The organism is Frankia sp. QA3 (assembly GCF_000262465.1).
Lineage (GTDB): Bacteria > Actinomycetota > Actinomycetes > Frankiales > Frankiaceae > Frankia.
The window spans coordinates 2,104,563-2,152,048 of record NZ_CM001489.1 but is presented as its reverse complement, the minus strand read 5'-3'; the positions used below and the strand labels follow the sequence as shown (position 1 = coordinate 2,152,048).

Sequence of the window (47,486 nt, the reverse complement as noted above, 5' to 3'; positions counted from 1 at the left end):
GTTTCCGATCCGCCGCCCGTTTCCGAAGAGCCGGCCACACGGCCGGCGCCCCCGGCGGCCGTGCCCACCACGCCGCGGGCGGCGGACGGAGGCGGCGCGGCCGTGGCCGGCGCCGACGGGGTGGAGGGAAGCGACGGCGTGCCCACCGCGGTCATATTCGGTGATCTTAGGCGATCCGCGTCGTTCCGTGGCCGGGATGTCAGCTTTGCGTCATCTGCCAACGCGCCGGGTGGGACCGATCGCAGCGCATGAGCTCGGTAGGGAGCCGCCCCAGTTTCGGCCGTCCACCGTCGCCGGCGTCTCACCGATCCGACAGCCCCCCGCCACGGGCCCGGGCCGCCCATGTCAGGCGCTGACGCCATCCCACACCTGCGCTCCGTGTCCAACGCCGTCCAGCTGGGCGGGCTCGGGGAGTGGCAGGCGGCGCGCAGCGCTGTGCGGACGGTTCCGTCTGACGCTTCCCCGGACTCGTCGCGATCATGGCCTGTGCGGCGTACCGCCGACACAACGACAGCTGCGCGGGTCGGATACCGACCCGCGCAGCTGTTCAGGTGTTTCTAACGATCAATGCTGAGGCACCCGAGACGCAGACGCCGGCGGGCGTGCGTCAGACCGGGCGGACGTGCTCGGCCTGCGGGCCCTTCTGGCCCTGCGTGACGTCGAACTCCACGCGCTGGTTCTCGTCCAGGCTGCGGAAGCCCGCGCTGTCGATCGCCGAGTAGTGAACGAAAACGTCCGGGCCGCCGCCGTCCTGCGCGATGAAACCGAAACCCTTTTCGCCGTTGAACCACTTAACAGTGCCCTGAGCCATGTGCTTCTCCTTCGTGGGAGCCGAACCGGACCGACTGGTGCCGGCCGGGGTGCCGCGGGGTGATCGCTCCCACTGTCGAACCGGCCGGAACGCGACAAACGCCCGCAGTCGAAACCCGCGGGCGTCCATACGTTCAAGGAACCTACAACTGCAACGGGCCCAACCTACCACTCATCGCGCCAACCCGTCGACTCCCGTCGGGAGGCCTGCCGTCGTGGGCGTCACGGGGGTGCGAACGGAACCAGCCGGTGGGAACCGAGGCCAAAGCGGCATGAGGCACCGACGAAACGGGGAGCGGTGCCCCGGTGGGTCCGCCGCAGCGGTTCCGGTCGCCCTCGGCTCGCTGGTCGAGCGGCGGATCGGCCTACCAGCGCCGCTGCCGCTCGTCGCCGCAAATCCCCCGAATTCCCGTCGCTGCGGTGGCGGGATCGTCACTGACGGCTACCGAAGGTCGGCGCAGGGCTTCGGGAAAACGAATTGGATCATGCGGGAGGGGCTGCTACCGTCGAGGCCCTGAGGTTGGCATAGCTTGTCGGAGCGTTTTCCGACCGAGTGATCGATTGCCAAGCGTAACCCTTAAGACCGTGCGTGTTATCCGCCGCTCGAACGACCCACTTTCCCGTCTCGCGTGGTCGGTGGGTGGGCTGAACACAGCAGCGATCCACCCAGACTGTCCGCATCACGCGACGTCGCTGTGATCCTCGGCGGTTGGCGAGCTCGTCGCGGACCTCGCGGCGGGCCGTGCGACCGTGGACGCGGCCCATGAGAACAACCGGTCGCTGCGCTCAGGAGCCGTTGATCAGATTCCTCTCCGTGGCCTGCCTGAGCCAGCTCGGGTACTCCGTCATCATCAACTCGTAGAGCTGCTCGTTGGTGAGCTCCGCCGGGTCGGCCACGGAAAAGAAGCTGGCATTGTCGAGATAGCGGCCGCCCATCTCGTCGAGCTCCTCCAGGAAAGAGAAGTCCATCTGGATCGCCGCCGCGAGGCGGGCCATGAGACCACCGCGTCCCGCACCGAACAGGGTTTTCGGGCGCGGCGATGGCGGGGCGCTGGCCCCGCTCGGGCGTCGGGCCTGGCCGATCGCCATGAATTGCCAGAACAGCGGTTCGTAGGACGACCAGGCGACCTGGTCCCGAGTGCCGTTCTTGTCGCTGGTGTGGCCGTCGGTGACAAACATGACATAGACCGGACGACTGTCCGGACGGGGCGATGTTCGCTTCTTGCCGCGGCCCTCGGGCAAATAGTGCTCGCGCACGGCTCTCATCGCCTTGTTGTAATGCGTTCCGCCTTCCAGACGCCGGCGGCGGACGAGACTCTCGACCCAACCGTGATAGTTGCGCAGGTCTATCGGGCCCTCCTCGTACCCGCCGGTGCCGAAGGTGAAGACGTCGCACCTGCCGTCGTCGTCGAGCTGGACCGCCAGGCCGAGAACCCGCTCACACAGCTCCTGGACCTTGCCGCTCCGGTAGAGCCTGCCCATCGAGGCCGAGATGTAGAGGCACAGCGCCACGCGCGCCCGGTGATCGCCGAGTCCGTGTTTGTCCAGCGAGACGCCGGCCAGCTTGACCAGGTTCACCATCGAGGGCGGCTGGGCGGCCAGCTGCTTCCTCAGCCGGACGGCCTTCGCCGCATTGACCACTTGGGTCGGCGTTGGGAATCCGACCGGCGGGGCGCGATCGGGCGCCGGGGCCGGCGCGGGAGGGGATACCGGCGACCGCCGCGCCATGGGGACATCCTTTACGGTCGGTGGCCAATTGCCGCATCGATCGGAAGGTGTTCTCGCGCGCCTCGACGAGACGAGTATGGCCGGTGTGGCATCGGCCGGTACGGCGGGCCCGACCGGGTCCGACTGCTCGGTCGACGCGGCCCACCCAGGGGAAGAAGCAGCCGGTCCGGATCGACCAGCGGATCCTGCTGACCCTTGACCAGGTGCTTGTGGAGCTTGGCGGGCCGGACGGGTCGTTGCCGCGATCGAGCTGGCATGACTGGCAGCGGAAAGGGACCGGGCCGAAGGTCATCAAGTTGCCGAACGGGTAGATCCGGGTCGCCCGTGACGATCTGAATACCTGGCTCGACGGCCTGACCCGGGATCCGGTCCGATGAGCACCGCTACCTCCGGCGGTCCTGCTGGGAACGGCGCGTACGGAGAGGATCTGCAGACTTCGTTCGACGTCCGTGTCTGGTCCGTTCGCGAGATTAAGGGGAAGAGGCGGTCGACGTGGCAGGCCCGCTGGTCGGTCGCCGGCCGGCCAACGGCGAATGCCCGCTCGTTCGTCACGAGGGGCGGCTGAGGCGCGCCGGGCGGAGATCTTCACCGCGGTGAAGAAGGGGGAGGCGTTCGATGTCGCTACCAGGCTTGCCGGTGCGGGAGGTGCTCGCCCAGCGGGCGGTGGCGCCACCGCCGCCGCGTTCGTGGCTTGAGGTGGCTCGGGGCTTCACGGACGCGAAGTGGGAGGAGCGTCGGGCTCCTGGTAGTCGGCGTTCGATCGCGCAGGGGCTCGGCGCGGTCACGGTTGCCCTATTCGACGCTACCGTGCCGGCGGAGTTCGAGGAACTTGTCCGTGAGGCCCTGGCAGGTTGGACGTTCAACACCGGCGTACGCACCGTCCCGGTCGGGATGGCCGCCGCCGTGAGGCGACGCCGCCTGTCGGCTGGGCGGGGGTGCTGGACTGGATGGAGCGGCATAGCCGGCCCGTCACGGAACCTGGCCGACCCGGAGGTCGCCCGGGCGGCCCTCGGTGCGTTGTCCCGTCGGATGGATGGAACTCCGGCTGCGGCAAACACCACGATCCGCCGACGCCAGGTCTTCGATATGACGATCAGGTAAGCCGTCGCTCGCGGTGACCTGGACGCCGACCCGCTCGTCGATCTCGGTTGGAGCCCGCCGCGCAGGCTCGTTGAGGTCGATCGGCGTGTTGTCGTCAATGCCGATCAGGCGCGCCGCCTGTTCGTGGTGGTCGCCGAGCATGCCCCTGATCTTGAGGCTTTCTACGCCACGATCTACCATGCCGCGCTGCGACCCGGTGAACTCCAGGAGCTACGTCTCGACCAGCTGACGCTGCCGGCGTCGGGCTGGGGTGAGGCGCTGCTGGATGGCAACAACCCTGAGATCTCGCCCCGCTGGTCCGACGCTCCGGACGGGCCGCGCCAGCCTCGGGAGCTCAAGCATCGGGCGAAGGGGCAGGGGCGGCCGGTGCCGTTGAACCCGCGGCTCGTCGTGATCCTGCGCCGCCATGTCGACACGTTCGGCGTCGCCGCCGACGGACGTCTGTTCCGGTCGGAACGTGAGGGGCCCGTGAAGGCGACCCGGTACCTGCAGAGGTAGCGGCAGGCCCGCGAGGTCGCACTTCACCCCGGCCGAGCAGGCGTCGCCGCTGGCGCGCCGGCCGTACGACCTGCGGCACGCCGCCGTGTCCGGCTGGCTGAACGCAGGCGTCCCGGTCACCCAGGTCGCGGAGTGGGCGGGCCATTCCGTGCGGGTGTGCCTGCTCGTCTACGCGAAGTGCATCGCCGGCCAGGACGAGGCCGCCCGGCGGCGCATCGACGCGGCCCTGGCCGCCGAGGACGGGATAACCGACGTCACCTCGGCCGCGCAGCCGGCGCGGTCTGGTCCACGAACAGGCCACGGCGAGCCGGATACGACCGGACCAGACCGGATGCCACCGGACAGCAGCTCGCACCCGGCCGAGGACATGCCCGCACCCGAATTGGGGCTCTGACCTGTGAAGACAGCGTCTATCAGCGGGTGACGTCGCGGCCGATGAGCTGGCGAGCGACGATCCACTGCTGGAGCTCGTTGGCCCCCTCGAAGATTCCCAGGATCTTCGCGTCCCGGTACATCTTCTCGAGGCGGACCGATTCGCCGCTCTCGGCCACCCGGCGGGTGAAGCCGACCGCGCCGTAGATCTGGATGGCCTCGCGGACGAGGTCGTTGGCCAGGCGAGTGCCGTATGCCTTGGCCATCGCGGCCTCCGGCTCGGCGCTGCGATCGCCGCGGTCGAGCAGGAGCGCGGCCTTCTGGTACAGCGAGCGGGCGCACTCGATCTCGGTGGCTCGCTGGGCCATCTGGAACTGCCAGTGCTGCATGCCGCCGAGTGGGCTGCCGAACACGTGCCGGGTGCGTAACCGGTGCACGGCGAGGTCGAGGGCGGCCTGCGCGCCCCCGACGCCGGCGGCGCCGATGCCTATCCGTCCGCGCACCAGTGCGGACAACGCCACACCGAGGCCGCCGTCGGGCGGACCCAGGACGTTCTCCTTCGGCACGTGCACGTCGGTGAACACGATGTCGGCCGTGATCTGTCCGCGGTGGCCCATCTTCAGATCCGGCGCGCCGATGCGAACGCCCGGCGAGGACAGGTCGACCAGCAGCATCGTCGCCCGGTCCGACCGTCCCGCGCGGACGAGCACCGACACTCAGCCCGCGACGACGCTGTTGGTGATCCAGTGCTTGCGGCCGTTGACGACGAAGCCGTCGGCGGTGCGCTCCGCGACGGTCTGCATCCGGGTAGCGGTGAGGTCTGAGCTGGTCTCCGGTTCGGTGGTGGCGAAAGAGAAGGCCGTGCGGCCGCTGACCAGCTCTGGGATGAGCCGGGCGCGCAGCGCCGGCGAGGCGAACGTCAGGGTCTGCGGCACCAGGATGCACTGCCCGTCGTAGACCCCGGCCATCGACGACGAGTGGTAGGCGATCTCCTCGGTGACCGTACAGGTCCCCAGCATCGGATACGTCAGGCCGCGGCCGAAGTCCGCGCCGAACGGCACCGAGAAGAGGCCCTCCTCCGCCAGGCCCCGAAACGCAGCCCAGGGGAAGCTGTCCGCGGACTCCTCGCGCCGGCCGATCTCGCGGGCGTGCGGCGCCAGCCGCTTCTCCACCGCCTCGCGGGCCTGCGACCGCAGCGCGACGGTCTCCTCGGGAAGCCACACGTCGTGGGTCATCCGGTCCTGCATGCGCGGCACCTTCAGAGCCGCGTCGGGCTGTGCTGGGGACGTCAACGGTCGATCGCTCGCCATCGAGGTACTCCTCGCGTCGGAAACCCCGCCACATTAACAGTCAGACCTGACCGTAAGTTTGTCGTCGGACATGACGGGGCTGCGGCGCTGCCGCACTTCAGCCCTCCGGCCCCGTCAGCATCTCGCGCAACACCCGCTTCCACAGGGTCAGATAGGGATCAGTTCGCGGGTTGCGCCTGGTGACCGCGTAGGTCATGGAGACCCCGCGCATGCTGGTGAAGATCAGATCCCGGGCTGCGGGAAAGTCCGGATGGGCGCTGAGTACCGGCCCGTACATCGTCGCAACGACACGGTTGATCGCGCTGCCGAGCTGTCGTTCGGCGGCCGCGAGGGTCGCGGCGAGATCGGTGTCGGTGCGCGCCGCGGTCCACAGCTCCATCGCCGCCCAGAAGTACGGCGCCTGGAAGGTCTCCCACAGCAGCTCGGTGGCGAGGTCAACCCGTGCGCCGCCGGTGGTGGGTCCGGGGGTGGCGGCCAGGACAAACCGTCGCATTTCCTCGATGCGCTCGTGGGCCAGGTGCTGAGCCGTTGCTACCAGCAGGTCCTCCCGGGACGGGAAGTGGTGCAGCAGCCGGCCACGGGACACTCCGGCTCTGGTCTGGATCGCCACGGTGGTCGTCCGGGCGTAACCGTCCTCGAACAGTCCCTGGACCGCCGCGTCGAGGATGAGTTCGCGGCTGCTGGCGCGGCGCTGCCGCTGGGTACGCCGGGGATCGGGATCATCGACGGGCATCGGCCGACGATAGCGGGCCGCGGCGGTCCGGGCCGCCGGGCGGCATCCGGTCTGGCCGGGCGCCGTGAGCGGGTGCGCGGCCCGCACTGCTTATCGGCTCGGCGCCTGGCCGGGCCCGACTGCCGCTGCTTCGGATTGTCGTCCGTCGGCGTATCGGGATGCCTTCGCCTGGCGCTCCCGTCCGGCGCGGGGTGGCCGTTGATGGCGTCCTGGTTCGGTGTTGGGCTGCGGCGGGGAGCCTTGTCGGCTGGTGCGCGGACTCCCGGGGCTACGACGCCGGCAAGAAAAGTCGACGGCCGCAGGCGGTCCCTCATCACCGACACTTTCGGACTCCTGCTCGCCGTCCTCGTCATCCCCGCCGCCGTCCAGGAGGGTCTGGCCGCGAAAGTCTTCGAGAACGGTCGGCGCGCCGACGCCGTATGCCGCGGTGAGCCTTGGTCGCCGTCATGGACGACGGTCAGGAGAACAGATCCACCGGCTGCGTCGAGTGGCTGCTCGGATACGACATCTGCGACCGCCAGTGGGCCTCGGCCCCATCGGCGTCGCCGGCCTCGACCAGCTTGTACAGCTTGCGGTACGACCGCAGCGCACGGCGTCGCCCGGTCCTGTCGGCAGCCTGGCCGGACCGGCGGGAGTGCTGGGTGACGAGCTCGCGCAGCAGCCGGGCGAAGATCGCCAGGGATGCGTTGCCGGCGTGCTCGAAGATTTTCTCGTGAACCGCGGCAGCGGCCCCGCTGAACGTGGCGCCCTCCTCCCCGGCCGCTGCCGCGGCGGTCTCGATGACGGTCTTGAGCTCCGCGAGCATGCGCGGGTCCCGGTTGCGGGCCAGCCGACCGGCCATCTGCGGCTCGATCACCGCCAGCGCCGCGTACACGTCGGTCATGGCGACACCCTCGATCTGGAGCAGCAGCGCGAACAGCCGTGTCAGGTGTTCCACGGTCGGGGTCGTCACCCGGGGTCCGCCGTGCCGGCCGCGAACAACGGTGACCAGGCCTTCGGCCTCCAGGATCCGCAGGGCCTCCCGCAGAGTCGTCCGGGCGATGCCGAAGATCTCCATCAGCTGGTCCTCGGGCGGAAAGCGATCGCCTGCCTTCAGCTCGCCACGCGCGACCTGCGACCGGATCGAGGCGGCCACGACCTCCGAGGTCCTGGCGTTGCGCGCCGCGCGCCTCGGGACGCGCAGCGGATCGGCGGCCTTCGTCGCCGGATGACCGACGGAGAACGGGGGCATCACGTCTCCTTGCGTGCCATGAGTGGAACCAGGTCCAGATCAACAGGTGCTGCTTTACCTTCTTTACCTGATGGTCGTGGGGCGGATCGGGGGTGGGGCGTCCCCTGCCCGGCCCGGCGGGCCTCGCCGCCAACCAGAGCAGGCGTGCATTACCGTCCCGCGCCCGCCGCCATCTTGTGTGTTTTCCCGTGCGACTCACGTCCGCCGACTGCGGGCCGGAGTCCGGGCGGATGAGTCGTCGCATGGACGGGCGTCGCGTCCGGAACCTCATCGGATCTCCTTTTGTTGCGAGAGGGCATCGGTGAATACCGTCCTCGATATCGCAGGTTTTCCCGGGTCGTTTTCATGCATCCGGCGTCTGTCTGGCCCGAGAGCCAACGGCGGCCCGCCGACCCGGCGCCGCGCAGGCACCCAGTGCCGCAGGGACGGTCATGGCGGACGAGCCGCGAACACCCAACCGCGGCCCCGTGGCCTGTCCAGATGGCACCCGTGCGATGCGGAGGCCAGCATCGGCGACGGGACGGGCGCCGAGTCGGCACGGACCCGCGGGCCCCTCCTGGCGGGATGGGGCTCTGCCGTCGGGGCCACGCGGAACGGGCGAGCCCGCGGGTTTGACAAGACGCCCCGATGAATCCGCAGTGGACGCCTTCCCGTGTGGCGATGAATGCATGAACGCAGATTAGACGAGCCCCGCCGAGATGTCGAACCGTCGTTCCTGTCCTTGTGGTTTCGGTCGTAAGAATGTCTTTTCTTGGTGTTGTGGTCGCCACGTGGTCGAGAATTCGAGCGAGCGGAGGAGGGCTAGGAATGGGCCTTGACAGAGACTGGTTCACGGGTAATGTTCGGACCACGCCGACAAAGTCGCTCGGCTGGTGGCGGGCATCTCTGAGGCGCATGGGAAAGATGAAGACGCAAGTAGGCTTGCGTGTCCTCCGCCGAGTTCGGTGGATCGCGGCCTCGGTCATGTCCGGGAGATGCTGCCGGCAGCCCGATTCCTGGGTCCCCAAGGGGGATCAGCCCGACCAGGCGGACAGTGCGTCCAAGCCGTCGCGCTCCAGCGGCCCGTAGCCGGCAACCCCGACACCCCGGCGTCGGGGTGGTTCACCTCCACCGACGTTCACCCGTCTACCCGAAGCCGACAAGAGGTGGCTACGGACTGATCATCTACCAGGAGGTAGACGTGCACTCGGCAAGCGTCCGGGGGGAGCCCCCCGGAGATCTTGGGATCATCGGCGGCCCCCGGCCTTCACCAGTGGGGCGCGGCGGTACGGTCCGGCGGCGTCCGATCCTCAGTCGGTGGCGAGCCGCCGCGGGCAGCAGCCGTGCCACCCCTGGCCCGGCGGCTGGAGGGAGCGCCCGTGTCCGGTGCTGGCGCGGGCTTCCCGTCCAGTGGGCGGCCGCGTGGGCCGGGGCCCGCGGGCTTGGATGGTTCGGGGCGGACGTTGCGTGGCCAGGCGCCGGATCGCCGCGTGTCAGGCCGCAGCCAGGCCGCCTCCGAGGGTGGGCTGGGCTGGCCCAGCAGATAGCCCTGGCCGTAAGGGATGCCTGCGCCCATCGCGGTGGCCAGTTCCGCCGGAGTTTCGATGCCCTCCGCGACCACGGTGCCCCCGATCTCGCTGGCGACCTCGACCAGTCCGCTCGCGATGGCACGGCGGGCGGCGTCGGTGTCGATGCCACGAGTGATGACGCCGTCCAGTTTGATGATGTCTGGGCGCAGGTGCAGGAGCTGCTCCAGGCCCGCATAGCCGGTGCCGATGTCGTCGATGGCGATGCGGACACCCCGGCTGCGCAGCACCTCCACGGCCAGCAGCAGGTGCCTGTCGGTTCCAATATGCTCGTGCTCGGTGATCTCGACGACGAGCCGGCCGGCCACCGAGGCCGGCAGGAGGTCCAGCAGGCCGGCGGCGATGGTGGACGGGGAGGCGTTGACGGCCAGCGTGAGGTCGGGGGGCAGCACGGGCAGGACGGCGAGCGCTCGCTCGATTGCGAGCCGTTCCAGCTCGGTGCTCAGACCGACGGTGGCCGCATCGGCATACCAGCGCTGCGCCCCACCGACGAGATCCGGGAACCGGGACAGTGCCTCCACCCCGATGATGTGCTGATCCTCGAGCCGGAAGATCGGCTGAAAGATGATCTGGGGGCCGCCGCTGTCGATGAGGTCACTGACCTCTTGCCAGATCTGGCGCCGCCGCTCCCACATCTCGTGCAGGTCGAGGACGGCGTCGCTGAGGAACGCCGCCAGCAGCCGCAGGAAGCGCCCGTCGCGTTCGGGGCTGCCCGGGCGGGCCCGGTGCCCGACGCAGCAGAGGATGCCGTACACCCGGCCCTCGCTGTCGACGATGGGCACCGCGGTGTAGGAGCCGATGCCCCGCTCGCGGACGTCGCAGTTGCCGGCGAGGCACGGATCCGCCAGGGTGTCCTCGACGGTCTCCGGCAGCTCGCCGGCCAGCACCAGCCCCAACAGAGATTCCTGCCGGCTAATCGTTGCGCCCGCGCAGAACCCGAACCCGTCAACGTCCCCGCGCAGCACCTGCAGGACCAGGTGCTCGTCGTCGATCCTGGCCAGCGCGGCGAGGTCCATCCGCAGCTGACGGCGCAGGATGTCGAGCAGATCCGCCACCACCGTGTCCGGTTGGGACAGTTCCGTCGCAGCGGCGGGCATCGCCAACGCGGGCACCATCCGGACCACCTCCACGGTGGGCATGCCCACCGTGACCCGCAGTCATGCCAGACAGTCTCGTCGACCAGCTGGGCGGCGGGCGGCTGCCAGGGGTCGGGGCCGGCGTCAGGCCAGCGCGGCGACGACGGTGTCGCCGATGAGCTCTGCGAGCTGGGGTGGCGCACCCCGCCGGGTCCGGATGTGCAACGGCTCGGGGTCGACCGGGGGCAGGTCGTCGCGCCGAACCAGGCCAGGCGGGACCGGGCCGACATCGGCGAGCAGCGCCACCCCGACTCCAGCTCGGGCGGCCTGCAGCACCCCGGCGAGATGACCAGCCTCGCCGACCACCCAAGCGGTACGGCCGACCCGCGCCAGCGTGCTCAGCGCCTGGCTGCGGATGGTGCACGGATCGTTGATGGCGACCAGGGGCAGCGGGCGCTCCGGTGGCGGCGGCGTCCAGCCGGCCGCCGCGTACCAGGCCAGTGGCAGGGCGCCGGCCGGCCGGGACGCGGCGGCGCGGGCCGAGCCGATCAGCACGGCGACATCGACCGCGCCCTGGTCGAGCGCCTCGGTGAGGCGGGCGCCCCGGTCGAGGCGGAATTGCACGCGCGCATCCGGGAACCCGGCGGTGAGCGCCGCCATCCACAGCGGGAGCAGATGATCCGCGGCGTGCTCGGTCGCGCCGACGGTGATGGTGGACGGCCGGGCCGGGGCACCGACGCCGAGCTGCTCGAGCGTGCCGTCGTGCAGGGCGAGAATCCGCCGCGCCGCGGCGAGCAGGAGCTCACCTTCGTGGGTGAAGCGGGTGGCCCGGCCGTCCGGCTCGACCAGCGGGCGCCCGACCGTTTTCTCCAGCCGCCGGACGTGCTGGCTCACGGCAGACTGCGAGACGCACAGGCTCTCCGCAGCCCGCCGGAAGCCGCCACTGTCGGCGATCGTGATGAGGCTGCGCAAAGCGGTTATGTCGAGCACGGAGGACACAGGGCGCACGATAACACGAACCGATCGCGAATCCTGATCGGTACGATCGCGGATCGGCGTTGGACAACCGCAGGAAAACCCACGATTCTCATGGACATGGTCGGCATGTCGCGCGCAACCCGGTTCGGGCAGGTCAACGCCCCTCGTGCCGGCTGTGCCGTCGCCATCCCGCTACCCCGGCGGATGTTGACTCGTCGACGGGTCGTCGACTTCGGCATCCTCGCGTCGTCCTGTTGTCGCTGCCTCTGACGCGACCCGCACCGCTGGCGCCAGCCGGATCCGGGCACTACCCAGGCCCCGCCTGACTGCGTCGGCGCGGGGACGCCCCAGCCGGCCGGACGGCCCTCTCCTACCGGGACCGTCGCGCCTTCCTGTCGAGCGTCCCGGCTCGCCGCGATATGTGGCGCCGCCGCCCTAGACGCAGGTCAAGCCCCGATCCTCGCACTGCGCGACAGCGTGGCGGGCATGGGCTCACCGGCAGCCCGGGGCATAAGCGGTGCACGTCCGCCCGCGCTCCCAAGCCTCTCCAGGTAGGGCGTTTCCCGCCCTACCACTGCCCACCCCCAGCCCTCCGCCTGTCCTGCCGCCCCGTGCCCTAGCTACCCGGACGGGGCTGACTGTCCGTACCTGACCCGCGCGCCGACAGCCCGCAACCCCGGTGTCCTCGCACCCTCCGAGGTCGGCGCCGTCGGCACCCCGCGTGCACCCGCCAGCACCATCTGCCCTGCCACCCGCATCCCGACCGCACACGCATCCCCCTACCGGACCGAGCCCCCACTCCCGGACGAAGGACGCCCCGATGACCTCCGCCCAGCTCTCCACCGCCCCCGCGCCGGCCCCGACCATTGCCGCGTGGGACAACCCGCCCGCCGTCGCCCCGCGTGGGACGATCATCCTGGTGGTCGGGCGAGGCGAGCATCCCGGCATCTATGAGCGGTTCGGCGCCCGGATCGCGTTCGACGGCTACCGCGTGCGCGTGATCGGCGACCCAACCCTCGACGCCGACGCGGTGACGGCAGACATCCGTACGCTGCTGAGCGATCCCGACCTGCCCGCGCCCCGGGTGCTTGCGGGTTCCGACGGGGGTGCCGCGTTCGTCGCCGCCCTCGCGGCGGCGGGGGCTGTGCAGGCCGACGCACTGCTGCTCGTGGGCCTGCCGACGGCCGCGGACAGCCGGCCGGCTCCGGCGGGCAGTGGACCCGCGGCCGCGGATGATGTGGCGGCCGCCGCTTCGGCCGCAGCGGGGGGAGCTGCGGCGGGAGGACAGGACGCCGACGGTGAGGGCATCTGGGCGGCCGAGCTCGCGGCGCGTACGGCCTGCCCCACGCATCAGGCGCGGCTGAGCGCTGATCCGCACCTGCGCCGCGGGGGCCTGGACACGCCCGTGCCGCCGGCCTGGCTGGCCGACGGTGATCTGGGCCGGGTGAACGTGCCGGTACTGGGCCTGCACGGCACGGCGGATCTCGTCAGCCCGCTCGGCCAGGTGCGCGCCCGCTACGCGGCGGCGCCCCGGGCCGAGCTGGTCACCATCGACGGGGGCAAGCACGACGCCCTCAACGACGCCACCCACCGCACCGCCGCCGCGGCGGTCGTGCTGTTCCTCGAACGCCTGAGGCTCGGTAGCGATCTGCCTGCCATCGCGCGCTGGTCGTGACCTGCCCCCACCGCCCCCGCGCCTGACCGCCTTCCCGGAGGACCTGATGCCCGTCGAGTTCATCAGCGCGATCAACATCAACCAATCCAACGAGCTCAACCGGCTCGGGCAGACCGACATCGATCTGCCGTTCTTCAAGCGGTACGCGCGCGCGCTGGACGAGGGCGGCTTCGACTACACGCTCGTGGCCTACAGCTCGTCGTTCCACGACCCGTTCACCCTGGCCTCCGCGATCACCCAGCACACCGAGCGGGTCAGGCCCATCGTGGCGCTGCGGCCCAACACGATGTACCCGACGGTCGCCGCCAAGCAGCTCGCCACCCTGGACCAGCTCAGCGGCGGCCGGGCGGTCGTGCACTTCATCGCCGGTGGGGACGACCGTGAGCAGGCCCGCGAGGGCGACCGGCTGAGCAAGACCGAGCGTTACGCCCGGCAGTCGGAGTACATCGACATCCTGCGCAAGGTCTGGACCTCGACGACTCCGTTCGACCACGCCGGGACGTACTACTCGTTCGAGGACTTCGTCTCGCTGGTCCGGCCGGTCAACGGCACCATCCCGGTGTCGGTCGGCGGCTCCTCGGCCGAGGCCTACCAGGTCGGTGGCGCCAAGGGCGACATCTTCGGGCTGTGGGGCGAGCCGCTGAAGGAGACCAAGCAGCAGATCGACGCGGTGTACGAGCAGGCCCGCCTCGCCGGGCGCAGCGACACCCCGCGGATCTGGGTCACCTTCCGGCCGATCATCGCCCCGACCGAGGAGCTCGCCTGGGAGAAGGCACACCGCATCCTGGGCGTCCTGCAGGGCAACGGCGGGATCGTCCACAAGGGGTTCCGGGTGGGCGGCAACGCCACCCCGGCCAACGTCGGCTCCCAGCGGCTGCTGGCCGCCGCCGCCCGCGGTGACGTGCACGACCGCGCGCTGTGGACCGCCACCGCCAAGGCGACCAACGCCGCCGGCGCGTCGACGGCCCTGGTCGGGACGCCGGAGACGGTCGCCGCGGCGATCCTCGACTACGTCGACCTCGGCGCCGAACTCGTCTCGATCCGCGGCTACGACAACTTCAACGACGTCGTCGACTACGGGCGGTACGTGCTGCCACTGGTGCGCCAGGAGCTGGCCCACCGGGAGGCGACGGGCCGGCGCGGCGAGGTCGTCCCGCTCGACGCGGGCCTCGCCCAGCAGGAGCTCGTCGGCGCGGCCGGGACGCGGGTGGCGTCATGACCGCCCCGTCCGACGTGATCGCGCCGTCGAGCGCCGAGGCCGGGTCCGTGCCGGTGGGCGAGGCCGTGCCCGCGGCGCCGCTGCCCGAGGTCGACATCTCCGACGAGGCGCTGGCCCGGGTCGGCGCCCAGATCGCCGCCACTGCCGAGGAGTACGACCGGTCGGGAGAGTTTCCCTGGAAGGGCGTGCAGGCCGTGCACGACGCGGGCCTGCTACGCCTGGGCATCGACGCGCGCTACGGCGGGCGGCCGCTGAGCCCGACCGACAGCATCCGGGTGTTCGAGGCGCTCGGTAAGGGCGACCCGTCGGTGGCGCTGGTCTCCGCGATGACCGTCTTCCAGCACGTGCTGCAGGCCCGGGACCCGTTCTGGCCCGAGGAGCTCTACCGGAAGGTCGTCGCCGACTCGCTCGATCGGCCGGTGCTGCTCAACGCGATCCGGGCCGAGCCGGAGCTCGGCGCCCCGGCCCGCGGCGGCCTGCCGGCGACGAAGATCCGGCGCACCGCCGACGGCTGGGTGATCAACGGGCACAAGGGCTTCGCGACCAGCTCCGAGGGGCTGAGCTACCACCTGGTGTGGGCGGCCACCGAGGACGACGACCCGCTGCTCGGGCACGCGATCATTCCCGCCGACTCGCCCGGCATCGAAATCGTCCGCACCTGGGACCATTTCGGACTGCGGGCGAGCAGCACCCACGACGTGATCTACCGCGACGTCGAGGTGCCCGCCGCCAACTTCCACGGGGTGCCCGCCTCCGCCCAGACGCCGGACGCCGGGTTCGCCGCCGTCGGGATCGGAGCGACCGCCCTCTACATCGGGGTGGCCCGCGCCGCGCAGGAGTTCTTCCTGCGGTTCGCGCACGAGCGGGTCCCCACGGCGCTGGGCCGGCCGATCGCCACGACCGAGCGGATCCAGACGATCGCCGGGGAGATCGAGGCGCAGCTCGTCGCTGCCGAGGAGATCGCCTTCGGGGTGGCCCGCCGCTTCGAGGAGGGCGCACCGCAGGCGGCGGAGCGTTCCATTCTCGCCAAGCCGCTCATCGCCCGGGCGGCGATCACCGCGGTGCAGACCGCGGTCGCCGCCATCGGCAACCCCGGCCTGACCCGGCGCAACCCGCTCGAACGCCACCTGCGCGACGTCCACTGCGTCCGGGTGCATCCGCCGCAGGAGGACACCGCGCTGCTCATCGCGGGCCGGCGCGTCCTGGCCAACGCCGCACCCGCCGCCGGCTAGCCGCCGCGGCCCTGCCCCACGAACCCGCCACACCCGAACCCGTCACACGAACCTGTCCGTCGGGTCTCGAAGTCCGTTCTATCCGTCCTATCCGCTCGTCGCGGAACGTCACAAGGGGGAGCACCATCACCATGACCACGTCGCACCGTCATCGAACGAGGCGACGGCTGGCCGCTACAGCCGTCTCCGTCCTCGCGGCCGTGTCCCTGGCGGCCTGCGGGAGCGGCGGCTCCTCCGGCCCCGGCACCTCCGCGGCCGGCGGCGCCCAGGACGGCAAGCCTGTCCCCGGCGGGCGCCTGAAGATCGCCTTCTGGTCGGACTTCCAGGCCTGCATCGACCCGAACCAGGTGTACTGGATCGAGTCCCGCAGCATCGACCGCAACCTGGCCGACTCGCTGACCGACCAGGACCCGAAGACCGGCAAGATCGTCCCCTGGCTCGCCACGAGCTGGACGGTGAACCCCGACGCCACCTCGTACACGTTCAAACTGCGCAACGACGTGACGTTCAGCGACGGCACCAAGCTCGACGCGACCGCGGTCAAGACGGCCTACGACGGGCTGCACGACCTCGGCGCCAAGTCGACGCTCGGCCTCACCTACCTGGCCGGCTACAAGTCGACCACCGTCGTCGACCCGTTCACCGTCAAGGTCGACTTCGCCACCCCCAACGCCGGGTTCCTGCAGGCGACCTCGACGACGACGACGGCCATCCTGTCGCCGGCGACCTACAAGGAGACCCCCGAGGCGCGCTGCGCCGGCAAGATCGTCGGCTCGGGCGAGTTCACCCTCGACAGCTACTCGGCCGGCAAGTCGGTGAAGCTCACCAAGCGTGCCGGCTACGCCTGGCCCAGCTCGCTGATCACCAACAAGGGTGAGGCGTACCTCGACGGCATCGATGTCAGCTACATCGCCGAGGACAACGTCCGGGTCGGCAGCCTGACCAGCGGCACGATCGACATCGCCTGGCCGCGCCAGCCGATCACCTCGGCGGACCAGGAGGTCATCAAGGCCTCCGGCGGCACCATCCAGACCCGCGCCCTGCCCGGCATCATCGGGCTGCTGGTCCCGAACGTCACCGCCGGCCGGCCGCTGGCCGACCTGCAGGTGCGCAAGGCGCTGTACAAGGCGCTGGACCTGCCCAGCTACGCCAAGACCGTGTACTGGGACGGCTACCCGGTGGCCAAGAGCTCGGTGACCTCGACCACCCCGTACGCCGCGGACCAGTCCGCCAAGCTCGCCTACGACCCCACCGGGGCGGGCAAGCTGCTCGACACCGCCGGCTGGGCGCTGGGCTCCGACGGCTACCGACACAAGGACGGCAAGAAGCTGACGCTGACCTTCCTGACCAACGCGGCCGGCCCCGGTGAGCAGCTCGTCCAGGACCAGCTCAAGAAGGTCGGCATCGACTACCAGATCAAGGTCGTCACGGCCGCGCAGCTCACCCCGACCGGCAACGCCGGCGACTGGGACCTCTCCGGCGGCTACCTGACCCGGGCGGACCCGAGCGTGCTCGGCTCGACGCTGGACCAGGCCGTGTCCAAGTCGTATCAGGCGAAGTACTCCCAGGACCCGGCGACCGGGGCGAAGATCAGCGCGCTGTTCGCCAAGGGGCTGTCCACGGTCGACCCCGACAAGCGTGCCGCCGCCTACCAGGACCTGCAGGACGCCCTGATCGACAACGGCGTGGCCTTCCCGCTCTACGACCGGCTGCAGACCGCCGGCGTCTCGGCCAAGGTGCACGGCTTCGCGTGGACCTCGGAGAGCTTCCTGCGCGCCAACGACATCTGGCTGTCCAAGTAGGAATCCCGCACCCAGAGCCGGAACCACCACCGTGGGACCGGAACCCGCCACCGTAGGACCGGTACCCACATGCCCCGTTATCTCGCCGGTAGGTTCGCCCAGGCACTGCTCGTGCTCTGGGCGGCCTACACGGTCACCTTCATCATCCTCAACGTTCTCCCCAGCGACCCGATCACCCTGCAGCTCAGCGCCGGCGGCGCCGACATCAGCCAGCTCACCCCGGCGCAGCTGCACGACCTCAAGGCGCACTACGGCCTCGACGACCCGATCGTCGTGCAGTACTTCCACCACCTGTGGGGCGCGCTGCACTTCGACTTCGGGATGTCGCTGACGCAGAACGTCTCGGTGGGCTCGCTCATCAGCGACAAGCTGCCCTCGACGGTCACGCTCACCGCCGTCGCGGTCGCGGTCATGCTGGTGTTCGGCCTCGGCATCGCCTTCCTCGCCACCTACGTCCAGTGGGGTCCGGCGCGCACGTTGCTCGCCCGGCTGCCCGCCGTCGGCGTCTCACTGCCGCAGTTCTTCGTCGGGCTGCTGCTCATCCAGGTCTTCTCGTTCTCGCTGACCTGGCTGCCCGCGACCGGCACCGACGGCTGGCGCAGCCTGGTGCTGCCGTCGATCACGCTGGCCCTGCCGGGCGCGGCGATGCTCGCCCAGCTGCTCACCCGCAGCCTCGGCGACACCTGGCAGGAGCCCTACATCGTCACCGCCCGCGCCAAGGGCCTGTCCCGCTGGACGATCCAGGTCCGGCACGCACTGCGCAACGCCTCGCTACCGGCGCTGACCCTGCTCGGTGTGCTCGTCGGGTACACCGTGGTCAACGCGGTCGTCGTCGAGACGGTGTTCTCCCGCAACGGCATCGGCCAGCTCGCGCAGCAGGCGGTGCTCGGCCAGGACGTGCCCGTCGTCCAGGCCATCGTCCTGATCGCGGCGGGGCTGTTCGTCGTGGTCAACCTGCTCGTCGACCTGCTCTACTCGCTGCTCGACCCGCGCGTGGCACGCGCGGGTCGAGCGGCCTGAGGGGGACCGCACCGATGCCCGACAAGATCCTCTCCCCGAAGTCCCACCACGTGCCCGACCGCGGTCCCGACCTCGTCGCGGCGCCGGAGCGGCGCGCGGCCGAAGCCCGCGCCGCGGCCGCGGCCGGGCCACCGATCGCGCCGGTCGCCGTCACGACCGATCTGTCGGCGGCAGGCGGCGTCACGGTGTCGACCGTTGCCCCCGCGCCGGCACCGGGTGACGCCGGTGCGGGCGGGGAGAATCGGCGACGCCGGGACGACCTGTTCGCGGCGGCCGGACCGCTACTGCGCCGCCCGGGATTCGTCCTCGCCGCGCTGTTCGTCGCCTTCGTGATCGTGTCGGGCCTCGTGCCCTCCCTGTTCACCTCCTACAAGCCGTCCGCGACGTCGGGGTCGGACAAGCTGAAGGGGCCGAGCCTGGACCATCTGTTCGGCACCGACGAACTCGGCCGGGACCTGTTCAGCCGGGTCCTGCACGGCTCCACCCTGACCATCAAGGCGACCGGCGGTGCGGTGCTCATCGCCATCGTCGCCGGGCTGACCATCGGCGTCGTCGCCGGCTTCTTCGGCGGCTGGGTCGACAGCGTGCTCATGCGGATCATCGACATCCTGCTGGCGATCCCGATGCTGCTGATGGCCCTGGTGATCGTCACCGCGCTCGGCTTCGGCCTGCTGCCGATTGCGATCGCCGTCGGGGTCACCATCACCCCGACCTTCGCCCGCACGACCAGGGCGGAGGTGCTGCGGGTGAAGGAACAGCCCTACGTGGAGGCGGCGCGCACCGGCGGCGCCTCCTGGGGACGGGTGCTGCTGCGCCACATCCTGCCGAACTCCTGGGGGCCGGTTTCCGTGCTCGCGGTGCTCGACTTCGGCACGGCCGTGCTGGTCATCTCCAGCCTGAGCTTCCTCGGCTTCGGCACGCCGCCGCCGGCCGCCGAGTGGGGCACGCTGATCTCCAACGGCCGCAACTTCCTCATCACCAGCCCCTGGTTGTCGCTGCTGCCCGGGCTGTTCGTCGGCCTGGTCGTGTTCAGCCTCAACCACATCGCCCGGACCCTCGAGGAGATCAAGCGATGAGCACCGACGCGGCGCCGGACGCGCCGGTCGCCGACCAGTCGGGCGGCCCCATCGTGGAGCTGTCCGGGCTGTCCGTCGGCTACCGGCAGCGCGGCCGCACGACCCTGGCGGTCGAGGACGTCGACCTCACGATCGCCGCGGGCGAGACGGTGGCCGTCGTCGGCGAGTCCGGCTCGGGCAAGACGACGACGGCGAACGCGGTCCTCGGGCTGCTGCCGTCGAGCGGGGTGATCACCGCCGGCCGCATCCGGATCGCCGGCACCGACGTCACCGGCGCACCCGACCGGGTGCTGCGCCCGTTCCGGGGCAACGTCATCGGGCTCGTCCCGCAGGACCCGATGGTCGGGCTCAACCCGACGATGCGCATCGGCGGGCAGATCGCCGAGGTGGTGCGCCGCCGCGGCGTGGACAAGCGGCTCGTCGGCGCGGAGGTGCTCGAGGCCCTGGAACGCGCCGGCGTGGACCGGCCGGCGGTGCGCGCCCGCCAGTACCCCGACGCGCTCTCCGGTGGGCTGCGCCAGCGGGTGCTCATCGCCATCGCGATCGCCGGCCATCCCCGGCTCATCGTCGCCGACGAGCCGACCAGCGCGCTCGACGTCACCGTGCAGCGGCGCATCCTCGACCATCTCGCCGGCCTCGTCGCCGAGACCGGCACATCGCTGCTGATCATCACCCACGACCTCGGGGTCGCCGCCGACCGGGCCGACCGGGTCGTGGTCATGCAACGCGGGCGCATCGTCGAGCAGGGCGAGCCCGCGGCGATCCTGCTGCGCCCTCAAGAGCAGTACACCCGTCAGCTCATCGCCGCCGCCCCGGCGCTGTCGCACGCCGGCGGCGTCGTGCCCCGCTTCACCGACGTCACCCCGGCACCCGAGGTGCTGCGCCTGGACGGGGTCGGCAAGGACTTCCGGCTGCCCCGCACCGCCAGCGGTGAGCGCACGTTCCGCGCCCTCGACGACGTCAGCCTGTCCGTACGCGCCGGGCAGACGCTCGGGCTGGTCGGCGAGTCCGGCTCCGGCAAGACGACCGCGCTGCGCATCGCGATGGGCCTGGAGAAGCCGACCCAGGGACGGGTCCACCTCGACGGCGTCGACATCACCGACGCCGGCTGGTCGAAGCTGCGCCCGCTGCGGCGGCGCTTCCAGCTCGTCCACCAGAACCCGTACTCCTCGCTGGACCCGCGGTTCACCGTCGCGCAGAGCATCGCCGAACCGCTGGTGTCGTTCCGGGTCGGGGACCGGGCCAGCCGCGCCGCCCGGGTCCGCGAACTGCTCGACCAGGTGGCGCTGCCGGCGGCGTTCGCCGACCGCCGGCCGGCGGAGCTCTCCGGCGGCCAGCGCCAGCGGGTCGCGATCGCCCGCGCGCTCGCCCTCGAACCCGAGCTGGTGTTCCTCGACGAGCCGGTCTCGGCGCTCGACGTGTCCGTCCAGGAACAGATCCTCACCCTGCTGCTGCGGCTGCAGACCGACCTCGGGGTCGGCTACCTGTTCATCTCCCACGACCTCGCGGTGGTCGCCCAGCTGGCCCATCACGTCGCGGTGCTGCGCGCCGGGCGGATCGTCGAGAGCGGCCCCGCCGAGAAGATCCTCACCGCACCGGCCGAGGAACACACCCGCGAACTGCTCGGCGCGGTCCCCGGCCAGCGCTTCGCCGCCGATCTCGCCGCCGCCCCGGCCGGGGCGGCGCCTGGGACCACGCGGTGAATTCACCCGACACGAATCCACCGACACGAATCCACCAGACACGACAGAAGGGATCCGGGCGATGAGCCGCCGGTACGTTGTCATCGGAGCCGGCGCGGTCGGCGCGACCATCGCCGCGGAGCTGCATCTCGCCGGCATCGACGTCGTCGTCGTCGCGCGCGGCGCCAACCTCGAGGCACTGCGCGCCCACGGGCTGCGTTACATCCGCCCGTCGGCCACCGACGGTGGGCCCGCCGACGTCCGACACCTGAACCTGGCGGTGGCCGGCGGGCCGGACGAGGTGGAGCTGCGCTCCGGCGACGTCCTCGTGCTCGCCACCAAGTCGCAGGACTCCGAGGCCCTGCTCGCGGCCTGGGCCTGGCAGCCGGTCGACGGCGGGCGCACCACGGCGGCCGAGGCGCTGCCCGTCGTGCTGCTGCAGAACGGCATCGAGAACGCCCGCACCGCGCTGCGCCGCTTCGCCGTCGTCATCGACGCGATGGTGCTCAGCCCGTCGTCGCACCTGCGCCCGGGGGAAGTGATCTCCCCGGCGGCGCCGCTCGTCGCCGGCTTCCTGCTGGGCCGCGCGCCCGGCGGCGGCGTCGGCGACCCGGTGGTCGAGGAGATCGCCGCCGACCTGCGCCGCGGGGCGAGCGCCGTGCGGATCGTCAACGACATCGGCCGCTGGAAGGCCGGCAAGCTGCTGGGCAACCTGGCGTACAACCTCGACGCGCTCTACCCGCCGAGCCCCCGGCGCGACGCCGCGTCCGCCGAGCTCGTCGTCGAGGCGCGCCGGGCGTTCGACGCCGCCGGCATCGAGACCGCGGACCTGCGCCTGGACGGCGGGTTCGACCCCACCCAGCTCGTCATCCACGACATCCCCGGCTTCCCGCGCCAGGGCAGCTCCACCTGGCAGAGCCTGGCCCGCGGCGGCTCGGTCGAATCGGACTTCCTCAACGGGGAGATCGTCCTGTTGGCCCGCCTGCACGGCCTGACCGCCCCGGTGAACGCAGGCGTGCAGCGGCGCATCGCCGTCGCCGCCCGCCTCGGCACGCCGCCGGGCGGGCTCGGCGACGCCGACCTCGGCGAGCTGTTGGCCGCGGGCCGCACGGCGGGCGGGCCGAGGTCGGGCCGGCAGCCGGGCGGCGAGGTGCTCGTCGACGCCAAGGCGCTGCACGACGAGCTTGCCTCGGCGGTGCCGCCGCTGCTGCTCGACGTCCGCTGGGCGCTCGGCGACCCCCACGGCCACGACCACTACCGCGAGGGGCACCTGCCGGGCGCCGTCTACGTCGACCTCGACACCGAGCTCGCCGCCGCCCCCGGCGGTACCGCCGGGCGCCATCCGCTGCCCGAGCTCGCCGACCTGCAGCGCGCCGCCCGTTCCTGGGGGCTGACCGCCGGGCGCCCGGTCGTCGTCTACGACGACAACGGCGGGCTGTCCGCAGCCCGGGCGTGGTGGCTGCTGCGCTGGGCCGGCGTCGCCGATGTCCGCATCCTCGATGGGGCGCTCGGCGCGTGGCGCGACGCCGGCCTGCCGATCGAGACCGGGGAGATCATTCCGCTGCCCGGCGACGTCGTGCTCGAGGCGGGGCACCTGCCCGTCCTCGACGCCGACGCCGCCGCCGCGGTGGCCCGCGACGGGATCCTGCTCGACGCCCGCGCACCCGAGCGTTACCGCGGCGAGGTGGAGCCGGTCGACCCGCGTGCCGGCCACATCCCGGGGGCGGTGAGCGCATCGACGGGGGACAACCTCGACACCGCCGGCCGGTTCCTGCCCGCCGCGGAGCTGCGCGCCCGCTTCCTCGCCCTCGGCGCCTCGGCCGGCGGTGGCTCGGCGCAGGCACCGATCGGCGTGTACTGCGGGTCCGGGGTGACGGCCTCGCACGAGATCGCCGCCCTCGCCGTCGCCGGGTTCGACGCGGCGCTGTTCCCGGGCTCCTGGTCGGCGTGGTCGTCCGACCCTGCCCGGCCGGTCGCCACCGGGCCCCGGTGAACGCCACGCCGCCCCGACCGTCCGCAGCCGGCATCGCCCCGCGGGCCCGCGTCGCCGGCCCGGCGGATGCGGACGTGATCCGCGCGGACGCCTTCGCCGTCGCGCTGCCGGTCGGCCGGTGGAGCACCGACCCGGCGGTCGTCGACGCGCACCGCCTCGACCGCTCGGGCTGGATCCCCGACGGCCGCCCGCTCGGGGTGGCGTTCGCCCGAGAGGTCTCCGACGTGCAGGCGGTGCTGCGGGTCGCCGTCGCCCGCGGGGTGCCGGTGACGGTCCGCGGCGCCGGCACCGGCCTGGCCGGCGGCGCTGCGGCCGCGCCGGGTGGCGTCGTGCTGGACCTGTCCAGGATGGACCGCATCCGCGAGCTGTCCGTCGACGACGCCGTCGCCGTCGTCGAACCGGGCGTGATCACCGCCGATCTCGACGCCGCCGCCCGCGAGGTCGGCCTGTGCTACGCGCCGGACCCGGCGAGCGCGGCGATCTCCACGATCGGCGGGAACATCGCCACCAACGCCGGCGGGCTGCGCTGCGCCAAGTACGGCGTGACCCGCGAGTCGGTGCTGGGCCTCGACGTCGTCCTCGCCGACGGCGAGCTGATCAGCACCGGGCGGCGCACCGTCAAGGGCGTCGCCGGCTACGACCTGACCGGCCTGTTCGTCGGGTCCGAGGGCACCCTCGGCGTGGTCGTCGGCGCGACCGTGCGGCTGCGGCCGGCGCCGCGGTCCACCGTCACCCTCGCCGCCTTCTTCGACACGGTCGCCGCCGCGGTCGAGGCCGTCACCGCCCTCGGCGCCGCCGGGATCGTCCCCGCCGTCGCCGAGCTGCTCGACGCCCGCACCGTGCGGGCCGTCGACGCGGCCACCGGCAGCGACCTGGCCGCGCACGGAGAGGTGTTCCTGCTCGTCCAGACCGACGGGTCGGGCGCAGCCGAGGAGGCCGACGCCGCCGAGGCGGTCCTCGCCGAACGGGCCCGGCTGGTGCGGCGCTCCGCCGACGCGGCGACCGCCGAGACGCTGCTCGCCGCCCGCCGCGCGGCGCTGCCCGCCCTGGAACGCCTCGGGCGGGTGCTCATCGAGGACATCGCCGTGCCGCGCGGGCGGCTGGCGCAGGCCGCCGCCCGCGTCGCCGAGATCGGCGCCGACACCGGGGTGGAGATCTTCACCCTGGCACACGCCGCCGACGGCAACCTGCACCCGATCATCGTCGTCGACCCGGCCGAGCCGGAGATCCCGCCGCGGGCGTGGGCGGCCGCCGAGCAGATCTTCGCCCTCGCGCTGGAGCTCGGCGGCACCGTCACCGGCGAGCACGGCGTCGGGGTGCTCAAACGCCGCTGGCTGGCCACCGAGCTCGGCAGCCGCAGCCACGATCTGCAGCGCCAGCTGCGCCGGGTCTTCGACCCGACCGGCATCCTCAACCCCGGCCGCGCCCTGTAGCACCCGCGCCCGGGCGAAACCGGGGAGTGGGCCCGCCGGGCGTCGACTTCCGCGACGATGGTGGTGATGAGGGTGACGGTGCCACGACGGCGAGGAGCGGATCATCGACGGCGTCTTCCGGTCGCTGCAGGTGTACAACTTCCGGCTCTTCGCCGGGGGGCAGGTGCTCTCCGTCACGGGCACGTGGATGATGTTCACGGCCCAGGACTGGCTCGTGCTGTCGCTCAGCGGCGACTCGGGGACGGCGCTCGGGCTCGTCACGGCGCTGCAGTTCACCCCGATGCTGCTGCTCACCCTCTACGGTGGGCGGCTTGCCGACCGCCACGACAAACGCCTGCTGCTGACCGGCGCCAACCTGGTCGCCGGCCTGCTCGCCCTGGCGCTGTCGCTGCTCGTGTTCACCGGCGCGGTGCGGCTGTGGCAGGTCTGCGCGTTTGCGTTGGCGATCGGCCTGGTCAACGCCATCGAGACGCCGACCCGGATGGCGTTCGTCAGCGAGCTGGTCGGGTCCGAACTGTTGCCCAACGCCTCCGCGCTCAGCGCCGGCTACTTCAACATCGCCCGGGTCGTCGGCCCGGCCGCCGCCGGCCCGCTCATCGCCGGCTTCGGCACCGGCCCAGCGATGGCGATCAACGCCGGAAGCTATCTGGCCACCGTCGCCGGCCTGCGCCTGATGCGCCCGGCGGAGATCCACCGCCACGCCCGCTCCGAGGCCGCCCCCGGCATCGTCGACGGGCTGCGCTACGTCCTGGGCCGCGCCGACCTGGTGGTCGTGCTGGGCCTGGTCGCCATCGTCGGGCTGTTCGGCATGAACTTCCAGCTCACGGTGCCGCTGTTGGCCCGCACCGTGTTCCACGCCGACGCGGCCTCCTTCGGCCTGCTCACCACCGGGCTCGCCGCCGGCTCGCTGGTCGCCGCGCTGATCACGACCGGCCGCCGCAGCCGCCCGTCGGCCATGCTGGTGATCGGCTCGGCGTTCGCGTTCGGCGTGCTGGAGGCGGCGACCGGCGTCGCGCCGACCTACCCGGCGGCGATCGCCCTGCTGGCGCTGACCGGCTTCGCCACCCTGTACTTCTCCCAGGCGGCCAACCACCGCATCCAACTCGGCGGCGACCCACGCTACCGCGGCCGGGTGCTGGCCCTCTACACCCTCATCCTGCAGGGCACGACGCCGCTGGGCAGCCTGGGAGTCGGCTGGCTCGCCGAGCACCACAGCGCCCGCGCCGGCTTCTACGTCGGCGGCCTCGTCTCCGCCGCCGCCGCGCTCGCCGCCTGGGCGGCGGACCGCTGGTGGGCACCCGGGCCTGCCGCGTCCACCGCGCCTGCCGCGTTGACCGAGTCCGCCGAGTTCGCCGCGCCGCCTGTCGTCCTGCCGGCCCGCGCCGCCTCGCCGTGGGAGACGGCGGAGCAGCTTCCCGCCCCGCCGCCCGCCGGCGGCCACTGATCCGCGCCCGGCGCGCCCGAACCCGGGACTATCGCGATGATGGCGTCGAGGGATGAACGTGGCCTTCGGGCCGCAGCTGGTGCCGACCTTCGGCGAGTTCCCGTGCGTTCCCGTTCCCCAACCGGTCACGCAAAGATACGAAGACCGGTCGGTCGGTGCCGGTCCTGGCCACCCGGCGGTCGGCAGATGCTGGAGGTTAATTCTGGTTCGCCTGCCCGCAACCCGTCATCACCCTCCAGCAATTTCCAGCGTAACCACTGGGAACGGACCACCCAGGAGCTCGCACGCACCACCCCTTGATCGCAAACGGGTATGCGCTCCGGTCTGCCGTAAACCGCGTGTCGTAGGCGCCGCCCAGCGAAACGGGAGATGTGCCAAAACACTCAGCCGCGCCCACCAGCGGACGCGCGCAGCATACGGTGAAAGCATGGCAGCTCCCTTGGCCGGCAGCTCCCTTGGCCGGGGTGAAACGAACGCGTCGCAGATCTGTCCTGCAGCGCTGGGGGAAGGCGTGTGGCGATGACCGTGTCCGTTGAGGCCGACCGGTGGCTGCGGCGATTTCATCCGGGTCCGCCCGACGCCCCGCGGCTGGTGTGTTTCCCGCACGCGGGTGGGGCGGCGAGCTCCTATCTGCCGATGTCGAAGGCATTGTCCTCGGTCGCCGAGGTACAGGCGGTGCAGTATCCGGGTCGGCAGGACCGGCGGGCGGAGCCGGCGCACACGGCCATCGCGCCGCTGGCCGACCGGATCGCCGAGATCCTCGCCCCCCTCACCGACCGGCCGCTGGCCTTCTTCGGGCACAGCATGGGGGCGGTCGTCGGCTTCGAGGTCACCCGTCGGCTCGCCGCGGCCGGCGGACCGGTGCCGCTGGTGCTGTTCGCCTCCGGGCGCCGTGCGCCGTCGGCCGAACGGTTCGAGACCGTCCACCGCCGCGACGACGCGGGCTTTCTCCGGGAGATGCGCGAGCTTGGGGGAACCGATCCGCGGGTGCTCGCCGATCCAGAACTCGTCGAGATGGTGCTGCCGCCGACCCGCGCCGACTATCAGGCGATAGAAACGTATTTCGCGTCGCGCGACGCGGTGATCAGTACTGCGGTCGTCGCCCTGGTGGGAGATTCCGATCCCAAGGCAACACTCGCCGAGGTCGAGCTCTGGCGCGAGCACACCACCGGTTCCTTCGAGCTGAAGGTGTTCCCCGGCGGCCATTTCTACCTGTCCGACCAGCAGGGCGCCGTGGTGGCCGCGGTGGCGGCGGGGCTCGCCGCCGCGCGCGACGCCCGTCCGACGCCCTGAGGTCGCCCGGACGACCAGCCACCGCGTCGACGTACGCGCGTCGTCACGGCAGTCGTCGAATGAACCCGAAGCAGGAGGAAAATGATGCCGGTCGAATTCGTCAACGCCGCTCACTGGAGTGAGCCGGGCGAGGGCTTTGCGGCTGACTTCTGGCGTGGCAAGCTCGACCCGGAGTACATCCGTCGATACTCGCGCACGCTGGAGGACTTCGGGTTCGACTACACGTTGGTGGCCTACCACTCGGCGGGTCCTGACCAGTACGTTCGCTCGGCTGAAATCCTCACCTACACCGAGCGTCTGAAGCCGATGGTCGCCGTACGGCCGAACACGTCGTTCCCGACGGTTGCCGCACAGGCGCTGTCCACCCTCGATCAGCTGGGCAAGGGGCGCACGGCGGTCCACATCATCTCCGGTTCGAGCAACGAGGAGCAGCAGCGGCAGGGCGACTACCTCGAGAAAGATGCTCGCTACCGGCGCTCCGCCGAGTTCGTGCAGATCCTGCGGGATGTGTGGACGAAGGACGAGCCGTTCTCGCACCACGGTGAATTCTACGACTTCGATGACTTCGGGCCCGGTTACAAGACTTATTCTGGTGAGCCGCTGCCGGTCTCCCTCGGCGGATCGTCGGATTACGCCTATGCGGCGGGCGGCGCTCAGGCGGACATCTTCGCGCTGTGGGGCGAGCCGCTGGAGCAGACCAAGCAGCAGATCGACCGGGTCTACGAGGAGGCGCGGAAGGCCGGCAGGACCGGCAGAATTCGCTTCTGGGTCACCTTCCGGCCGATAGTCGCCGAGACCGACGAACTGGCGCAACGCAAGGCTCGCAAGCTCGTCGAGCAGTCCAAGGCTCACTACGGCGAGGTGCTGAAGGTCAACCTGCCGAACGTGGGCTCGCAGCGTCTGCGCGACATCGCGCAGGAGGGCGAGACGCATGACGGTGGTGTGCTCTGGACTCCGCGAGCGATCGCCGGGGCCGGCGGTGCCTCGTCGTTCCTGGTCGGCTCGCCCGAGACCATCGCGGAGGCGCTCGTCCGGTACGCCGAACTTGGTGCGGAAGTGATCTCGCTGCCGACCCTCGGCAACATCGGCGATGCCATCGACACAGGCCGCTACATCATCCCACTCGTGCGCAAGGAGCTCGCCCGTCGCGAGGCCCGCGAGGCGGTCGCGATCTAGTGTCCTGGGTCGTTGATTCGTGCGCAGTAGGCGGCGAGGGTCTCGAGGATCTGGTCGGCGGTCCTGGTCCAGATGAACGTTTTCAGGTCCTCGTTCCAGGCGTTGATCCACGTGCGGATGTCGGCTTCGAGGTCATCCGCCGGCTCGCGGCGAGGTGTTCCCCGGCGGCCACTTCTACCTGACCGACCAGCGGGGCGCCGTGGTGGCCGCGGTATCGGTGGGGCTCGCCGCCGCGCGCGGCGCTCGTCCGACGCCCTGACATCGCCGCAGGTCGTCGAGCGAACGGGCGTGACGGGCCGCGGCGTCCCAGAACGGCTGCGCCGGGACGACGTAGCAGCGGGTCCGCGCGGCGTGCCCGACCAGGACGGCCGCCGGGTGATAGCCGGTCACCGGGAGCCCGTCCGCCGCCGGGTCCTCGACCAGCGCGCCCGGCCCGTCCGGGAGGTGCGTGCGCGGCTCGTGGCACAGCTGGTGCAGCACGGCGTCGATCCACTGCGGGTCGTCGCCGAGCGGCAGGTCGGGCAGCATCCCGGCGGCGGCGTCGGAGAGCAGGGCGGCGGGGAGCGCACCGGCGTGGCCGAGCCGGCGGGCATCCAGCGCCACCGTGATCACAATGCGTTCCAGGTGGGTGAAAACCCCGCCGCTGCGATCCTCGTACGCGGCGATCAGCGCATCGTCGCCCTCAGGCCGCCGCCTCACCCGCCTGTCCTCGCCACCGGTCATAGCCGATCATTACGCAGGCCCGGGCGCGCTGGGGAGCGTTTCGCGGCGCAGCCGCCCTCACAGCGGGATGTTGCCGTGCCGGCCGCGGCGGGCCGGGGCGGCCGCCAGCGCCCGCGCGATGCGGGGGCGGGTGTCGACCGGGTCGATGACGTCGTCGATGACGCCCAGCGCCACCCCCCGCTCGACGCCGCCGGCGGTGCGGGTGTGCTCCTCGACGAGGCGGGCGAGCACACCGGGCCGGGCGTCGTCGGAGGCGGCGGCCAGCGCGCGCCGGTGCAGGATGCCGACGGCGGCCTCGGCGCCCATCACGGCGACCTCGGCCTCGGGCCAGGCGAGCACGGCCGTGGCCCCGAGCGAGCGGGAGTTCATCGCGATGTAGGCGCCACCGAACGACTTGCGGGTGATGAGGGTGACCCGGGGCACGGTGGCCTCGGCGAAGGCGTAGAGCAGCTTCGCGCCGCGGCGGACCACGCCGTCCCATTCCTGGCCGACGCCGGGCAGGTAGCCGGGGACGTCGACGAGGACGACGAGCGGGATGCCGAAGGAATCGCACATGCGGACGAAACGGGCGGCCTTCTCGGCGCTCAGGGAGTCCAGGCAGCCGCCCTTGCGCAGCGGGTTGTTCGCGATCACGCCGACGCTGTGGCCGTACAGCCGGCCGAGACCGACGACGACGTTCGGCGCCCAGCGCGGTTGGAGCTCCTCGAAGCTGCCGGGGCCGCCGTCGCCGTCGAGGAGCCGGTGCACCAGCGGGTGCACGTCGTAGGCCCGCCGCGCCCGCTGCGGCAGCAGCGACCGCGGGTCGCGCGGGTCGGGCGCGACCAGCTTCTCCCCGGCCGCGCGGGCGGAGTCGGCGGCCGCCTCCTCGGCGGTGATGGCGTCGAGGTCGACGTGCCCCGGCGCGGCGAGCAGCGTGGTGATCCGCCGGGCCCGCTGGTAGGCGTCGCTCTCGGAGCGGGCGATGACGTGGACGACGCCGGAGCGCCGGCCGTGCGCGTCGGCGCCGCCGAGACCCGCCATGTCGATCTGTTCCCCGGTGACGCTGCGCACCACGTCCGGGCCGGTGACGAAGACCCGCCCGTCCGGCGCCATGATCACGACGTCGGTCAGCGCCGGCCCGTACGCGGCACCGCCGGCCGCGGGACCCAGCACGACGGAGATCTGCGGCACCCGCCCGGATGCGTGGATCATGGCGGCGAAGATCTGGCCGATGCCGTCGAGGGCCTCGACCCCCTCGGCCAGGCTCGCGCCGCCGGAGTGCCACAGCCCGACGACCGGGACGCCGTCGCGGACCGCCTCCTCGATGGCGGCGACGATCTGCCGAGCGCCGAGCGCGCCGAGCGCCCCGCCCATCCGGGTCCCGTCGGTGCAGAAGGCGACCGCGGGCACGCCGTCGATGCGGCCCCGTCCGGACAGCACCCGGCCGCCCGCGGGCGCGTCGGCGGCGACGAACGAGCCCGGGTCGAACAGCTGGGACAGCCGGCGACCGGGGTCGCGCACATCCTGGCCGGGGATGACGACCTGTACCTGGTCGCTCCTGGTCGTCTGCGTCATGGCTTCCCTTCCCTCGCAACGCCGGTGGCGGCGACCCGGCGCCGCGGGTGCGATCCGCCCGCGCCGCCCACGCCGTATCCGGCCGGTCACGCCGGCGGGCGGGCCGCCCCCCAGAGTGTTCCTGCGAGTATCGACGCGCGACCTCAAATTCCCCTAAAGATTGGATATAGCCCGCCCAGCCTCCCAGGATTAAAAATTCGCCTGCAATTCGGCACCGGTCTTCTTGCCGCCGAGGCCGGACGGTGCCGAGCACTGATGGACGCTGATCGTCGGTCTGCGCTCAGATTGTCCCCGCAGTGGTCCGCAAATACGGACGAAAAGGACAGATGTGCCGGTTACGGCGGCCTCTCGGCGGTCAGACCGCGTTGTTCGACGACATGACGACCCGCTTCACCCGGGTGCTGCCGGCCTTCGCGGCCCTCGAACTCGTCGCCCTCGGCGTGACCGTGCTCGCGAGCCTGCGCTCGGTCGGCCCCACCGTGGCGATCGTCGGGGCGAGCGTGCTGACCACGGCCGCGGCGCTCGGCGCCATCACCTTCGTCTTCTGCGACGGCCACCTGGCCGGCGCCCTCGGCGCCCTCGGCGGGCCGATCGAGCCGTTCGTCCTCGTCCTCTCCTTCGGTCTGTCCATCGGCATGCACCTGACCCTGCTGCGCCGGCTGTGGGATCCGGGGGCGGAGCCGGCGGGCGGCGGGGACCCGGCGGCGGCGATCCGTTCCGGCCACGCGGACGTCGGCCACGCGGACGTCGGCCACGCGGACGTCGGCCACGCGGACGTCGGCCACGCGGACGTCGGCCACGTGGTCATCGCGATCAGTCTGATCATGATCGCCCTCTTCGCCGGGCTGGCCTGCCAGCAGGTACGCACGATGAAACTGCTCGGCCTCGGACCGGCCGTCGGCGTCGCGCTCGACGCGCTGGTGCTGCGCACCGTCCTGCTGCCGGCGCTGGTGCACCTCACCCGGGACGCCGCCGGCAGGCGGCTTGCGGCCGTGCACGCCGCGGGGTAGCCGACGTCGCGCGGCCGTCTACGCGGTGTTGCGCGTCGGCGGCGAGGCACCATTGGACTGTGGAATCGCCTTCCAGTAGTGGGAACAGGGCCGGCGGGCCGCCCCACATGTTGGTGGGCACGACGTAGTAACCGGAGGCGGAGAGATTACCCAGGATGCCGAGCGCGTGGATCGAGTACGCCCGCGGGATGATTGCGTAGGAGTCGGCGTCGTCCGTGTCCGTGTCCGTGTCCGTGTCGCTTTCTGCGGCGGTGTTCGGGGGCCTGTGGCGGCCTCGGCGGTCGGGAAGGTGCGCCCGCTGGCCGGTTGCCCGGCGGCGACGGCCAGGCCAAGGAGGCGGGCGGTCCGCGTCGGCGCTTGCGGCCGTCGGCGTCGCGCCGTCGCGCCGCAGGGGAAGCCCGCCAGGCCGCCGAGCTCGGGTGGCGGTGAGTGTCAGGGCAGCAGGGCACGCACGTGCGCGGGCAGCAGGCGGGCGTGCCGGGTGAGCAGGCCGAGGAAGGCCGCGCTGAGCACGTCGGGTTCGTCGCGCGAGTAGGCGGCCAGCGGGCGGCGCAGCGGTGGGTCGACCCGCAGGACCCGCCCGCCGAACGGGGCGGGCACGATGCTCGCCGGGACGAGGGCCGGGCCGAGCCCGGCGGCGGCGAGGATCGGGGCGGTGGCGGTCTGCTCGGTGCGTACCGCGGCGCGGGGCCGGAACCCGGCGTCGGCGGCGGCCCGGTCCAGCACGTCGGCGAGACCGTGACCGGGGGCGTAGTGCACCCAGTCCCGGGCGGCGAGGCGGCCGAGCTCGACCTGGGTCGTCGCGGCGGGTACGGCCGGGTCGTCCGGCGGCAGCACGACGACGAACTCCTCCTCGCCGAGCGGTCGGACCGGGCCGTGCCAGGCCGGCGGCGGCGGCGGCCCGATCGCGAGATCGGCCTGCCCGGCGAGCATCGCCTCGGCGAGCTCCTCGGCGTGCCGATGCTCGAACAGGCGCACCCGCACCCCCTCGTGCGCCTGGTGCCAGGCGCGCAGCACCGGCGGCAGCACCCCGAGGGTCACCGAGTACACGGTCGCGATCTGCACCTCGCCGCGTTCGAGCCCGGCGGCGCGCCGCGCGGCGCACCGGGCGCGTTCGGCGTCGGCGAGCGCGGCGCGGGCGTGGGGGAGCAGCGCCCGGCCCATCGGGGTCAGCCGGACCGTGCGCGGAAGCCGTTCGAGCAGCGCGCCGCCGACCGCGCGTTCCAGCGCCCGCACCTGGTGCGACAGCGCCGGCTGACTGACGTGCAGCAACTCGGCCGCCCGGGTGAAGGACCCCTCGTCGACGACCCGCACCAGGTACTCGAGCTGACGCAGCGTTGTCATAAGCAGAGTTTATGAGCCTCACAAAAACTATGTCTTCGACTTATGTCTTTGCGGTGCGCAGGCTCGAGACAGCGGGACGTTCCCGAAGCGGACCGGGTCCGGACCCGACACCGGCGATGCCAGGAGCAGCAGATGACCCACAGCCACACCACCCGTCCCGTGGACACCCGTCCCGTGGACACCCGTCCCGTGGACACCCGTCCCGTGGACACCCGTCCCGCGGACAAGGTCGCCCTCGTGGTCGGCGCCCAGGGGGTGATCGGCCGCACCCTCGTCGGGCACCTCGCCGGCCTCGGCGACTGGGAGGTCATCGGGGTGTCGCGCCGCGGCGGCCCGCCGGCGCCGCGCGTGCGCCATGTCGCCGTCGACCTGCTCGACCTCGACGCCACCCGGGCCGCGCTCGGTGGCCTGCGCACGGTGACCCACGTGTTCTACGCCGCCTACCAGGACCGGCCGACCTGGGCCGAGCTCGTCGCGCCGAACCTGGCGATGCTGACGCACGTCGTCGAGACCCTCGACGCGGCGAGTCCGGCGCTGCGCCACGTCAGCCTGATGCAGGGTTACAAGGTGTACGGCGCGCACCTCGGCCCGTTCAAGACCCCGGCGCGGGAGTCCGACGCCGGGCACATGCCGCCGGAGTTCAACGTCGACCAGCAGGACTATCTGGCGGCCCGCGGCTGGAATGCGGCCTGGAGCTGGTCTGCGATCCGCCCGTCGGTCGTGTGCGGGTTCGCCACGGGCAATCCGATGAACCTCACGATGGTCCTCGCGGTGTACGCGTCGATGTCGAAGGAACTCGGCCTGCCGCTGCGTTTCCCCGGCGCGCCGGGGGCCTACGACGCGTTGCTGGAGGTCACCGACGCCGGCCTGCTGGCGAAGGCGACCGTGTGGGCAGCGACCACCGAGGCGTGTGCCGACCAGGCCTTCAACATCAACAACGGCGACCTGTTCCGGTGGAGCGAGATGTGGCCGGCGATCGGCCGCTACTTCGGCCTGGAGGTCGCCCCGCCGCTGCCGATGAAGCTCGAGTCCGTCATGGCCGACAAGGAGGAACTGTGGACGACGATGACCGCTTGCCACGGCCTCGCCGGCCACACCTTTCAGGAGGTCTCGTCCTGGCGGTTCGGCGACGCGGTGTTCTCCTGGGACTACGACATGTTCGCCGACGGCTCGAAGGCCCGCCGCTTCGGCTTCCACGAGTACGTCGAGACCGAGACGATGTTCCACGCTCTCTTCGACGACCTGCGCCGTCGCCGGGTCATCCCCTGACCGCCCCGTCGGTGCCCGTGACGTCGCCGGGCCCGCCGACCTCCTGGTGGTCACGGCGTCGTGGCAGGTGTCGGCGGACGAGCGGGCACGTTCGCGCCCCCGCTGTCCGAAGTCGGCGAGGAGACGGGCGACGCCGCTTCGGCCGCGGGCGACGGTGGGCTGGCCGCGAGGGAATCTGCCGCAGCGCAAGGCCCAGGCGAACAGCGCCTCCGGTGGGCCCGGTCTGACCGTTCCTGACCCGAACGCCGGCTACCACGTCGTCGTCGTCCCGCAGTGCGGCCCGCCGCTACCATCCAGCTTGCCGAGCCCGCCAGCCCGGACCTGTTCGAGAACCCCTGTGACACCACCGGTGGAGGTGTCGCCCCCCTCGCGACTTCGTGCCGCCCGGTCACTCCTGATCAGACCTGCTGGCAGTCCGGTAACCGTTACACCGATCGTTACGACGACACCCAGGCCCGCCTCTGCGCCCAGAACGGCATCGCCGGCGCGTCGTCCGGCGGGGCGTTGGAGTCGTGCACCCCGAACAGTTTCGACGGTGACACCGCGGTCCTCATGGCCGACGGCACCCACAAGGCCGTTCGGGAGGCCAAGGTCGGTGGCCGGGTGTTGGCCACTCGGCCACCGCCGCACCTGATCCGAATCGTCGAGGCGTGGACGTGGGGACACACCATGATGGCTGTGGCTGGGCGGTGTGGCGCGGTTCCGCGGAACATCATGATCGTCGGCGTTGGGTCGGGTCGGGGCTTGGACGCGTGGCGCGGCTCCGTGCTCGCTACACGGAGATCTGACCGGTGAGCACGAGTCGGTCCTCGCGTCGTCGGACGCGCGATCTTCCTCTATGTCGCCGGCACCGCCCACGGCCGGCGTACTCGTCCCACGGTAACCGCTCCTGTTCGCGCCTCGATGATCTGGATCAAGCAGCTTGCGCGATCCAGCCCTTGATCACCACCAAGGGTGCGCCTTAAAGGGTGTCTCACGTGGGGATTTTTTTCCAGCAGGCAAACGCGGCGGAAAGGGAGAGGAAACCGAGGAAGTTGTGGCCGTTATATTTTTAGCGGACGGATGGACGGTCGGTCGTAGCCGTCCAGCCACGCCAGCGTTCTCTCGGCTTCCACCGGTACCGACCGAGCTGTTCGCCGCCGAGACGCCCACGACCAGCGGCAGCCCGCCTCCATCGGTCAGGACATGGAGTGTCGCGCTGGCTTTGCCGCGATCGACCGGGTTCGGGCCGGCCGGCGTTCCCCCCCTGTAGCCCGCAGGCTCGCCGCGTCCACGATCGCCGACGACCAGTCGATGTCACCGGCGCCGCCGTGGGCGTCGAGGATCGCCCGGTGCAGCCGGGGCCACAGACCGGCCCGGGTCCAGGCCAGGAACCGCCGGTGCGCCGTGGGCACCGACACCCCGAACTCGGTCGGTAGATGCCGCCAGGCACAGCCCGCGGTCAGCACGTAGACCACCGCGGTGAACACCGCCCGATCCTCGAGCGGCGCGGTCCCGCCACCCTGCTGGCGGGTCTCGAACCGGGGCAGCAACGGTTCCACCAGCTCCCACAGATCATCCGGGACCAGCCGCACAGCCAGGCTGCTCTCCATCACATCCATGATCGGATATGTACCCGGCGCGGCCACACGAGACATGCTTTTGGTGCAGGCGGGCCCGCCGGCGGATGCTTCCGCGGGTGCCCGCCACCAGGGCGAGCATCTCGCGCAGTGTGTCCGGGTCGGTGCGGGCGCGGGCCGGACCGAGGTCGCCCTTGGCTGGGCGGGGCACAGCTACGACGCGTGGCCGGCGGTCAACGCCTCGCGTGGTACCGCCACCCACCTGGCCGGGGACTACCCCCGCTGGCGCGCCAAGCCATCAGACGACATGCGGGCCTGGGCTCGGCTGGTGCGCCGCCGTCGGGTTCGCCGAGCTGGTCGTGGCTTGGCCCGGCATCCCCGGCGGCGTCCTGTTGCGGGGTTCCGCTGCGGGCGGTCCGGATGTGGAGCCACCGACCCGCCCGCGGGGGGTCACTTCTCGTAGGCGGCCACGAAGGGGGTGTCGGCCTTGATCTTGCCGAGGCGGGTGGCGCCGCCGGGCTCGCCGAGCGGCTCGTCGCGGCCGGGCAGGACCTCGTTGAAGAACGCCGCCTCGCTGTCGATGAACTCCTTGTCCTTCGCCTTCACCCGGTCGTCGCTGAGGGCCGCGCCGACGGGGCAGGAGACCGCGCAGGCGCCGCACTCGGTGCACTCGTCGGGGTTGATGTACATCTTGCGCTCGCCCTCGTAGATGCAGTCGGCCGGGCACCCCTCCAGGCAGGAGCCGTCCTTGACATCAATGCACGCGGCGGTGATGACGAATGGCATGAGAGCCCTCATTTCCGATCGACTACGGGGCGCGGCTGGGCGGCCGGTAATCCCGTGGCTGGCCTACGACTTTCGTTCCGGCCGGTGGCCGGGGCGGGTGCCGTGCGGCGAACCCGAAAGGAATCGTAACGGGCCGGGCGAGGTCGAAACGGCGCGCGCTGTGAATGTCATGTAAACAAATAGCGCGCGGAAAGGATGGCATCGATATCTCGCGGGACCGGGAAGACGATGACGCCAAGGATATTTTTATTGATGAATTTATCTTGGCTTTTTCCCGATGCGGGTGGGCGGGGTGCGGGATCGGGGCACGGCCGGCCGAGCCGGTCCGGACGCGGTGTCCGGCGCCGGCGCGGCCGGCCGGTGGGGCCGTGGCGTGGGCCTACGTCCAGGCCCATGCCTGTGCGCCGATGCCTACGCCTGGGTCAGGGTGGCGACGTCGATGACGAACCGGTAGCGCACGTCGCTGCGCAGCACCCGCTCGTAGGCCTCGTCGACCTCGTCGGCGCCGATGAGCTCGATCTCCGAGGCGATCTGGTGCTCGGCGCAGAAGTCGAGCATCTCCTGGGTCTCGCGGATGCCGCCGACGCTGGAACCGGCGAGGCTGCGCCGCCCGCCCAGCAGCGAGAACACGCTGAACGAGCTGGCCTCGGGCGGCGCGCCCAGGTTGACCATCGTGCCGTTGAGGCGCAGCAGGCCGAGGTAGGCGTCCAGCGGCAGGTTCGCCGACACGGTGTTGATGATCAGGTCGAACGAGCGGCGCAGCGTCTTGAACGTCGCCTTGTCGCCGGTGGCGAAGTAGTGGTCGGCGCCGAGGCGCAGGCCGTCCTTCTCCTTGCCCAGCGTCTGGCTGAGCACGGTCACCTCGGCGCCCAGAGCATGGGCGATCTTGACGGCCATGTGGCCGAGCCCGCCCATGCCGACGACGGCGACCTTCTTGCCGGGACCGGCCTGCCAGTGCCGCAGCGGCGAGTAGACGGTGATCCCGGCGCACAGCAGCGGGGCCGCCGCGTCGAAGGGCAGCGTCTGCGGAATGCGCACGACGAAGTGCTCGGTGACGACGACGCTCTGGCTGTAGCCGCCGTAGGTGATCTCGCCGTCGTAGCCCTTGCCGTTGTACGTGGGCACTGCGCCCTTGAGGCAGTACTGCTCCTCGTCGGCCTCGCACGCCTCGCACTCACCGCACGAGTCGACGAAGCAGCCCACACCGACCCGGTCGCCGACGGCGTACTTCGTCACGCCCGGGCCGACCGCGGCGACCACGCCGGCGATCTCGTGGCCGGGAACGAGCGGGAACGTGCCCCGGCCCCACTCCTCCCGGGCCTGGTGGATGTCGCTGTGACAGATGCCGGCGTACTTGATGTCGATGAGGACATCGCGGTCGCGCAGCTCGCGGCGCTCGACCGTCGAGCGCTCGAACTTGGCGCCCGGGGTGGGGACAACCAGCGCTGCGGTGGTGGCCATGGAACTCCCTCGCGCCCTCGCCGCTCCCGGGCGGGTGCGCCACGGGAGCGCGGAGAGGGCCGTGTTGATCACTGTGTGACGCGGACGAAAGCCTGCGAACGCCCCGGGACCGGCACCCCGGCCCCACAATGTAAGAGCGCGCTCACTTCGATTGTATGGTGCACAGACGTCCAGGCGTCGGGACCGGAGGCGGAAATGGTGGAGCCGGGCCGCCCCGGGGGGCCCGTCCGCCCCGGGGAGCCGACCGGTCCGGTGGGGACGGCCCTGTCCGCGCAGCCGGGCGGGCCGCAAGGTCGGGCCCCCGGCCGGACCTCGTATCACCACGGCGATCTGGCGGCCGCGCTGGTCGCCGGCGCCCTCGACCTGATCGCCCAGGGCGGACTGGCGGCGTTCTCGGTCGCCGCGGTCGCCCGCCGTGTCGGGGTGAGCTCGGCGGCGCCGTACCGGCACTTCCCCGACCGGGACAGCCTGCTCGCCGCGGCCGCCGCGACGGCGGCGCGCCAGCTCACCGGGCAGCTGCGCACGGCCGCGGACCGGGCCGGCGCCGATCCGGTGGAACGGCTGGCCGCGACCGCCGGTGCCTACACCAGGTTCGTCATCCAACGCCGCGCCGGGATGGATGTTCTGTTCGCCCCGGGGCTGGCGGGCAGCCGCCATCCCCAGCTCGGCGCGCAGACCCGGGCCCTGCTCGACACGCTGCTCCCGCTCGTGCTGGCCCTGCCCGGGGTGCCGAGCTACCGCGACGCGCTCATCCTCGTCGAGCAGCACCTCGCCCAAGCCCACGGGCACGCCGTGTTCCACCTCGACGGCGTGTTCGCCCAGCACCGCCGCAGCGTCGACCAGGCCGCCGCCGCGTCCGTCGCCACGACCCGGATGCTCGTCGTCGGCCACGCCGCCGGTCGCGTCTGAGGCGCCGCGTCGGCCACGCCGCCGGTCGCGTCTGAGGCGCCGCGCCGGCCTCGCTGCCGGGCGTGCCTGCAGGCGCCGCGCCGGCCGAGCCCGCCCCGCCGCCGCGGACCGACGCCCGGTGGCGCGAAGGTCGCCTGCCGGGCGCTGCGACTGGTCGCCGGAATGCCGGCGCCATTGACGTCCTTTCCAGGCGAGCGCGTCCTTCCCAGGCGAGCGCCGATCGGCCGGGACACCGGGGGTGCCCGGCGCCGGGGTTCCGATCACCCGTTCGTGGGGCTTATGGGCTATTGCCGTGCCGGGGTCAGCGGGCCGGTGTCGGGTGATCGGTCGCTCGTGATATCCGCCAAGATTTCCGCCGTTCGGCCAGGTGATGAGGTATTGGGCGGGGAAATGTGCGGCGACGGTCTGAAGATCGGCTGAGATCGGCGACGTCCGGCGCGCCGCCGGGAGGTGGGGTGCGGGCGCCGCTGGGCGGCGGGCAGTGGCGCCATCCCCGGTACCGCAGCCGTTGTCGGGCCCGCCGTGCCGCCACCGCGGGCGTGTCGGACAGGCAGCCCAGCTGGCCGTTTTGTGCCCTGCAGCGCCGCTGCGGGGGAGTTGCGTCGGCGACATCGGACCGCCTTCGGCAACCGGGACGCGCGGCGGAAGGGTGCCGCCGGCGGTGTCGAGTTCGCGATAGGAACGACTGGGGGGACGACCGGTCACCGACAATTCAGCAGGCGCCCTGTGCCCGATTTCCGGTCGGCGGAACGGAGGGATTGTGGATTCGCGCGAGAACGTCGACGAGGTGACCGAGCCGCGGGAAACAACGACCGGGCTCACCACCCGCCCGGACCCGCTGCGCCCCGGCGACCCGCGCGAACTCGGCGATTACCGGATTCTCGGCCGCCTCGGCGAGGGCGGCATGGGCACCGTCTTCCTCGGCCGGGGCCGCGACACCGGCCTGGTCGCGGTGAAGGTCATCCGCGCGGACATCGCCCGCATTCCCCGCTACCGCGACCGGTTCCGCCGGGAGGCCGCCGTGGCGCGGCGGGTCGCCCGCTTCTGCACCGCGGAGGTCCTCGACGTCGTCGACCCCCCGCACGGGCAGCCGTACCTCGTCACCGAGTTCGTCGATGGCCCGACCCTGGCCCGCGCCGTCGCCGCCCACGGCCCGCTGGGCTCGGCCGACCTGGAACGCATCGCGGTCAGCGTGGCCGCGGCGCTGACCGCCATCCACGGCGCGGGTCTGGTGCACCGCGATGTCACCCCGACGAACGTGCTGCTCTCCCCGTTGGGCGCGCGGGTGATCGACTTCGGGCTGGCCCAGGTCACGGACGAGGCGCCCAGCGGGCCGTCCGGCCGGGTCGCGGGGACCCCGGCGTTCATGGCTCCCGAGCAGGCCCGCGGCGAGACCGTGACGAGCGCGGCGGACATCTTCTCCTGGGGCGGCCTGGTGATCTTTGCGGGCAGCGGGCGCAAGCCGTTCGGTGACGGCCCGACGTCGGCCCAGCTGCACCGGATCCTGCACACCGACCCCGCGCTCGGCGAGCTCGACCCGGCGCTGGCCGCCGTGGTGCGCGCGGCGATGCGCCGTGAGCCGGCCGGCCGGCCCACCGCCGAGGAGCTGCTGCGCCGCCTCGTGCGCCCCGGCGCCGCCGCGGAGACCATCGTCACCAGCCCGCTGGACATCGTCCCGCCCCGGCCGGGCCCGAGCACGTCACCATCCGCCGCGCGGGCCTCCGCCCGAACGTCGCCGGCCGGCCTGCCGGCGTCGGGGGCGAGCTCCGCCCTCGCGGCGACGGCAGCGGCGACGGGGACGGGGCCAGGATCCGGCTCCGCCCCGGCGGCGGGGTCTGGCTCGGCCAGGGCGGGGGTGAAGTCCGGCGCGCCGGCAGCGACGGGGCCGAGGCCCGGCTCCGCGGCGGCGGGGACGGGGATGAGGCCAGGTTTCGCGACGGGGGTGGCGATGGCGCGGTCCGGGCCGGTGCCCGGCGGGGGAGTCGGCGTCGCGCCCGGTCGGCGACCGGACACCCCCGGCGCAGCCGGGCGGGCAGTCACGGCGACGACGCCGGAGCCGCCGCCGGTCGCCGCGACGCCCGCCCCGGCGACCGGCCCGCAGGACCTGGTGCTGGCCGGCCCGGCCGGCCCCACCGGCGATCCCGGGCCGGCCGGCCGGCGGCGGCGGGTGCGGCTGATCGCCGCCGTGGCCGCGGCGGGCATCGTGATCGCGGCCGCGCTGATGGTGATCGGCCTGCTCGTGCACGCCCACGGCGGGTCCACTCGGGCCACCGCGACGGCGTCCGGTCAGGTCGCCGTGCCCGGCGGGCTCGTCGGCCGGCCCGTCGGGAAGGCCACGGGCCGCAGCGCCAGCCCCGCCGTCGCCACCCCCACCCGAACGGCCACCCGAACTGTCGGCGCCCCCGGCGACGGCAGAACCGGCGAGCCGACGAGCACCGCCCGTCCCGGCGCGCACACCGATCCCACCGACGCCTCGCCGGCCACCGGCAGGGTCGCCGTCCCGGACGTGGTCGGCCAGGACGCCGACGCGGCCGAGACCGCCGTGCGCGCGGCCGGCTTCGGCACGGTCGAACGCGCCTACCGGGCCGGCAGCGGCGCCCGCGGCACGGTCGTCGCGACCGACCCGCGGGCCGGGACGACGCCCACCCGCGACGCCACCGTCACCCTGACCGTGTCGACGGGGCCGAGCACCGTCACGGTGCCCGAGGTCGTCGGGCACGACGCCGCGGACGCCCGCACGGCGTTGCGTGCCGCCGGCCTCACCGTGGTGGAACGGGTCAACTCCGGCCCGTCCACCGCCGACGCCGGGCAGGTGGACGCCGTCGCGCCGCAGGAGGGCACCCGGGTGGCGGCCCACAGCTCCGTCACCATCACCGTGGTCAGTGACACGGTGGCCGTGCCCGATCTGCACGGCCGTCCGGAGGGTGAGGCCGACCGGACCCTGACCGACCTCGGCCTCACCGTCGTCCAGCACCCCCGGGCCGGCGGCGATCCGCCCGGCACGGTCGTCGGGCAGACCCCGGCGCCGGGCGGCGTCGTGGCCCGCGGATCGACCGTCACCCTCGTCGTCGCCCGGCCCGCCGCAACCGGCTCGCCGAGCCCTTCCGCCGCAACCGGGGGACCGGGCCCGTCGCCTGCGCCCCCGCCGACTTCACCCTGACCGCCGCCCGACCAGGTGCCGCTCGAACAGGTGCCGCCCGACCAGGTGCCGCCCGACCAGGTGCCGCTCGACCGAACGTCGCCCGTCGACAGGTCGGTGCGGGTCAGCCGGCCAGGGTGGCGAGGCTGACGTCCCACAGCCGCGCGGCCGAGCGCGGGTCGAGGGCGTAGTCCGCCACCCCGGTGCGGATTCCCGGCTGGTGCGGGCCGGCCTCGTTGCAGTCCTGGAAGTACCGGCCGCTGACCCCGTCGACCAGGGGCGACGCGGCGAGCAGCACCGAGGTCGACGCCCCCTGCTCGGGCGTCTTCCAGGAGATGCCCCCGCCGCCGGTGCTGCCGGCGCGCTGGGCCCGCAGTCGGTCGAGCTCGGCATCGGTGACGTGACGCTGCAGCTTGGTGCGGATGCCGCCGGGCATGAGCGCGTTGACGGCGATGCCGTCGTCCGCCCACCGCCGGGTCGCCTCGACGGCGAACAGCACGTTCGCGGTCTTCGACTGCCCGTAGGCCGACCACGGCTCGTAGGGCCGCTCGAGGAAGTGGATGTCGTCGAAGACGACGTCGGAGCGCACATGCGCACTCGAGCTCACCGACACCACCCGGGCGCCGCCGGCCGCGGCCAGCGCCGGGCGCAGGCCCGTCGCCAGTGCGAAGTGGCCCAGATGGTTGGTGGCGAACTGCAGCTCCCAGCCCTGCGGCGTGCGGGTCTCCGGAGAGGCCATCACCCCGGCGTTGTTGACGAGGATGTGCAGCGGACCCTCCCAGCCGTTGACGAACGCGGCGACGGAGGCGGGCTGTGCGAGGTCGAGCGGGACGATCGTGACCTGCTCGTTCCCGGTCGACGCGGTGATGTCGGCGGCCACGCGGGCACCGGCATCGAGGTCACGGACCGTGATCGTCACCTGCGCGCCCGCGCCGGCCAGCGCCCGCGCCGTCTCGACGCCGATGCCCGAGGACGCGCCGGTCACGACGGCACGCCGGCCGGACAGGTCAACGTCCGCCAGCACCTCGGCCGCGGTCGAGGTCGCGGAGAACGGTGTGGTGATCAGTGTGCTCACAGTGATGATCTTCCTGTGTGCTCGGCGGAACCGGGCAGGGGCCCGGTCGATAGGATGGAGGCGGCGGGGACGACCGCGGCGACGGCCCGTCCGGGCCGGGGCGCGCGGGGATCCGGAACGCTCGGTCGGTTCCGGTGGGGCGAAGCTCCCGGCCGCGTGTCCAGCCTAAGTGGAGCCGCCTCCACCTAGCAATGTAGTCACCGTGCGTTCGCTGGCCGCGCAACGGTCCGCCCGGTGCCCAGTGCCCGCCGCCCGCGGTCCGCGGGGCAGCCGGGCCCACTCGCGCCGACCGGCCGCGGTGTTCATGGCCGCGGGGAGGAGAGCGATGCCGGTACAGGGCAGGACCAGGCCGTTGCGGGCCGACGCCCGCCGCAACCGCGAACAGGTCCTCGACGCCGCCCTGCGGGCCTTCTCCGCGGGGGGTCCGGGCGTGCCCCTGGAAGCCGTCGCGAAGGACGCCGGGGTCGGCATCGGCACCCTCTACCGGCACTTCCCGACCCGCGAGGCGCTCGTCGAGGCGGTCTACCGCGCCGAGCTCGGCCGGTTGTGCGACGCGGCGCCCGCGCTGCTGGGCCGCCTGCCGCCGGATGGGGCCGTCCGCGCCTGGATGGACGCCTTCCTCGACTACACCTGCGCCAAGCGGGGGATGGCCGACGCGCTGCGGGCGGTCATCGCCTCCGGCGGCGACCCGTTCGCCCACAGCCGCGAGCGGATGATCGCCGCCGTCACCTCGCTGCTCGCCGCCGGCGCCGCCGCGGGGACCGTCCGCGCCGACGTCGGCCCGGTCGACGTGCTCACCGGGCTCGCCGGCGTCACCCTCGCCGCCGGCGAGCCCGCCCAGCGCGCGCAGGCGGGGCGCCTGCTGGACCTGTTCATGGACGGCCTGCGCCCCCGCCCCGCCACCCCGCCCCGCGCGGCGGAGCCGTCCGGCGCGGCGCAGCCGCCCCGCGCGGCGGGGTAGGCGGGAGGGGCCGCACGGATCAGGCGGCGGCGCGTTCGAGGATGTGCACCCCGCAGGCCGAACCCAGCCCGATCACGTGGGCCAGGCCGATGCGGGCCCCGGGGATCTGCCGGTCGCCGGCCTCGCCGCGCAGGTGGGTCGCCACCTCCCAGATGTTCGCGATGCCGGTCGCCGAGATCGGGTGCCCCTTGGACTCCAGCCCGCCGGAGACGTTCACCGGCGTCGACCCGTCGCGCCAGGTCGCGCCCGAGTTGAAGAAGTCCACCGCGCCGCCCTCCGGGCACAGCATCAGGTTGTCGTAGTGGACCAGCTCGGCGGTGGCGAAGCAGTCGTGCAGCTCGACCAGGTCGAGGTCCTCCGGGTCGACCCCGGCGGTGTCGTAGGCGCGCCGCGCGGCGTTGCGGGTCAGCGTGTTGACGTTGGGCAGCACCTGGCAGGCCTCCTCCCACGGGTCGGTGGTCAGCACGGAGGCGGAGATCTTCACCGCCCGGCGGCGCTGCTCGGGCGCCAGGGTCTTCAGCGCGGCACCGGTGACGAGGACCGCGGCCGCCGCCCCGTCGCAGTTCGCCGAGCACATCGGCCGGGTGTTCGGGTAGGAGATCATGACGTCGTTCATGATCTCGTCCAGGGTGAACCGGCGCTGGTAGGAGGCCAGCGGGTTCAGCGTCGAGTGGGCGTGGTTCTTCTCGGAGATCCGGGCGAACAGCTCGAAGCTCGTGCCGCCGTAGCGGTGGCCGTACTCCATGCCGATCTGGGCGAAGACCCCGGGCATCGTCTCGGTGCCGATGCGCCCGTCGAGCGGGCCGACCGCGCCGAAACGGCCCTGCGGCGCCCAGGTGGCGGAGTCACCCTGGCGCTCGCCGCCGGCCAGCAGCCCGGCGCCCGCGAGCTTCTCCACGCCGACGGCGAGCCCGAAGTCCGCCTCCCCGGCCCGTAGCGCCATGTGGACGACGCGGACCGCGGTCGCCCCCGTCGCGCAGGCGTTGGCCACGTTGTAGACGGGGATGCCGGTCTGGCCCACCTGCTTCTGTAAGGCCTGGCCGATCCCGCCGCCGCCGCGCAGGTTGCCCGCGGCGAGAATGCCGATCTCCCGCATGGTGATCCCGGCGTCCGCAATCGCGTTCATGGTCGCCTCGGCGGCCAGGTCGATCAGGTCGGAGTCGGGGTGCTTGCCGAACCGCGTCATGCTGATGCCCAAGATCCAGACGTCGTCGCTCGCCATGTCGTCTCTCCTGTCGAAGGTGTGGGGCGCGTTCCCGAAACGCCGAGGGGCCTCAGGGGCGGGGCTCGAAACCGAAGCTGACCGCCTCGGTGCCGGCCTGGTCGACGCCGACCGGGGTGAGCGCGAGGCGGACCTTCATCCCCAGGCGCACCGCCTCGGGCGTGGGCTCGACGTTGATGAGGTTGGCGCGCACGCTCGTGCCGGCGCAGTCCACCGTCGCCGACACGAACGGCACGGGGACTCCCGGGGCGGCATGAGCGACGATCGTGAACGCGCGGACCTCGCCCTCGGTGGGGACGTCCACCCGGGTGAAGGACGTGCCGAAACAACTCGCGCACGCGTTGCGTCGGTCGAAGAAACGCGCGCCGCACACGGTGCATTCGCGGGCGACCAGGTGCGGGCGTTCACCGAGGACCAGATAGTCGACGAACGGGACGGTCTGCGGCACGGGCGGTGCTCCTCACGGGTCGGGATCCGTCCCCGGCCGGCCGACCGGCGGACGCATGGGTGGTCCGCCGCGAGATGCGGCCGCGGTGGCGGCGGCGGATCCCACGCTGGCCGTGGCACGTCGGGCGCGTCCCGCCATCACCGTCCACCCCTTGTGGGCTTACCATCCGCCCCAGACAGCGGCAACCGGTCCGCGGTCTGGCCGCGGGGCCGCCCCGCTGCCCGCTCCCCCCACGCGGCGGTCCGGGTGCCCCGCCGTCCGTCCGCCCGCAGCCCCGCTCCAGCCGCCCGCAGCGCCGCGCGGCGCACCACATCTGGCCCGAAAGTGCCGGACACGCAGAGCACGGAATCTGTCCATCTGCGTTTTCCCTGGTCGTGGGATCCCCACGCGGTACGTACTCGGCACAACCCGCCCGATACCGGGACATGTTGCTACGATGTCGCGACCATGCAATAAATGCTCCGAGGGCGGGTCATCAATGCCCAGACGGCGAGGAGAATCGGTTTGGACGAGCTCGACCGGGCCTTGTTGCGCCTGTTGCAGCAGAATGGCCGGCGGACCAACCGGGATCTCGCCCTGGCCACCCACGTGGTGCCCTCGACCTCCTTGCAGCGGGTGCGCTCGCTGGTGGAACGGGGCATCATCAGCGGTTTTCGTGCCGAGGTCGAGCTCGCCGCGATCGGCCGGCCGGTGCAGGCCCTGATATCCGTGCGGGTCCGCCCGCCCTCCCGTTCGGTGATCGAGGCTTTCCGCGCCTGGGCGGCCGACCTCGCCGAAACGGTCAGCCTGTTCTCCACGACCGGAACCTTCGATTTCCTCCTGCACGTCGCGGTGCCGGACGTCGACGGGCTCTACAGCCTCGTCATCGACCGGCTCACCGCCCGGCCCGAGGTCTTCGACGTGCAGACGAGCCTGGTGTTCGACCACCGCCGCTCGGCGGCGATCGAGCCGATCGAACCGGCCGGCCCCGCGCAATAGCGCCCAGTCCTGCCCGCCGCGGCCCGGGTTCGGCTCCGAGCACTACGGCTGTCCGGCGCCCGCCCCACCGCGGCGTGCTGCGCGGTTGCGGTCCGTCCACCCAGACCTCCACCATCACCAGGACCGCTCCACCATCACCAGGACCGCTCCACCATCCTGGTCACAGGTGCTGTTGGCGGAGCGAGGTCGGCCGTTCCCGATCGCGCGGCGGGGCACTCGCGCCCGCCGCCGCCCGCCTCATATCGGAAAGCGGCTGGTCAGTGCGATTTCGCGGATCATTTTGCGGATCATTCGGCGGCGGGTATCGCGGGCCCTGGGCGCCGCCGGCCGGGCCTTGGCCCAGGGGGAACACGGCGTGGTACCTCCCTGCGGACACCCCGCGCGAATAGCCAGAAAAGGGCGCTCTAGTCTGATGGCGCGATATGCCGGTCGGGTGGCACCGGCCGGCCGACGCGGCGAACGCGAACTCGGCGGGAGGCGGCCGCCGATGTCGGTGGCCTGCGGCGCCGGGGCGATGCGGTTCCGGGACGGGATGGGCGGGGGAGATGGGCGCGGGCTCACCGCCATGGGCGCGAGTGCTGAGGGCGGCGGTCGGGTCGGT

General features: G+C 72.5%; 35 protein-coding genes and 4 pseudogenes. 21 read left to right on the top strand and 18 right to left on the bottom strand.

What is annotated here, in order from left to right; translation table 11 throughout:
- Positions 1-607: 607 nt before the first annotated feature.
- The 3 genes from FRAQA3DRAFT_RS08775 to FRAQA3DRAFT_RS36935 form a co-directional block, all read right to left on the bottom strand.
- The gene (locus FRAQA3DRAFT_RS08775; RefSeq protein WP_007507818.1) at positions 608-811 is read right to left on the bottom strand and encodes a cold-shock protein; all 204 of its coding nucleotides are present in this window, start codon (positions 809-811) and stop codon (positions 608-610) included.
- Positions 812-1,596: 785 nt separating this feature from the next.
- The gene (locus FRAQA3DRAFT_RS08770; protein WP_009738708.1) at positions 1,597-2,538 is read right to left on the bottom strand and encodes a VWA domain-containing protein; all 942 of its coding nucleotides are present in this window, start codon (positions 2,536-2,538) and stop codon (positions 1,597-1,599) included.
- 969 nt (positions 2,539-3,507) lie between these two features.
- Positions 3,508-3,780, bottom strand: coding sequence for a hypothetical protein (locus FRAQA3DRAFT_RS36935; RefSeq protein WP_035920714.1), 273 nt, complete (start codon positions 3,778-3,780; stop codon positions 3,508-3,510).
- Between FRAQA3DRAFT_RS36935 and FRAQA3DRAFT_RS36930 the strand changes: the two genes are divergently transcribed.
- Positions 3,763-4,137 (top strand): hypothetical protein, encoded by a 375-nt coding sequence (locus FRAQA3DRAFT_RS36930; RefSeq protein WP_232291979.1) that lies wholly within the window; start codon positions 3,763-3,765, stop codon positions 4,135-4,137. The genes FRAQA3DRAFT_RS36935 and FRAQA3DRAFT_RS36930 overlap by 18 nt on opposite strands.
- Before the next feature lie 85 nt (positions 4,138-4,222).
- Complete coding sequence (locus FRAQA3DRAFT_RS36925; protein ID WP_035920710.1) at positions 4,223-4,531, top strand: hypothetical protein; 309 nt, start codon at positions 4,223-4,225, stop codon at positions 4,529-4,531.
- Positions 4,532-4,550: 19 nt separating this feature from the next.
- Here the strand turns inward: FRAQA3DRAFT_RS36925 and FRAQA3DRAFT_RS38555 are convergent.
- Together FRAQA3DRAFT_RS38555 and FRAQA3DRAFT_RS08745 are read right to left on the bottom strand one after the other, a co-directional pair.
- Positions 4,551-5,819, bottom strand: a pseudogene (locus FRAQA3DRAFT_RS38555) (acyl-CoA dehydrogenase family protein).
- Positions 5,820-5,916: 97 nt separating this feature from the next.
- Positions 5,917-6,552 carry a TetR/AcrR family transcriptional regulator gene (locus FRAQA3DRAFT_RS08745; RefSeq protein WP_035922599.1) on the bottom strand — a complete coding sequence of 212 codons (636 nt, stop codon included), beginning with the start codon at positions 6,550-6,552 and terminating at the stop codon, positions 5,917-5,919.
- A 254-nt stretch (positions 6,553-6,806) separates the two neighbouring features.
- On the opposite strand from FRAQA3DRAFT_RS08745, the pseudogene FRAQA3DRAFT_RS34760 reads away from it, so the two are divergent.
- Positions 6,807-6,924 (top strand): annotated as a pseudogene (locus tag FRAQA3DRAFT_RS34760) (IS5/IS1182 family transposase); the annotation flags it as partial.
- 85 nt (positions 6,925-7,009) lie between these two features.
- Here the strand turns inward: FRAQA3DRAFT_RS34760 and FRAQA3DRAFT_RS08740 are convergent.
- The 3 genes from FRAQA3DRAFT_RS08740 to FRAQA3DRAFT_RS08730 form a co-directional block, all read right to left on the bottom strand.
- Complete coding sequence (locus tag FRAQA3DRAFT_RS08740) at positions 7,010-7,783, bottom strand: FadR/GntR family transcriptional regulator (RefSeq protein ID WP_009738706.1); 774 nt, start codon at positions 7,781-7,783, stop codon at positions 7,010-7,012.
- Positions 7,784-9,029: 1,246 nt separating this feature from the next.
- Positions 9,030-10,487 carry an EAL domain-containing protein gene (locus FRAQA3DRAFT_RS08735; RefSeq protein ID WP_232291976.1) on the bottom strand — a complete coding sequence of 486 codons (1,458 nt, stop codon included), beginning with the start codon at positions 10,485-10,487 and terminating at the stop codon, positions 9,030-9,032.
- Positions 10,488-10,568: 81 nt separating this feature from the next.
- Complete coding sequence (locus tag FRAQA3DRAFT_RS08730; protein WP_035920708.1) at positions 10,569-11,423, bottom strand: LysR family transcriptional regulator; 855 nt, start codon at positions 11,421-11,423, stop codon at positions 10,569-10,571.
- A 799-nt stretch (positions 11,424-12,222) separates the two neighbouring features.
- Here FRAQA3DRAFT_RS08730 and FRAQA3DRAFT_RS08725 point away from each other — a divergent pair.
- The 12 genes from FRAQA3DRAFT_RS08725 (at position 12,223) to FRAQA3DRAFT_RS08670 (ending at position 28,447) form a co-directional block, all read left to right on the top strand.
- Complete coding sequence (locus tag FRAQA3DRAFT_RS08725; protein WP_009738702.1) at positions 12,223-13,077, top strand: lysophospholipase; 855 nt, start codon at positions 12,223-12,225, stop codon at positions 13,075-13,077.
- 46 nt (positions 13,078-13,123) lie between these two features.
- Positions 13,124-14,296: an LLM class flavin-dependent oxidoreductase gene (locus FRAQA3DRAFT_RS08720; protein ID WP_009738701.1), complete on the top strand. Its 1,173-nt coding sequence runs from the start codon at positions 13,124-13,126 to the stop codon at positions 14,294-14,296.
- Positions 14,293-15,528, top strand: coding sequence for an acyl-CoA dehydrogenase family protein (locus FRAQA3DRAFT_RS08715; RefSeq protein ID WP_009738700.1), 1,236 nt, complete (start codon positions 14,293-14,295; stop codon positions 15,526-15,528). Before FRAQA3DRAFT_RS08720 ends, FRAQA3DRAFT_RS08715 begins: the two co-directional genes overlap by 4 nt.
- A 131-nt stretch (positions 15,529-15,659) precedes the next feature.
- Entirely contained in the window at positions 15,660-17,330 is a 1,671-nt protein-coding gene (locus tag FRAQA3DRAFT_RS08710) for an ABC transporter substrate-binding protein (RefSeq protein WP_009738699.1), read from the top strand.
- Between the two features lie 69 nt (positions 17,331-17,399).
- The gene (locus FRAQA3DRAFT_RS08705; protein ID WP_009738698.1) at positions 17,400-18,350 is read left to right on the top strand and encodes an ABC transporter permease; all 951 of its coding nucleotides are present in this window, start codon (positions 17,400-17,402) and stop codon (positions 18,348-18,350) included.
- 14 nt (positions 18,351-18,364) lie between these two features.
- The gene (locus FRAQA3DRAFT_RS08700) at positions 18,365-19,426 is read left to right on the top strand and encodes an ABC transporter permease (protein ID WP_009738697.1); all 1,062 of its coding nucleotides are present in this window, start codon (positions 18,365-18,367) and stop codon (positions 19,424-19,426) included.
- Complete coding sequence (locus FRAQA3DRAFT_RS08695; protein WP_009738696.1) at positions 19,423-21,129, top strand: ABC transporter ATP-binding protein; 1,707 nt, start codon at positions 19,423-19,425, stop codon at positions 21,127-21,129. The genes FRAQA3DRAFT_RS08700 and FRAQA3DRAFT_RS08695 overlap by 4 nt, the downstream gene beginning before the upstream one ends.
- 61 nt (positions 21,130-21,190) lie before the next feature.
- Positions 21,191-23,101, top strand: a complete 1,911-nt coding sequence (locus tag FRAQA3DRAFT_RS08690) for a rhodanese-like domain-containing protein (RefSeq protein WP_009738695.1) — start codon at positions 21,191-21,193, stop codon at positions 23,099-23,101.
- Entirely contained in the window at positions 23,098-24,534 is a 1,437-nt protein-coding gene (locus tag FRAQA3DRAFT_RS08685) for an FAD-binding oxidoreductase (protein WP_009738694.1), read from the top strand. The genes FRAQA3DRAFT_RS08690 and FRAQA3DRAFT_RS08685 overlap by 4 nt, the downstream gene beginning before the upstream one ends.
- 130 nt (positions 24,535-24,664) lie before the next feature.
- Complete coding sequence (locus FRAQA3DRAFT_RS08680) at positions 24,665-25,978, top strand: MFS transporter (protein ID WP_009738693.1); 1,314 nt, start codon at positions 24,665-24,667, stop codon at positions 25,976-25,978.
- 519 nt (positions 25,979-26,497) lie between these two features.
- Positions 26,498-27,271 (top strand): thioesterase II family protein, encoded by a 774-nt coding sequence (locus tag FRAQA3DRAFT_RS08675; RefSeq protein ID WP_009738692.1) that lies wholly within the window; start codon positions 26,498-26,500, stop codon positions 27,269-27,271.
- 81 nt (positions 27,272-27,352) lie between these two features.
- Positions 27,353-28,447 (top strand): LLM class flavin-dependent oxidoreductase, encoded by a 1,095-nt coding sequence (locus FRAQA3DRAFT_RS08670; protein WP_198287050.1) that lies wholly within the window; start codon positions 27,353-27,355, stop codon positions 28,445-28,447.
- Here FRAQA3DRAFT_RS08670 and FRAQA3DRAFT_RS36910 read toward each other — a convergent pair.
- The 3 genes and pseudogenes from FRAQA3DRAFT_RS36910 to FRAQA3DRAFT_RS08660 form a co-directional block, all read right to left on the bottom strand.
- A pseudogene (locus tag FRAQA3DRAFT_RS36910) lies at positions 28,444-28,578 on the bottom strand (IS630 family transposase); the annotation flags it as partial. The gene FRAQA3DRAFT_RS08670 and the pseudogene FRAQA3DRAFT_RS36910 sit on opposite strands and share 4 nt — an antisense overlap.
- A gap of 43 nt (positions 28,579-28,621) precedes the next feature.
- Positions 28,622-29,146 carry a hypothetical protein gene (locus FRAQA3DRAFT_RS08665; RefSeq protein WP_009738690.1) on the bottom strand — a complete coding sequence of 175 codons (525 nt, stop codon included), beginning with the start codon at positions 29,144-29,146 and terminating at the stop codon, positions 28,622-28,624.
- A gap of 81 nt (positions 29,147-29,227) precedes the next feature.
- Positions 29,228-30,724, bottom strand: a complete 1,497-nt coding sequence (locus FRAQA3DRAFT_RS08660) for an acyl-CoA carboxylase subunit beta (RefSeq protein WP_009738689.1) — start codon at positions 30,722-30,724, stop codon at positions 29,228-29,230.
- 326 nt (positions 30,725-31,050) lie between these two features.
- On the opposite strand from FRAQA3DRAFT_RS08660, the gene FRAQA3DRAFT_RS34065 reads away from it, so the two are divergent.
- On the top strand, positions 31,051-31,734 hold the full coding sequence (locus FRAQA3DRAFT_RS34065) for an MMPL family transporter (RefSeq protein ID WP_035920704.1): 684 nt from the start codon (positions 31,051-31,053) through the stop codon (positions 31,732-31,734).
- 432 nt (positions 31,735-32,166) lie between these two features.
- On the opposite strand, the gene FRAQA3DRAFT_RS08650 is transcribed toward FRAQA3DRAFT_RS34065, so the two are convergent.
- Positions 32,167-33,078: a LysR family transcriptional regulator gene (locus FRAQA3DRAFT_RS08650; RefSeq protein ID WP_009738688.1), complete on the bottom strand. Its 912-nt coding sequence runs from the start codon at positions 33,076-33,078 to the stop codon at positions 32,167-32,169.
- A gap of 132 nt (positions 33,079-33,210) precedes the next feature.
- Here FRAQA3DRAFT_RS08650 and FRAQA3DRAFT_RS08645 point away from each other — a divergent pair, with 132 nt between their 5' ends.
- A complete protein-coding gene (locus FRAQA3DRAFT_RS08645) occupies positions 33,211-34,347 on the top strand; it encodes an SDR family oxidoreductase (RefSeq protein WP_009738687.1) in 1,137 nt (378 codons plus the stop codon).
- Positions 34,348-35,466: 1,119 nt separating this feature from the next.
- On the opposite strand, the pseudogene FRAQA3DRAFT_RS08635 reads toward FRAQA3DRAFT_RS08645, so the two are convergent.
- The 3 genes and pseudogenes from FRAQA3DRAFT_RS08635 to FRAQA3DRAFT_RS08625 all read right to left on the bottom strand — a co-directional run.
- Positions 35,467-35,939, bottom strand: a pseudogene (locus tag FRAQA3DRAFT_RS08635) (IS5 family transposase); the annotation flags it as partial.
- 417 nt (positions 35,940-36,356) lie between these two features.
- Complete coding sequence (locus FRAQA3DRAFT_RS08630) at positions 36,357-36,692, bottom strand: DUF362 domain-containing protein (RefSeq protein ID WP_009738684.1); 336 nt, start codon at positions 36,690-36,692, stop codon at positions 36,357-36,359.
- Positions 36,693-37,103: 411 nt separating this feature from the next.
- The gene (locus FRAQA3DRAFT_RS08625; RefSeq protein ID WP_009738683.1) at positions 37,104-38,153 is read right to left on the bottom strand and encodes an NAD(P)-dependent alcohol dehydrogenase; all 1,050 of its coding nucleotides are present in this window, start codon (positions 38,151-38,153) and stop codon (positions 37,104-37,106) included.
- A gap of 195 nt (positions 38,154-38,348) precedes the next feature.
- On the opposite strand from FRAQA3DRAFT_RS08625, the gene FRAQA3DRAFT_RS08620 reads away from it, so the two are divergent.
- Entirely contained in the window at positions 38,349-39,062 is a 714-nt protein-coding gene (locus FRAQA3DRAFT_RS08620) for a TetR/AcrR family transcriptional regulator (protein ID WP_009738682.1), read from the top strand.
- Positions 39,063-39,822: 760 nt separating this feature from the next.
- Positions 39,823-42,222 (top strand): PASTA domain-containing protein, encoded by a 2,400-nt coding sequence (locus FRAQA3DRAFT_RS08615; RefSeq protein WP_009738681.1) that lies wholly within the window; start codon positions 39,823-39,825, stop codon positions 42,220-42,222.
- A 103-nt stretch (positions 42,223-42,325) separates the two neighbouring features.
- Here FRAQA3DRAFT_RS08615 and FRAQA3DRAFT_RS08610 read toward each other — a convergent pair whose 3' ends face one another.
- A complete protein-coding gene (locus tag FRAQA3DRAFT_RS08610; protein ID WP_035920702.1) occupies positions 42,326-43,282 on the bottom strand; it encodes an SDR family NAD(P)-dependent oxidoreductase in 957 nt (318 codons plus the stop codon).
- A gap of 319 nt (positions 43,283-43,601) precedes the next feature.
- Between FRAQA3DRAFT_RS08610 and FRAQA3DRAFT_RS08605 the strand changes: the two genes are divergently transcribed.
- A complete protein-coding gene (locus tag FRAQA3DRAFT_RS08605; RefSeq protein ID WP_009738679.1) occupies positions 43,602-44,237 on the top strand; it encodes a TetR/AcrR family transcriptional regulator in 636 nt (211 codons plus the stop codon).
- 19 nt (positions 44,238-44,256) lie between these two features.
- On the opposite strand, the gene FRAQA3DRAFT_RS08600 is transcribed toward FRAQA3DRAFT_RS08605, so the two are convergent.
- Complete coding sequence (locus tag FRAQA3DRAFT_RS08600) at positions 44,257-45,459, bottom strand: thiolase family protein (protein WP_009738678.1); 1,203 nt, start codon at positions 45,457-45,459, stop codon at positions 44,257-44,259.
- 52 nt (positions 45,460-45,511) lie between these two features.
- Entirely contained in the window at positions 45,512-45,907 is a 396-nt protein-coding gene (locus FRAQA3DRAFT_RS08595; RefSeq protein ID WP_009738677.1) for a Zn-ribbon domain-containing OB-fold protein, read from the bottom strand.
- A gap of 504 nt (positions 45,908-46,411) precedes the next feature.
- Between FRAQA3DRAFT_RS08595 and FRAQA3DRAFT_RS08590 the strand changes: the two genes are divergently transcribed.
- Positions 46,412-46,885: an Lrp/AsnC family transcriptional regulator gene (locus tag FRAQA3DRAFT_RS08590; RefSeq protein WP_009738676.1), complete on the top strand. Its 474-nt coding sequence runs from the start codon at positions 46,412-46,414 to the stop codon at positions 46,883-46,885.
- Positions 46,886-47,486 lie beyond the last annotated feature (601 nt).

What these genes read in the sequence shown, in the direction of transcription:
- FRAQA3DRAFT_RS08670 (WP_198287050.1), top strand. Translation starts at nt 27,353, where the DNA reads ATGATGCCGGTCGAATTCGTCAACGCCGCTCACTGGAGTGAGCCGGGC.
- FRAQA3DRAFT_RS08690 (WP_009738695.1), top strand. Translation starts at nt 21,191, where the DNA reads ATGAGCCGCCGGTACGTTGTCATCGGAGCCGGCGCGGTCGGCGCGACC.
- FRAQA3DRAFT_RS08705 (WP_009738698.1), top strand. Translation starts at nt 17,400, where the DNA reads ATGCCCCGTTATCTCGCCGGTAGGTTCGCCCAGGCACTGCTCGTGCTC.
- FRAQA3DRAFT_RS08710 (WP_009738699.1), top strand. Translation starts at nt 15,660, where the DNA reads ATGACCACGTCGCACCGTCATCGAACGAGGCGACGGCTGGCCGCTACA.
- FRAQA3DRAFT_RS08695 (WP_009738696.1), top strand. Translation starts at nt 19,423, where the DNA reads ATGAGCACCGACGCGGCGCCGGACGCGCCGGTCGCCGACCAGTCGGGC.
- FRAQA3DRAFT_RS08605 (WP_009738679.1), top strand. Translation starts at nt 43,602, where the DNA reads ATGCCGGTACAGGGCAGGACCAGGCCGTTGCGGGCCGACGCCCGCCGC.
- FRAQA3DRAFT_RS08660 (WP_009738689.1), bottom strand. Translation starts at nt 30,724, where the DNA reads ATGACGCAGACGACCAGGAGCGACCAGGTACAGGTCGTCATCCCCGGC.
- FRAQA3DRAFT_RS08645 (WP_009738687.1), top strand. Translation starts at nt 33,211, where the DNA reads ATGACCCACAGCCACACCACCCGTCCCGTGGACACCCGTCCCGTGGAC.
- FRAQA3DRAFT_RS08745 (WP_035922599.1), bottom strand. Translation starts at nt 6,552, where the DNA reads ATGCCCGTCGATGATCCCGATCCCCGGCGTACCCAGCGGCAGCGCCGC.
- FRAQA3DRAFT_RS08775 (WP_007507818.1), bottom strand. Translation starts at nt 811, where the DNA reads ATGGCTCAGGGCACTGTTAAGTGGTTCAACGGCGAAAAGGGTTTCGGT.
- FRAQA3DRAFT_RS36935 (WP_035920714.1), bottom strand. Translation starts at nt 3,780, where the DNA reads ATGCTCGGCGACCACCACGAACAGGCGGCGCGCCTGATCGGCATTGAC.
- FRAQA3DRAFT_RS08720 (WP_009738701.1), top strand. Translation starts at nt 13,124, where the DNA reads ATGCCCGTCGAGTTCATCAGCGCGATCAACATCAACCAATCCAACGAG.
- FRAQA3DRAFT_RS08675 (WP_009738692.1), top strand. Translation starts at nt 26,498, where the DNA reads ATGACCGTGTCCGTTGAGGCCGACCGGTGGCTGCGGCGATTTCATCCG.
- FRAQA3DRAFT_RS08620 (WP_009738682.1), top strand. Translation starts at nt 38,349, where the DNA reads ATGGTGGAGCCGGGCCGCCCCGGGGGGCCCGTCCGCCCCGGGGAGCCG.
- FRAQA3DRAFT_RS08735 (WP_232291976.1), bottom strand. Translation starts at nt 10,487, where the DNA reads ATGCCCACCGTGGAGGTGGTCCGGATGGTGCCCGCGTTGGCGATGCCC.
- FRAQA3DRAFT_RS08650 (WP_009738688.1), bottom strand. Translation starts at nt 33,078, where the DNA reads ATGACAACGCTGCGTCAGCTCGAGTACCTGGTGCGGGTCGTCGACGAG.
- FRAQA3DRAFT_RS08725 (WP_009738702.1), top strand. Translation starts at nt 12,223, where the DNA reads ATGACCTCCGCCCAGCTCTCCACCGCCCCCGCGCCGGCCCCGACCATT.
- FRAQA3DRAFT_RS08600 (WP_009738678.1), bottom strand. Translation starts at nt 45,459, where the DNA reads ATGGCGAGCGACGACGTCTGGATCTTGGGCATCAGCATGACGCGGTTC.
- FRAQA3DRAFT_RS08700 (WP_009738697.1), top strand. Translation starts at nt 18,365, where the DNA reads ATGCCCGACAAGATCCTCTCCCCGAAGTCCCACCACGTGCCCGACCGC.
- FRAQA3DRAFT_RS34065 (WP_035920704.1), top strand. Translation starts at nt 31,051, where the DNA reads ATGTGCCGGTTACGGCGGCCTCTCGGCGGTCAGACCGCGTTGTTCGAC.
- FRAQA3DRAFT_RS08630 (WP_009738684.1), bottom strand. Translation starts at nt 36,692, where the DNA reads ATGCCATTCGTCATCACCGCCGCGTGCATTGATGTCAAGGACGGCTCC.
- FRAQA3DRAFT_RS08625 (WP_009738683.1), bottom strand. Translation starts at nt 38,153, where the DNA reads ATGGCCACCACCGCAGCGCTGGTTGTCCCCACCCCGGGCGCCAAGTTC.
- FRAQA3DRAFT_RS08715 (WP_009738700.1), top strand. Translation starts at nt 14,293, where the DNA reads ATGACCGCCCCGTCCGACGTGATCGCGCCGTCGAGCGCCGAGGCCGGG.
- FRAQA3DRAFT_RS08740 (WP_009738706.1), bottom strand. Translation starts at nt 7,783, where the DNA reads ATGCCCCCGTTCTCCGTCGGTCATCCGGCGACGAAGGCCGCCGATCCG.
- FRAQA3DRAFT_RS08770 (WP_009738708.1), bottom strand. Translation starts at nt 2,538, where the DNA reads ATGGCGCGGCGGTCGCCGGTATCCCCTCCCGCGCCGGCCCCGGCGCCC.